This window comes from Nonomuraea sp. NPDC049646 (assembly GCF_044465525.1).
Taxonomy (GTDB): domain Bacteria; phylum Actinomycetota; class Actinomycetes; order Streptosporangiales; family Streptosporangiaceae; genus Nonomuraea.
In genome coordinates, this window is the sequence record NZ_JBITLU010000025.1 from 56,137 (window position 1) to 113,807 (window position 57,671).

Genomic DNA, 57,671 nt, shown 5'->3' on the forward strand with positions numbered 1-57,671 from the left:
GCTGTCGCGCGGGCTGCCGTTCCAGGGCGTGGGCGGGTATGGGTGGTAGTTGGCGATCTTGCCGTCCCGGATGACCATGTGGTGGGAGAGCACGCCGCGCACCGCCTCGTGGAACCCGACGCCGATGGCCTCCTCCGGCACGGCGAAGTCGGTGAACACCTTGGTGTCCCCGGCGCGCATGCGCTCCATGGCCTGCTCGACGAAGTACACCGCCATGGCCGCGGCGTAGGCCACGAAGTACACCCGGGCCCGGTTGCGTTCCAGAGCGTTGGACCAGGGCGGGATGCGCCACTCCAGGGTCGTCTCCGGCAGGTCGCGGCCCTTCGGCAGCGAGATCTGCACCGCCGAGCCCGTCGCCTTCACGTACGGGGTGTCCACGATGCCCGACAGGGCGGTGACGTACAGGCGGGCGAAGGCGCCGCCGCCGGTGTCGAGCGCGAGGTGGTCACCGGTGCGCGGATCGAGCCACCGGGGGCTCATGACCCAGCTGTAGTTGCCCTCGAAGTCGCGTTTCTGCGGCGCGGGCAGGGTCGTCTGGTTCCACGGGTGCCGCATGTCGATCGGGTTGCCGAGCGGGTCGTGGGTGACGAACGGCTCCTCGGCGGTCCAGTCGTCGTAGTACGAGCTGCCGAGCAGGATGCGGATGCCGAGGTTGATGTCGACGAGGTTGTTGGTGACCAGCTCGCCGTCCACCACGATGCCCGGGGTGACGAACATGGCCTTGCCCCAGTCGTTCATCGTCTCGTAGCGGTAGTCGACCACGGCCGGGTCCTGGAAGGCCCCCCAGCAGCCGAGCAGGATCCGGCGGCGGCCGACCTCCTCGTAGCCGGGCAGTGCCTCGTAGAAGAAGTCGAACACGTCGTTGTTCAGCGCGACGGCCTTCTTGACGAAGTCCACCACGCCGAGCAGGCGCGAGAGGTAGTCGGTGAACAACGTCGGTTCCGGCATCGTGCCGACCCCGCCCGGATAGACCGTCGACGGGTGGACGTGCCGGCCCTCCATCAGGCAGAACATCTCCCGCGTGACGCGGCTGATCCGCAGCGCCTCCTTGTAGATGTCGCCCTCGAACGGGTTGAACGCCTCCATGATGTCGGCGATCGTGCGCTTGCCGTGGATCGCCGCCCCGGGTGCCTCGGTGGTCCTGGCCCGCGCCAGCAGCGTCGGGTTGGTCTCCTTGACCATCGCCTCGCAGAAGTCCACGAAGACGAGGTTGTCCTGGAAGATCGTGTGGTCGAACATGTACTCGGCCGCTTCGCCGAGGTTGACGATCCATTCGGCCATCGGCGGCGTCTTGATGCCGTACGCCATGTTCTGGGCGTACATCGAGCAGGTGGTGTGGTTGTCGCCGCAGATGCCGCAGATCCGGCTGGTGATGAAGCCCGCGTCCCTGGGGTCCTTGCCCTTCATGAACACCGAGTAGCCGCGGAACAGCGAGGAGGTGCTGTGGCACTCGGCGACCCGCCGGTTGGCGAAGTCGATCTTCGTGTAGATGCCCAGGTTGCCGATGATGCGTGTGATGGGATCCCACGACATCTCGACGAGCTCTCCCGGTGGTCGCCGGTCGGGCGCTTCCTGCTCGGAGATGGCCATGTGCTGATGTGTCCTCTCTGGCGTCGCGGGCCCTTACGGGCGCCACCGTGGATCGAAGCCGCTGGTCAGCGCGTCCCGGTTGTGCCGCCACCGCGGCTCGGCGTTCGCGGTGTTGTTGGTGATGCCGCGCATGCGGCGGATGAACGCCCCGTAGGGCTTGATCAGCATCGAGGACAGGCTGCTGCCCGGCGGCATGTCCATGAACGGCATGAACTTGTCGGGGAAGCCGGGCATCGTGCAGCCGATGCAGATCCCGCCGACGTTCGGGCAGCCGCCCACCCCGTTCATCCAGCCGCGTTTGGGCACGTTGCAGTTGACGACCGGGCCCCAGCAGCCGACCTTCACCTGGCACTTGGGCGAGTTGTAGTCCTTGGCGAAGTCGGCCTGCTCGTAGTAGGCGGCACGGTCGCAGCCCTCGTGCACGGTCCTGCCGAACAGCCACTGGGGACGCAGCAGCGCGTCCAGCGGCGGCGGCGGCGCCGAACCGGCCGCGTGCTGCAGGACCCAGGTGAGGGTCTCCATGAAGTTCTCCGGCTGCACCGGACAGCCCGGCACGTTGACGATGGGCAGCCCGCCGGCCGACCGGAAGTCCCAGCCCAGGTAGTCGGCCAGGCCCATGCAGCCGGTCGGGTTGCCCGCCATGGCGTGGATGCCGCCGTAGGTGGCGCAGGTCCCGATCGCGACGACCGCCCAGGCGTTGGGGGCGAGCAGGTCGATCCAGGTGTTGAGGGTCATCGGCTCGCCCGTGTCCGGGTCGTTGCCGAACGACGTCCAGTAGCCCTCTCCGTTGATCCTCTCGTTGGGGACAGACCCCTCCAGGACGAAGATGAACGGCTCCAGCTCGCCGCGCGCCGCGGCCCGGAACGGGGCCAGGAAGTCCTCCCCGCCCAACGTCGGGGACAGGACCTTGTTGTGCAGGTGCACCTTCGGCAGCCCCGGCACGAGGCCGGTGACGACGTCCTCGATGGCAGGCTGGGACGCGGCCGTCACGGAGACGGTGTCGCCGTCGCAGCTCATGCCCTCGGAGATCCACAGGATGTGCATCTCGTCGAATCCGCTCTTCTGATCGGCCATGTCACGTCTCTCCTTCACGTCAGCGGCCTGGTCTCCAGCCGGTGCCGGCGGGTCTGTCAGGCGGTTCCGGGAACCGGTTCAAACGTGATCGACTCCACCACGACGCTCTCGTCCGTGATGCTCTCCACGTCCATCCCGCCGCAGCTCCGGCAGGCGAGCAGGTCCGTGGCGGTGCGGGCCTCCTGCTCGGCGCCGCATCCCGCGCAGCGCATCAGGTACGGCACGGTGACGAGTTCGACGGTCGCGTCCTGCACGACCGTGCCCGCGGCGGCCAGGCGGAAGCCCGTGTCGATGACCCGCGGATCCACCGGGTGCCCGCCGACGCGGACGCGCACCGCGTTCACCCGGCGTCCACCGGCCCGTCCCAGCGCGGCCTCCACGATCGCGTCGCACAGCCCCAGTTCATGCATCGGTGGTCTCCTTCTCGATCTTTCCCGCCGCCTCCTGCCAGGCCAGCTCCGCGACGAGGCGGACGGCCCCCTCCACGGCGGCGGCCACCGGTTCGGACAGCTCCATCACCTCGTCCAGGACCGCGGGCCGGCAGCCCACGATCACGACCCGCTCGACGCCGCCGCCGAGGTGGTTCAGCAGCCGGAGCACGGCGTCCGGATGCAGCCCGTGCCCGTCGATCGCCACGTCGCCCCCGGACGGCCGGTCGTCGGCCTCGATGACGGCCAGCGTTCCCGGCGGGCCGTCGAGCGGGACGGCGTCGACCAGGATCAGGGTGTCGTAGCGGCCGTCCAGCAGCTCGTAGGCGAGGTGGACGCCCCGGATGCCGTAGTCGGCGACGTCGGCCGTCGCGGGCAGCTCCGCCCGGTCCAGGCGCCTGACCACCTCGACGCCGAAGCCGTCATCGCCCAGGAACACGTTCCCGATGCCGGCCACGAGCACGTTACGGGAACCACCGGTGCTCATCTCGCCTCCAGGGGCTCGACCTCGTCGAGGGTGAAGTAGCGGTAGCGCCCGTACCAGCGGTTCAGGTCGGCGCCCGGGTCGTCGTCGACGGTGACGGCCAGGTGCCAGGTGTCGTCCACGTCCTGGAGGACGTCCTCGACCAGGCCGGTCCTGCCGTCGAGGAACATGTCCTGGGGGTCGGTGCCCGACCGTCGCGGCCGGAGCCTGACCCGGCTTCCCTTCGAGACCTCCACCCCGGCGACCGTCACGCCGTCCGCCGCCGCCGCGGGCCGGCGGGAACGGATCGCGCCGTGCAGCCGTGACAGCGCGGCGGGCGGCATGGAGTCGACGCGGTCGATGATCTCCGCTGCCCGCGCGTCGGTGGCGCGGGCCTCCCGCTTCTCGGCGTCGGTGAGCGTGAGGGTGCGCAGCGACAGGATCTCGTCGATCTCCGTGGCGTCGTGCAGGTCGCCGGGGCTCTCGGGGGCCACGCGCGGGTGGTCGTACAGGATGATCGGGGAGGAGAGCACGACGTCCCGCGCGCCGGGCGTACCGGCCAGCACGGGGAAGGTGCCCGTGTTGACACAGTCGCGGACCGCCGCCGCGGCCCATTCCGGCGGGTCGAGCAGGGAGACGAACGAGCCGCCGCGCGTGGCGAGCAGAGTGTGGCAGCTCAGGAGCGAGGCGCGCAGCGCGTCCTCGCGGGCGGCGTCGGCGGGGGTGGCCGGGTCGTCGTTCTCGACGCGGCAGCGCAGGCGCAGCAGCGGGGACGCCGTCGCGCACCGCGTGGCCGAGACGGCTACCGACGCCCGGATCGCCGACCGGCTGACGACGATCCGGCCGCCGTCCAGCGGCCGGATCTCCTCGCCCGCCGGCACGCCGACGGTGATCCGCCGCTCGCCCGCGAGCAGTTCGGCCGTGCCGGCACACAGGTCGAACTCGCGCGGCACGGCCTCGTCGAAGCTCAGTTCCAGCGTGGGCCCGTCGCCCAGGGAGTCGACCGGCTGCCAGGCGCCGTCGGCGTGCCGGCGCTGGACCTGGCGCCGCTGCTGGTGCAGGAAGCGGATCCGCAGCTCGACCGTGGCCTCGCCGTCCGCTTCGAGCAGGCATTCCGTCTGCTGGCACCACGATTCGGCCGAGCCCGCCACGCCCGCGCCGGTGAGCCCCCGGGCCCGTGCCCAGGCGGGCGGCAGCAGCACGCCGAACTGCCATCGGACCCGGTTCTTGCCGGAGGAGCGGCGGTAGGGGTACAGCAGGTACCCCTCGTACAGGATCGCGTCGGCGATCGCACGGACGCTGTCGAAGGTGTCATCCGGACCCACGGTGTCCGGTATAGCAAGAGATGCACACGTACGGTAAGTAAGCTTGTACAGTGTGTGCTGAATCCACCTAGCGTTACCGGCACCGGAGTGGCCACCCCCATCAGGGGCCGGCCCCCTGCTTGTGCCGGTCCTGACCCTGGCCGTTCCGGCCCAGGGCGTGGTGACCGCCGCAGGCGCCGCCGTCCTGCTCGGCACCGCGCTCCTCCTGGCCTCCCCCGCAGTACGGCAACCCCACCGGCCTGCTGCTGACCGTCACCGCCTTCGGCGCTTTCACCTTCGGCTGCCTGCGCATCGCCACGGTCGCCTCGGCCACCGCCTTCGGCTCAGCCGCCGCCGGTGTGCTGATGGGCCTGCTGTCGGCCGGCGCCCTCCTTGGCGCCCTCGGCCACGGCGCACGAACCTGGCCCATCACCGGCGTGCTCGTCCTGCATTGAGCCTGGTCAGTGAGGTCTCCATCGCCTACTTGCGGATCTTTCTCGGAATCCCGGGCGCGGAAGGTCGGGTACGGTCAGTATTGATCCGGTTTTCGGGGGGTTGTTCGCAGCGGTCAGGTGGCCGCCAGCCCGCGAGAAAGCCGGATGCGACGTGGCACGTGTCGTCGATGAAGACGCGTTCCCGTCAGCCGACCGGCCACCGTGTGGTGGTCGGCTCACCGCGTCGGGACTGTGGACGGTGAGCCGCGTCTATTGGTGGGGGATGTCTACGCCGGCGGAGCGCAGTTTTGCCTCGACCAGCGTGGTCAGCCGGGCCATGGCCGACCCCTGGTCTTCGCCGTGATGGTTGAGCAGGCCGTATCGGGTGACGTCAATGCGGGCCTGGAGGCCGCTTGAGATCGCGAGCAGTGCGGGGTTGGCGAGGAAGCGGCCGGCCACGGCGGTCGCGAGTTTCTCGATGCGGGGGTCGTCGGGCGCCAGGTCCTTGGCGGCCCAGCATTCCTTGTTCAAGGCGACGAACCGAGTGTCGTCGAGGACGTGCTCGGCCTTGGTGAGATAGTCGTCGAAGCCGTCGGGTACCAGGGCCCTGGCCAGCACCATGCCCTCGCGGTAGGCCGCCACCTCATCCGGGGTGAAGCCGAGGTCGGCGGCCCGCTCCAGCAGCGCGCAGGCCCGGTCGGACAACAGGGCCCGGTCACTGTTGGCGAGCCGGTCCAGCGAGTCGCCCCGCGCGATCAGCTCCTCGATCCGCTCGGTCAGCCGCCGTTTGACCTCGGCCAGGCGGACGGCGAACCGCTCCGGATCGGCATCGAGCAGGGCGGCGATCTCGGACAGCGGTACGCCGGACTCGGCCAGTGTCCGGGCCTGGACCAGCCGCAGCAGGTCGGACGACCCGTAGCGGCGATAGCCGGAAGCGTCCCGGCGCGGTTCGTCGACCAGGCCGAGCCGGTGGTAGTGGCGGACGGTCTTGATCGTGACGCCGGCGAAGGCCGCCGCCTGGCCGATCGTGACGCCGCTGGTCATGGTCATCAGCGACTTTCGCGGGTGAGGGCGGCGAGCTCGCGTGTGGCCTCGGCGATGGCGCGGAAATCCTTGCGCACGATCGTGCCGTGGTTGCCGGTGACCTTCGCGCCTATCGTGAGGTTCGGGTTGCGGGCGAGCACAGGGTTGAGAGTAGTGCGCATCCGCTCCTGCTCGTCATTCCTGCTTCCCAGGGCCTCCCCCGAGCCGACCACATACCGGACCGGGACCGTCAGGCTGTCGAGGACCGGTTCGAGGGCGGCGTGCAGGATGTGGGCCTCGATGTTGATCTCGGCATGCTGTGCGGCACTCATCCGCGCGGCGTTGCCGATGAGGCGCGCCATCGGCAACGCCCATCGGGCCTTGTGGAACAGCCGCCGGATGCGTTCGTGGCCGGCCTCGTCGGTCCACCCGGACGGAAAGGGGCCGTCGACCCCGACCACGCCGGCGACGCGTCCCGGATGCCGGGCGGCCCAGTGGACCCCGAGCAAGGCGCCGTAGGACCAGCCCACCAAGAGCGGTCGCTCCACCCGCCTGGCTTTCAGGACGGCGTCGAGATCCCGGACGCAGGCCTCGAAGGAGTAGTCCGCCGACTTCTTCGATCTGCCGCGAGCCCGCTCGTCGTAGGTGATGTGCCGCCACCCCGGCCCCAGGGCGTTGATGACGGGCCGCCAGTGCCGCTGGCTCGCGTAGGAACCGTTCAGATAGACGACGGGGATGCCTGACCCGCCGGTGTCGGTCACGGCCAGTGCGGTGTCCTCCACCGGCAACAGGCCCTTCCAGCCCAGGTGGGCGGCGTTCAAGTTGGTCATGCCACCAGCGTCACCCTTGACCTTAGGGTCAAGGTCAAGTCGCGTTTCCGTGAATTCCGGCACGACAGGTGCGCGGCCTCCGAGGCTGGAGGACTCCATCGTGGTTCCCGATCGCGACCCCGAAGGCGAGGAAGGGGGTCCCCGCCGGCCTGTCACAGTTGTCGCGCGGGTCTCCTTCACCACCACGCCGCTCATCGACCCCGGCTACTGGCCAAGATCTTCTGGGGGTGCCCCCGGAATGCGGCAGAAACGGGCCGCGTCCGGCTGACCCGAAAGAACACAGTCCTGCCCGGTCACTGTGGGCGTATCGTCCCCGATCACCGAAGCGGCGGCATCGCTACCCGTCGTCCCGCCGCCGTTGGGAGAGGCGCGCCACCGCGCCGAGCACGGAGGCGGCGGCGACCGCTGCCGGATCGTCGCCGCCGCGCAGCCGTTCGAGGGCCGCAACCGCCTGGTCGCGGCCGACGTCGCCGGCGAGCAGCCCGACCGCGATCCGGTACCGCAACCCCCGATCGCCCTCAACGGCGAGCCGCGCCAGCAGCGCCCCGGCCGAAGCGCCCAGCGCGGCCCGCGCCCGCACCCGAAGATCGCCGTCCTGAAGCGCGTCGTCGAACACCCCGGTGAACATCCCTGGCCCCTGCAGCCGGGCGAGCGCTTCGAGGGCGACCATCCGGACGGGCGTTCGAGCCGACTCGGGTGGATCGTCATGATCCCGATCATCGAACTCGCCCGGATCCCGCACGAGAGGTGCCACGACCGCCGCGTCGCCGGAGTGCCCGTGTGCCGTGAACCACCGCAGCGCCTCGGCCCGCGTACCCGGATCGGCCGCCGACAGATTCGCAAGAATCTCCGCCCTCACGCGTCCATGATCCCTCCAATGACGGGAATCGGGGTCCCGGTGCAAGCCATCTGACCGCCGCGCGGCTTCTCTCCTGCCTGCGGCGATGTGCTCGCACGGCCCGTTTCTGCCGTATTCCGACGGCACCCCTACTGCGGCTGTCTTCCATCGCCACCATCGGCTGCAGCCCTGCCTCCACCTACGACCAGCGCATGACCTGTCTGCGCAAGGTGGCCGGCGGTGGAGAGACAGCAGAATGGCGCGGCCAGGTGAAGGAGTTCTTCGTCGACTCCTGCATCAGCGGCAAGCCCAAGCACGTCCCCGGCGATCTGCCCGACCTCACTGCGACGCAGCCCTCAACCACGCCGTCTCCCGCTGTGCCGTCAACGGCCACCCCGACCCCTACCCGCTAGCTAGCTGGATTGACCGGCGGAAGCCACGGGACCACAGGCTGCCTGCGGTCCCGTGGCTTTCGTATCGAGGGCGATGCTGGGAGTACGACGGTCCAGGATCTTCGTCCCCCAGTGACGCTGGAATCCGAGAAGCAAGATCTCCCACTGTTGAGCGACAGGAGAGTGTCAGCGGTCCGCGACCACCACCGGCCCCGATCCCGAGCTGTACGACGAGGCCGCCATGGACGTCTGGCGGTCCCAGGCATTCACGCAGCCGACGCCGTACCCCATGCCTGCCGAAGCCGATCAGGTGCGCACCCTGGGCGGCATTGGCCGACTGCTGCTGCCGGCCATCCTGGGCGGCTGGACGCTGGCCGTCGTGGCCTTCGGCGTCGTGTCCACCGTGTCGCTGACCATCGGCCACCGCGAGCGGGAGCTGGCCCTGCTGCGCTCCATCGCGGCCACCCCGCGCCAGATCCGGCAGAACGTCGTGCTGGAGACACTGGTCGTGGCCGTTCCCGCGATCGCCGCCGGGCTGCTGCCGGGCGCCGGGCTCGGCGCGGTCGTGCTCGCCCGCCTGGCGGACGCCGGGCTCTTCGGGGCGGGCGTCCAGCTGGTCGCGGGGTGGCCGAGCACCGCGCTCGGGGCGGGTACGTCCCTGGTCGCCGCGCTGGCCGCCGCGCTGATCTCCAGCAGGCGCGCCGCGTCGATCCCGCCGGTGCGGGCGCTGGCCGCCGCCGGGCCCGCCCGCGCGTCCGGGCGGCTGGCCGTCCGCAACCTGCACGCCCGCGCCCCGCACACCGGCAGCGTCGCCGGGCCGCTGATCCTCATGGTCGGCATCGCCGGCGGCACGCTCTACATGCAGAGCACCGAGGACAGCCTCCATCGGGACGCCGCCGACGTCAGCGCCCGGCTCGCCCCGGTGAACTACCTGGTCGTCGCCGTGATCATCACGTTCACGGCGATCGTCGTGGTCAACACGCTGATCGCCGCGACCCGCCGCAGGAGCCGCGAGTTCGGGCTGCTGCGCCTGTCGGCCGCCACTCGTGCCCCAGGTCATGGCAACAGTCGTGGCGGAGAGCGTGCTGACCGCGGTCCTGGCCGTTGCGCTCGGCACGGTCGCCGCCGCCGCGACCACCGTGCCCTACAGCCTGGTCAAGACCGGGTCGCCGATGGCCGCAGGGCCCGGCTGGGTCTACGCGGTCATCGCCGGGGGCGCGCTGTTGCTCGTCCTGGCGGCCACGGTGCCCACCGCCGCGGGGGCGCTGCGGGTCAGGCCGGTCGAGGCGCTGTCCGCCCCCTGACCGCCGGCGCCGAAGCTTCGGCGCCTTCGAGCACAAACGCTACTGGCATGACTTCTTCGCCTTCTTCGGCCTCGGCAAGACAGCCGTGGACTCGGCCAAAATGATGGTGCTGGTCGGCGCCTTCGGGGTCCTGCTCGGACTGGCGATTCTGGTCAAACCGTGGCGGCCGCTGCTGTTGTTCGTCCTGGTCTGGAAACTCGGCACCGAACTGCTGCGCCCGCTGGTCGGCCAGGAGTGGTTCCACGCCAGGCTGATGGCCTACCTCGCGCCGCCGGCTCCGGCGATCGACGTTCTCCTGCTCACGAGAGTGGCTTACGGCGGCGCAGCAGCCCGACCAGCCGGATCGCGGCCAGCACGCCCACCCCCAGATGCGCGCACACCAGGACGATCTGGAAGATCCGCTGCCCGCCGGTGAGGTCGGCCGCGTAGCCTCCGTCGTAGAAGCCGGACATGAACGCCAGCACCCCCGCCACGACCAGCAGCCCGGCGGCGGGCGCGGCGAGCGCCCGGCGGCGGCTGGTTGCCCCCGCGACCAGGACGACCTGCGCGACCATCATCGGGATCGGCGCCGACAGGCGCGCCTGGGAGCCGAGCGCGTCCAGGAACGTGGCGTTCAGGCCGGCCGACAGCGAGATGACCGCGCCGGCCAGGTCCAGGGCGAGCAGCAGCCCGACCCCGACGAGCAGCGAGACCTTCAGCGGCCGGTCGGTGGTGGTCGTGGTGGAGACGGACATGTTCTTCTCCTGAGGTCGTAGGAACGGCCTCAAGGATGTGCGGGGCGGCCGCCGGGCGTCATGAGCCTCATGCCCCGACCCGGAGGGGACTTCTCGTCCCGTGACGGCGGGACAACCGGGTGGCACGATTCACTCCATGAAGGACAGATCGGTACGGCGAGCCTCGCTGGTCGGCGGGGTGCTCGTCGCCCTCGTGGTCGGCTCGCTGGCGGTCGAGCCGCGGCTGCGGGCGCTCGGCGTCACGGGGATCGTCGAGCGGTTCGACGCCTTCCGCGGTGTGGCGGCGCTGTCGTTCGGCGTGCCCGGGCTCTTCGTGGTGTCGCAGCGGCCGGGCGGGCCGGCGGGCCGGGTGGGCTGGGTGATGGTGTTCACCGGGTCGGCCCAGGCGGTGGGGCTGGCGCTCGGCACGTACGGGCTGCTCGGCATCAACCAGGGCGTCGAGGGCGGCGTCGGGGGCGGGCGGCTGCCGGGTGACGACTGGGCGATGTGGGCGTCCAACTGGTTGTGGATGCCGGCTTACCTCGTCGTGCCGACGGTCTTCCTGCTGATCTTCCCGGACGGGCGGCTGCCCTCGCGCCGCTGGCGGCCCGCGCTGGTGGCGGCGCTCGTCGCGATCGGGGCCAACACGCTCGACTGGATGCTGCGGCCGGTGCCGTACGAGAACGTGCCCGGCCTGTTCCCCGACGGGTACGCGGGCGTGCTGGCCGGTCTGCGCGGCCTGCCCGACGTGCTGGACGGGCCGGTCGTCGCGTGCACGGTGGGGGCCGTGGCCGCCGCGGTGGCCTCGCTCGCCGTCCGCTACCGGTCGTCGGGCGAGGAGGTGCGCAGGCGGCTCCAGTGGGTGGTGGCCGCCGCGCTGATCACGGTCGCGCTGGCCGGGGTGGCGCTCGTCGCGTCTTGGGGAGCGGGCGCGCTCGTGCTGGCGGCGGTGCCACTGCCGGTGGCGGTCTCGGTCGCGATCGTCGCCCACCGCCTGTGGGACCTGGACCTCCTGCTGTCGCGGGCGCTCGCCTTCGGCGCGCTCAGCGTCGGGCTGCTGATCATGTACGCGCTGGTCGCGTTCACCCTCGGTGGCATCGTCGGCGCGGGCGTGTCGGCGGTGCTCGTGGCGTTCGTCGTGCATCCCCTGTACGCCCGGGTCCTCGCCGCCGCCAACCGCCTGGTGTACGGCGACCGCGACAACCCGGCCCGCGCGCTGCGCATGCTCGGCACCCGCCTGTCCGGAGCCGGCGTGCCGGGCGAGTTGCTCGACCAGATGGCCGCGGAGGTCGGCAGGGTGTTGCGCGTCCACTACGTCGCGGTCGAGGAGTCCGGCGCGGTCGTCGCCTCCTGGGGCCGTCCGGGCGAGGTCGCCGAGACCGTGCCGCTGCTGCACCGGGGCGAGCCGGTCGGCGCGCTGCTGCTCGGCGAACGGCTGCGCCCGAAGGACCACAAGCTGGTGGGCGAGCTCGCCCCGCACGTCGCGGTGACCGTGCACGCCCACCGCCTCGGCGCCGACCTGGAGCGCTCGCACGGCCGCATGCTCGCCGCCCGCCAGGAGGAACGCGACCGCCTGCTGTACGAGCTGCACGACGGCCTCGGCCCCAACCTGGCCGCGCTCGCGCTCCAGACCGACCGCGCCCGCCGACTCGTGGACACCGACCCCGCCAAGGCCAAGGGGGTGATGGACGAGCTGTCCAGGCGCATCCGCGCCACCGTCGAGGACGTCCGCACGATCGTCAACGACCTGCGGCCGCCGCCCCTGGACGACCTGGGCCTGGCCGGCGCGCTGGCCGAGCTCGGCAGGGGCTTCGCCGGCGACCTCGCGGTCGACGTGGAGGTGCCGCCCGACCTGCCCGTGCTGCCGCCGCCGGTCGAGCTCGCCGCTTACCGGATCGCCGCCGAGGCGCTGACGAACGCCGTACGGCATGCCATGGCCTCCCGCTGCACGGTCACGCTGCGCGCCACCGACACCCTGGAGCTGCGCGTGCAGGACGACGGCGTGGGCGTCGGCGCGCCCGCCCGGCGCGGGTTCGGCCTGGCCTCGATGCGGCGCAGGTCCGAGGAGCTGAACGGCACGTTCGAGCTGGTCACCGGCTCGGGACCGGGCACGCTCCTGCTCGTCAGACTCCCGCTGGCGGCCTGATGATCAAGGTCATGGTGGTGGAGGACCACCCGGTGTTCGCCGAGGGCCTGGTCGCGCTCCTCGGCGACGCGCCGGAGATCGACGTCGTGGGCGTCGCGAGCACCGGCGAGGCCGCCGTCGACCTCGCCGGACGGGTCGCGCCGGAGGTGGTGCTCATGGACCTGCACCTGCCGGGCATCAGCGGCGTGGAGGCGACCGCCCGCATCCTCGCCGACCGGCCGGAGACGGTCGTGCTGGCGCTGACGATGCTCACCGACGACGAGAGCGTGCTCGCCGCGATCCGCGCCGGGGCCCGCGGCTACCTGCTGAAGGAGTCGACCGGCGAGGACATCGTGCGCTCGGTGCGGGCGGTCGCGGCCGGGCAGGTGGTGTTCGGCGCCTCTACGGGCGAACGCCTGCTGTCGGTGCTCGCCACGACCGCGGCACGCCCGCGCCCGCTGCCCGAGCTGACCGACCGCGAGGTGGAGATCCTCGACCTGGTCGCGGTCGGTCTGAACAACCAGGCGATCGCGCGGCGGCTCGTGCTGAGCGAGAAGACCGTGCGCAACCACGTGTCCAACATCTTCGCCAAGCTGCACGTCTCCGGCCGTTCGGCGGCGGTTGCCCGGGCCCGGGATGCCGGGCTCGGCTCCGGCTGATCATCGCCGACTTCCGTCCGCCTCGCCAGGTCGGCGAGACCTGACGCGGCGCTGGGCCGTGGCCGGCTGCGGCCAGGGTCCGGCGGATGGTGCCTTCCCTGATTCGACGGCCGAGGCCCGAGCAGTTCACCCCTGATCCGCCGCCAACGGTCCCTATGCACAAGCCTCTGCCCGCACTTCCCGCCCCTTGACGGGCGCGGCGCGTGGGATGACCCCGAAGAGGAAGCGCGTCTCTTGGCGGTGGATGGCGTTGCGCTCCTCGCCAAGATATCTCGCACTCTCCGCTAACGACACAGGTCATCTGGCGTCGCAAGATTGCCTCTCGAATGAATTGACTTGATCGGGACAGGTGCGTGGGTGGGCGCGGATACCAAAGCCAGGACGCCCCCGTTCCCCCTCGCCCCTCTGGTGGCGTCGATCGCCGCGTTCGGCGATCAGATGCGGTTTGACCCGGATGGCTGAGATGACCCTGGTGAAGCGGTGGAGCGTTCGGCCCCGTACGAACGCTGGCCACGCCTCTGTGCTGCCCCTCAGCTTGGGAGCACACCCCGCGGAGCCGGGGCGCGGATGTCGACGACGTCCCGGCAGCATGGGACGCGCGGGCCTGATCGGCCGGGTAGTGGTGTCCACCGTGCTGGGACTCGGCGTCGCCGCCGCTCCGGCGGCCGCCACGACGGCGGACGCCGAGTGCAGCCCCGAACCGGGCGTGGTGAAGCTGCCCGGCGGCGAGCCCTGGGCGCAGACGCGGCTCGACATCAAGACGGCATGGCGGCTGAGCACCGGAGCCGGCGTACGGGTGGCGATCATCGACAGCGGCCTCGACATCAAACACCCGCAACTGCCCTGGCTCTCCGACTTCGTCGACTTCACCGGGACCGGCTACACCGACTGCGTCGGCCACGGCACCGCCGTCACGGGGATCATCGCCGGGCGCGTCTATCCAGGCGTCGCCTTCCACGGCGTGGCCCCGCGGGCGACCGTCATGGTGCTCAAGCAGAGCAGCCAGGCCGAGGGCCACGTCGCCACCCTGGCGGCGGCCATCGACAAGGCGGTCCAGCTCAAGGCCGACGTCATCAACATCTCGATCAAGGCGGCCGACAATCCCGCGCTCAAGGCGGCCGTACGCAACGCCCTGGCGAGGGACGTCGTGATCGTCGCCGCCGCGGGCAACATCACCGACAAGAAGGAGGACGTGCCCGCCTATCCGGGCTCCTACGAGGGCGTGCTGGCCGTGGGCTCGGCCACTCCGGACGGGCGACGCGCCGACTCCTCCAACACGGCCACGCCCGTCGGCGTCCTGGGACCGGGGGTCGGCATCATCGCGCCGTGGCCGGGGAAGTCGTACAAGCTGGACCTTGAGGGTTCCAGCTTCGGCGCCGCCTACGTCTCCGGGACCGCCGCGCTGGTGCGCGCCCGCTTCCCGCACCTCGACCAGGAACAGGTACGGCGGCGCATCATCGCCACGGCCGACGGCTCCATCGGCGAGGGCACGGGGGCGGGCATGGTGAACCCGGTGCAGGCGGTCAGCGCCGTGCTGCCCTTCGAACCCGCGGGGCAGCCACTGGTGGCCGCGCCTCCGCCCGATCCCCTCGCGGCGGACGCGATCGCCAAGCTTCCCCCGCAGAACGTCGCCGCCCGCGACACCGCGCTGGCCGTGACAGCCGGAGCGCTGCTCCTCACCGTCGCGGCCGGCGCCTTCGCACTGGTGCTGCCGCTCGGCAGACGCCGTGGATGGCGCACGGGCCCACCGGCCCCATGACGTCACCTGATCGCTGATGCAGGCGCTGCCCGCAGCGCAGCGCCTGGATACGAAGGGAACCTACGATGCACCCGTTACAGCCAGAAGATCCACCGAGGCTGGGCGACCACGACCTGTCGGAACGCCTGCCGGAGGGGCCGCGCGGAGCGGCCTTCCTCGGCCGTGAGTCGAAGGACGCGCCCATCCGGGTGATCAAACTGCTGGCGGCGAAGCCGGACGCCGACGCGGAAGGTCTCGCGCGCTTCGCCAAGGTCCGGCGCCTTTCCAGCTCGTCCATCGCGCGGACGCTGGACGCCGGTCTGCACGAGGGGCACCTCTACGTCGTACGTGAGCACGTCGAGGGGCGCAGCCTGGCCGAGACCGTCGCCGCCGACGGGCCCCTCAACCCCGACGGGGTGGAGCGGGTGGCCGTCGGGACGTTGACGGCGCTGACCGCCGCGCACCTGGCAGGCGTCACGCACCGGGGGCTGAACCCCAGCAACGTGATCATGGGCGCCGACGGCGTCCGGGTGACCGACCTGGACCTCGGCGAGGCGGTCGGCGAGATCGGCTACCGCTCGCCCGAGCAGCTGAGAGGCGAGCCGTACGGCCCCTCCGCCGACCTGTTCGCATGGGCCGCCACGGTGGTCTTCGCGGCCACCGGGAAGGCGCCGTTCGCTCATGACGCCGACGAGGTGCTGACCGGCGCGCCGGAGCTGGGCACACTGGTGGGGCCGCTCCAGACCGTGGTGTCCGCGGCGCTGTCGAAGGACGCCAAGCAGCGACCCGCCGCGTACGCGGCGCTGCTGCGCCTGCTCGGCGACCCATCAGCGGACCAGGAGGTCACGGCGAAGCTGCCGTCGCCGGACGCCTCGGCTCATGCGCCGGCGTTCGCTGCTCCCGCTCTGCCTGCGGCGGAAGGGGCGCCGCTCGAAGGCGTGCCGGTGCAGCCGCCCCAGCCTCAGCAGGTGCAGCAGCCCCAGCAGACGTGGGAGCCGCCCAAGCTGCAGCAACCCATGACGGAGGCGCCGCAGCGACCCAAGGTGTGGCAGGCCTCGGTCGTGGATCCGGCTGCCCCGCGCCGCAAGTTCCCGGTGGGCCTGACAGCGTCGGTCGCCGCGCTCATGGTGCTGTCAGGGGTGGGCCTGTGGGGCGCCAGCCGCTACACCGACACGAACCGGATCGACTCGGTCGGCGTCGCGGCCGAGGGCAAGTCCACCGACAGAGCGGCCGGGTCCGCCGACGCGACGGGGAACGGGACGACCGGCCCCGGTGACGGGACGGTTCCGCAGCCGGGCGAGCCGGGCACCGACCAGGCCGACGTGGCCGTGCCGTGGGCCACGCCGTCCGACGCCGACTCGTACGGGGTGGGCCCGCTCATCCTGCCCACCGAGGAGCCGTCCGGCGTCCCGACCGCGCCCGTGTACAGCACGGTGCCGACGCCTTCGCCGCTGTCCACCCAGCCGGTCGCCACCCCGCAGCCGACCACGCCGCAGCCGACGGCATCACAGCCGAAGAGCCCGCAGGCGACCAAAACGGTCACGGCGACACCGACGGCGCGCAACACCAGGACGCCGGAGCAGTCCCAGGAGCCGACCCCGACCCCCAAGAAGAGCACCGAACCCCCGACACCGACCCCTCAGAAGAGCACCGAGACCCCCACCCCGGCCCCCAAGAAGAGCACGGAGGCCCCGGCCCCCACCAAGAGCACCCAGCAGGCGCCCACTCCGCCGCCCACGACGGAGGCCCCCGCGCCGGAGCCGCCCAAGAGCGAGGCTCCGCCGGCGGCGCAGCCGGAACCGGAGCCGAAGAACCCCTACACGCCTGTCCAGGTGTGCGGGTCCGGCTTCTACGTGCAGCGTTCGCAGGCGTTCAACGGCGGCGAAACCTTCCAGCTGTACAACAGCGGCACCAAGCAGAACTGCGTGGTGACGATGAAGTACGCGGGCGTGGGCAAGGAGAGCCCGGTGAGCGCGACGCTCGACGTCCAGGACGGGGAGAGCGCGACCGACAGCGGCGACTACAAGTACTACGCGGGGCCGGTGAAGCTGGCCGCGCCGGGCAGGTGCGTGAAGTTCTCCGGCAGCGTCGGTGCCGGGAGCACCGCCGCAGGCTGGGCCAACTGCGGCTGACCCGGCACAGGACGCACCCCATCCGGAGGATTCCGGGTGGGGTCGTCGCCGTTCCCCGGCCGCCGGCCCGTCAGTAGGGCCGGTAGCCGCCGCCTCGCTCCAGAGACTCGATGCCGGGGTGGGTGGCGAGGTTGCCGTACCGGCTGTAGGTGTACAGGACGCCCGCGATGATGTTGTCGACCGGGTCGAGGATCTTCTCGTGGCCGGGCAGGGCGTGCGCGTTGAACGTCGGCGGGATGGTCTGCATCAGGCCCTGCGACGGGACGCCGTTCTTGGCGTTTATATCCCAGTTGTTGACGGCGTTGGGGTTGCCGCCGGACTCGTGGTAGATGATCGTCCAGATACGCTCGATGTCCTTGGGGTCGTTCGGGTCAAGGTCGCTGACGTCGATGCCGCGCTGGCGCATGACCTCGGCCATCTCGGGAGACCTGATGACGGTGAGCGCCTGCTTGATCCACTCGACCACCTCGGCCTTGGGCGCGGGAGTGCCCGTCGTCGGCGAGCCGCCGCCGGCCCCGGAGCCGTTGCCGGACCCCGGGCCGCCGCCCGACACCCGCGTCTCGTCCTGGGCGGACGCCTTCGTCCAGACGACCTTCTTGTCGCCCGGGTCGAAGTCCGGCCCTCCCGGCTCCGGGATGGCGGTGAAGAGGCCGAACCCGGCGTTCTCACCGGGCCGGAGGGAGCCGCTCAGCGTGCCGGCGGCGGCTCTGACGGCCTCCTGGACAGTTCTGACCAGCCCCCTGGCCTGCTCAAGGTTGGCGTGCACGACGCCGGTGAAGCCCGGGTCGGCGAACGTCGCGGCCCTGGCGTCCGCCTCATCGGTGTGGGGATGGTTGACCAAGTAGTTCACCATGTACTGCTGTGCAGAGCCGACCGTGCCGTCGCGAAGCCTCGCGACCTCCGGAGCGGCCTTCTCCAGCGCCGAGGCGACGTTCTTCAGCGCCCCGGCGCAGGCGTGCAGCGCGATGTTGAACTCGCCGCCCGCCTTGGTGAACTGAGGCATGTAGCGCTTGAAGGCGTCCGCGGAGTCGCCGTCCCACCTCAGGTCGACCTCGTTGACGTTCTTGACCAGCGCGGAGGTCTCGATGGCGGCGTGGGACGCGCACGACTCCCAGGCATAGGCGATGTCCCTGATGACCTGAGGCTCGCCGGTGACCCACGCGAGCAGTTGCAGGAACTCCCCACCGCCGGGAATCTCCGTGATGTCCGGCGCGAGAACGGCGACGACTTCGCTCATGCGCCCGAGGCCGTCGCCGCCTTGCGGAGGTTGGCCTCCACCTCGTCGAGCGCCCGCTCCACGCTTTCCAGCCTTCGCTGAGCGGTGCCGAGCTCGACGCGCACGGCGGCCCAGACCGCGTCGACCTTGGCGGCCAGGTCGGTCACACCCTCGACCATGCCGAACAGCCGCGGTTCCGTCACCTCGGCGGGCGTCTTCGACTTGCTGACCTTGAGGATCTCATCAAGGGCGAAGTCCTTCGACGCCAGATGGATACGCGTCCTGCATTCGTCGAGCGCTGTGTAGGAAACATCAACGACGCCTTTGCTCATGAGGATCGAGCATAGTGGCGATCATCACGATTGGTCAGACCCGATTTCCTCCGCTTCCAGCGACGCCGTCTGGATCAGCCGGTCTCCCGATCTCCGGTCAACGAAGAAGGCCCGGCCGGGCGGGAGAGGCTGCGGTTTCACCTTGCCGAACAGCACGCCCTCCTCCCGGCTGCCCGACATGATCAGCGCAGGGCTGGCCATCTCCTTGAGCCGCTGCACGGCTTGGTCGTACATGGCGCGGCTGGCGCCGCCCATCTGGCGGGCCAGGATCAGGTGCAGGCCGATGTCCCGCGCCTGTGGCAGCAGTTCGGCCAGCGGTTGCAGGGGGTTGCTGGAGGTGGCGACCAGGTCGTAGTCGTCCACCACGATGTAGAGGTCCGACCCGTGCCACCAGCTGCGGTCGCGAAGCTGGTCTGGGGTCAGGTCGGCGGGCGGCAGGCGCTTGAGCAGCGCGAAGCGCACCTCCTTCACCAGCTCCGAGGCCGCGGCGCTGGAGACGGCGTAGCCGATGCGGTGCTCGGTGGCCGCGGTGTCCAGCAGCGACCGGCGGTAGTCGATCACGACCAGCCGGGCTTCCTTGAGGGTCTTGCGCGCGACGAGCCCCTCCATGATCAGTTTCAGCGCGTTCGACTTGCCGGACCCGGTGTCGCCGAAGACGACGAAGTGCGGATCGGCATCGAAGTCGAGCATGACGGGGGAGAGCGTCGCCTCGTCGATGCCGATCGCGATGCGGTTCCTGCCGGTCTCCTCCGGGCCGGGCAGGGCGGCCGCCGGAAGCAGGGACGGCAGCAGCCGGACCGGCTTGGCCGCCGGGCCCTGCCACGCCTCGTCGACGACCTCCACGAGGGAACGCAGCCCGTCGGCGAGGTCTTCGGCGCCGCGCACCCCGTCGATGCGCGGGAGGGCGGCCAGGAAGTGCATGCCGTCCTTGGTGAGGCCGCGTCCCGGAGTGCCCTCGGGCACCGCGAGCGACGCGCTGCGGCTGACCTCCGACTCGTAGGCGTCGCCGAGCTTGAGCTCGATCCTGGTGCCGAACAGGTCGCGGATGCCCGGCCGGAACTCCGACCACTTGTTGGTGGTCGCCATGACGTGCACGCCGTAGCCGAGTCCGCGCGCGGCGAGGTCGGTGATCACCTGCTCCAGGTTCTCGTACTCCTGCCGGATCGTCAGCCAGCCGTCCACGACCAGGAACACGTCGCCCCAGCCGTCGCCCTCGACGCTGCCGTCGGCCACCCGCTTGCGGTACGTGGCGATCGAGTCGATGCCGTGGTCGGCGAAGTCCCGCTCGCGTTGCTGGAGGATGCCCGAGATCTCGGCGACCGTACGGCGGACCCGGTCGGCGTTCTGCCGGTTGGCCACGCTGCCCACGTGCGGCAGCCCCTCCAGGGCCGACAGCGTGCCACCGCCGAAGTCCAGGCAGTAGAACTGCACCTCCTTGGGCGTGTGCGTGAGCGCCATGCTGGCGATCAGCGAGCGCAGCACGGTGCTCTTGCCGCTCTGCGTGCCGCCCGCGATGCCGACGTGCCCGGCCGCGCCGGACAGGTTCAGCCAGTACGGATCGCGCCGCTGGTCGAAGGGCCGGTCGATGATGCCGATGACGGCGTGCAACCGGCCCCGGCCGTCCCAGCCGGGCGTGGACAGCCCGAGCTCCGGCGTCACCGACAGCGCGGGCAGCAGGTGAGCCAGCGTCGGCGGCTCGGCCAGCGGCGGCAGCCAGATGCGGTGCGCCGCGGGGCCGCGTCCCTTCAGCCGGCCGACCACGACGTCGAGCAGGCTCGGCTGGGCGCCGCTCTCCTCGGCCTCCTCCGGCGGCTCCTCCTGTGGCGTCTCGGCGGCAGGCAGTGGCGCGTAGGCGTGGCCGTACTCGATGACCTCGCGCGCCGCGGGCTGCCCGCTGTCAGTCACGTGCCTGGGATCGGGGTGGTAGGTGGCCGAGACGTAGGCGGCCTTGAACCGGGTCATGCCGGTCGTGTCGAACTTCAGGTAGCCGTTGCCGGGGGCCGAGGGCAGCTCGTAGGCGTCGGCCACGCCCAGCACGGCCCGGCTCTCCATGGCCGAGAACGTCCGCAGCCCGATCCGGTACGAAAGGTGCGTGTCGAGGCCCCGCAACCTGCCCTCGTCCAGCCGCTGGGAGGCCAGCAGCAGGTGCACGCCGAGCGAGCGGCCGAGCCGGCCGATCATCACGAACAGGTCGATGAACTCCGGCTTGGTGGACAGCAGCTCGCTGAACTCGTCCAGCACGACGAAGAGCGTGGGCAGTGGCGCGAGGTTGGCGCCCTGTTCGCGGGCCCGTTCGTAGTCGCGCAGCGAGGCGTGGTTGCCCGTCGCGCGCAGGAGCTCCTGCCTGCGGACCATCTCGCCGTGCAGCGCGTCGTGCATGCGGTCGACCAGGGGGAGCTCGTCCTCCAGGTTGGTGATGACGGCCGAGACGTGGGGGAGGGAGTCGAGGCCGAGGAAGGTCGCGCCGCCCTTGAAGTCGACCAGGACGAAGTTGAGGATCTCCGAGGAGTGGGTGACGGCGAGCCCGAGCACCAGGGTGCGCAGCAGCTCCGACTTGCCGGAGCCGGTGGCTCCGATCAGCAGCCCGTGCGGGCCCATGCCGCCCTGGGCCGACTCCTTGATGTCGAGCTCGACCATGCGACCGTCCGCCCCGAGCCCGATCGGCACGCGCAGCTTGTTGCGTCCGGCACGCGGCCGCCACGTGAGGGCCGGGTCCAGGGCGCGCGGGTCGCTGATGCCGAGCAGGTCGGTGAGCGTCGTGTTGATCGACAGCATGTCCTCGCCGTCGCCGCCGCTCCTGGACGAGGCGCGCAGCGGGGAGAGCTGCCTGGCCAGCCCTTCCATCCACACGTAGGAGAGTCTGTCCGGCGTGCCCAGCCGCGTCCTGCGCTCCTTGCCCGCGTGGTCGATCTTGACCATGTGCAGGTCGTCCCGCTGGACCTCCAGCCGCAGCGTGTTGCCCTCCTCGACGGCGCCGGTGGAGCCGGTCAGGTCGATGACGGTCACGCCCTGGATGGCGTCGCTGCCGAGCTGCGAGTCGTGCGGCATGTGCCCGCCGTCCACGATCACCAGGTGGTACGGCAGCGCGTCCGCCGGCGAGCCCGGCTGGAACCTGGGCCGCTCCTTGAGGTCCCCGCCGACGAGCCGATCGAGATCGCCCAGGTCCTCGGCCATCAGGCGGACGGGCCCGGACGCGTCGGCCAGGTCGGGATGGTGCGCGTGCGGGAGCCACTTGACCCATTCCCAGTGGGGCATGCGCTCATGGTCGGCGCAGACCATGATCCGCATGTCGTCGGGGGAGTGGAAGGTGACGACCTGGCCGATCATGGCACGGACGAGGTCCCGCATCGCCGCCAGGTCGCCGGTGAGCCGGATGCGCGCGAAGGAGGCCAGGGCGACGGCCACGGGCAGCCGGGCGAGGGTGGAGTGCGCGCGCATGAACCTGCGCAGCGCGCCGGAGGAGAGCGCGTCCAGGTCCTCCACGGGCTTGGAGTCGGGCGGGAAGAGCTGGATGGCCAGCTTCTGCACGCCGGTGCCCAGGCGGATCGTGCTGAAGTCGTCGTCGCGCGACCGGCGCTCCCACAACCGGGGGCCCATCGCGATCCACCACAACGAGTCCGGCTCGGGGCCGCTCCACTCCAGGGCCTCGCGCTGCTGCTTGGCCGCGCGCCTGGCCTTCTTGCGGATCTGACCGAGGTAGCGGAAGTAGTCGCGGCGGGCGCCGTTCAGCCGGTGCTTGCGCTCGCCCGCCTGGCGTCCCATCTGGCCGATGCTCATGCCGACCATCGAGACGGCGAACAGGCCGCTGGCCACGTACATGACCGGGCTGGCGTTGGTGCCCCCCGCGGTGAACATCAGCGCCATCGCCGCGGCCCCGGCCACCATGGGCAGGTAGGTGAGCACCAGCATGAAACCCTGGCCCTGAACCTCGGGGATCTCCGGCGGAGACTCCAGCATGACTTCTCCGCGAGGTGGCTTCGGGCCTGGACGACGCTCCGGGCGCCGGACAACCACTTTGCTCACGCGACGTTCTTACCAGAATCGACCCGCTATGGTCTGTGCTGTCCGTGATCCTTTTGGGACGGAGTGGACCGTGGGATCGATGGTTCAGAAGCCGCCGCCGCCCGAGTCCCGGCCCCCCGCCGGGGAAGCCGCCGAGCCCGCTCAGGCGCCGTCGGGGCCGGTGCAGCAGGGCGCGCTCGCGCAACTGCCGTTGCCGCTGCCGACGTTGTGCAACGTCACGATCGTGGGGCCGAGCCGCAAGGCTGACCTGACCCTGCCGGCCGACATCCCCCTGCCGCACGTGCTGCCGGGGCTGCTGCGCATGCTCGGCGAGGTGGGCGGCGACGCGACGTCGTCTCCGGGATGGACGCTGCAGCGGCTCGGCGGCGCGCCGCTGGACCTGGAGCAGAGCCTCAGCGCGCTCGGCGTGCTCGACGCCGAGATCCTCTACCTGCGTCCGCGCGAGTCGATCCTGCCGCCCGCGGTCTTCGACGACGTCGCCGATGTCGTGGCCACCGGCGTGCGAGGCGGCCCCGGCAAGTGGACGGAGGCGCACACCGCGGCCCTCGGCGCGGCCGGCGCCACCGGGCTGCTGGTCCTGGGAGCCGCCGGGCTGGCGGTGGCGGGCCTGCCCCCGCAGATCGGCACGGTCGTCTTCGCGACGCTCGCCCTGCTGATCATCGCCGCGGGAACCGTGCTCTCCCGGGCCATGGGCGACGCCACGGCCAGCGCGCTGATCGGCCACGCGGCGCTGCCGTACGCCTTCCTGGCCGGGCTGTTCACCCCTTCCGGCGGCGGGGGCGTGACCGAGGTCGGCGCTCCCCACGTGCTCGCCGCGTTCGCCTGCACGGCGCTCGCCGCCGCCGTCGCGGGCATGACGGTCTCGCACGGCATGCCCGGCTTCCTCGGCACGTCCATCGCCGCGACGTGCGGCACGATCTGCGCGGCCGTGGTCATGGTGACGGGAGCCGCCCCCGCCGGAGTGGCGGCCGTGGCCATCGCCGTCCTGCTGTCATTGAGCCCGCTGGTGCCGACCATGTCGTTCCGGATGGCCCGGGTGCCGCTGCCGGCCATGCCCACCACGGCCGAGGAGCTGCGCGCCGACAACCAGCGGCTCGACGCGGCGGCGATCCAGGAGCGCACCGTGATCGCCCAGCGCTACGCCACGGGCCTGATCACCGCCGTCGGGCTGGTCGCGCTGGCCGCTCTGGCGCTGCTGGTGCTGCACGACGGCCTGATCGCCTACATCCTGGCCGGCACGCTCTCCCTGACGCTCATCATGCGCGCCCGCGTGTTCTCCGGCGTCGCCCAGCGCATCTGCCTCGTCGGGTCCGGCCTGGCGGGGCTGGCGATGCTGGCCTTCGCGCTCAGCTCCAAGGGCGGCGTCGTCGGCGCGCTGGCCGTCGCGGTCGGCGTGCTGTGGGCGTCCCTGCTGGCGGTGGGGGCCGGGCGGAGCCTGGCGTCGGGGAAACCGTCGCCCTTCTGGGGACGGGCCGGGGACATCCTGGACCTGCTGCTGATCGTCGAGCTCTTCCCGCTCGCGGCCGGCGTGCTGGAGCTCTACACCTGGGTACGCGGGTTGTCGGGCTGATACTTTGCTGGCCGTTTCGAGCGGAGGAGTGAGGCTGTGCAGGAATTCGGAGACTTCGCCAACATCGACATCGAGAAGCTGCTCAAGGGGGCCGACCAGCAGTTCGCCCGCATGGAGGAGTTCCAGAAGAAGATGGACTCCTTCGTCGGACGGGCCCAGGACGAGCAGGGGCTAGTCACCGTCGAGTGCGGCCATGAGGGCGTACGCGAGCTGCAACTGCACCCCAAGGGCCTGCGGTTGTCGTCCGGGGAACTGGCCGACCTCATCAAGACGGCGCTGCACGACGCCACCGCCGACCTACAGCGGCAGGTCGCCGAGGGCATGAACGAGACGTTCGGCGACTCTGAGGACAACCCCATGACGTACCTCAGGAACCCGGACGCCGCGCTGAACCAGATCAAGGAGGCGGAGTCCGCTTACAACCGCACGTTCGAGGACGTGATGGGCGAACTCGACCGCATCCGGCGGCGGCTGGAGTTGTGAGCTAGGCCTGGCGCTGCGTGGGCAGGTCGGCGATGACGACCTGCTCGAAGGCGGGCGCGTCCTTGCCGGTGAGCGTGACCGCCTGCGACATGCCCGTGTCCGTCAAGGCGGACATCAGTCCGCTCGCGAGCCAGGCCAGGGCGGCGGCCGAGCCGTACACCACGAGCATCTTGGAGAAGAACCGCCTGAACGCCCCCTGCGCCCGCACGGCCGCCGAGGCCGCCAGCGGGTTGCCCGGGAAGAAGTGCCCGGCGGCCGAGAGTGTCAGCAACAACCCGGCCAGGGCGGCGGACGACACCGCACCCGTGTGGGACATCTTCGCGAGCTGGTCGAGGGTGTGGGCCAGCTCCTTGTACACGCCGCCGGTCTTGGCCACCTCAAGGGTGAACTGCTCGGCCACCTTCTCCATCTCGGGCCGGGCCAACCGCTCCCAGTCCTGGCTGGAGACCCCGGCGATGAGCTGCCGTACGCTCTCCTTCGCCTGCTCCACCTCGTGCGTCGCGGCGCGTACCTCGTGGGCCGTGCCGCGGATGTCCTCGGGGCTGGAGAGCATCGTGCCGATCAGTGCGGCGCACATCTTGCACACGACGGAGAGCACCACGTTGGTCTTCAGCATGGCGCCCGCGTTGCAGGAGGCCACGGCCATCGTGTACAGGGTCGTGCCGTTGCGGTAATGATCCATGGTTCCTACTTCTTCAGCGTGCTCTTGTCGTTGGCGTCCCTGATGACCTTGGCGCCCTCGTTGAGCTGGGTCTGCCAGCGGCCGAGCTGGTTCTTGGCATGCTTGAGGTAGTCGGCGGCGGAGTTGCGGGCCGCGTCGTAGGCGCCGTCGAAGGCGAACCTGCCGAGCAGGCCGAAGCCCGGGAAGCCGGGGGTGGCGCCTCTGACCGTGCGTTCCACCGCCCTGAACCGGTCTCCCGGCGTGTGCGTACCGCCCGCCTGCGTCGGGGCGAGGCTCTGGCCCAGCCGTTCCATGGCCTCCGGGCTGGCCTTGCGCCAGTCGCCGGACACGCCGCCGTCGCTCAGCGCGGCCGCCTTCGGGTCCTGGGGGCGTTCCTTGCCTGAGCCGTCCTTGTTCGCGGCGGCGGGCGTGGTGGGGGTGGCGGTGGTGGGGTCCGGGGGTGTGCCGGTGGGGAGGCCGCCGCTCGGCGTCCCGCCGCCGCCCGCCGGGGCGGCTTCCTTGGGAGATGCCTCGGTGTCGTCCGCCTTTGGGGTGGTGGCCGTGGGGGGTTTCGCGGCGTCGGGCGCCTTGGTGGTGTCCTGGGGGGTGGTCGCGGCCGGTCGGTCGGGCGTCGGCTCCCCGGACGACGGGGTCTTCTCGGGATGGTCGGGGGTCGTGGGCGACGGGGGGCGCTCGGTGTCGGCGGGGGGATCCGAGGGGGTGGAGTCGGAAGGGCCGGTTTCCAGGGTGCGCGGGCTCTGGGGGGTCGGGTCGTCCTCGGTGGCCGGGGTGTCCTCGCGGGCGGGGGCCGTGGGGTCGGTGGGGGGCGGGTCGTGCGGCTCGGGCGGGGGGTCGTCGCCGGAGATCTCGAGGAGGCCGTCCGGGGGCGCCGGCTCCACGGCGCCGTCGTCCGGCCGGTGCTCGCCGTCGTCCTCGACCTCCTGGACGTACGGCTCCTGTCCGAGGCCGGCGACGGCCGCCGCGGGAGCGGCCGGTCCCGGCTCAGCCGTGTCGCCGTCGCTCATGACGACCGTCGCGGACATGCGTCCGGTCACCGCCGAGTCCTCGGCCGTGGTCCAGTTGACCAGGCTGTCGATGCTCCCGAACTCGGCCATCCGCGCCCCCAAAGCCTGCGACCCGCCCGAACGATCAGAAACACTAACCGCGTGAGCGGTCAGCCGTACAGGTCGGCCGTCGCGGGCCTGGCCGCGGGTCTCAGCCGATGCGTTCGTACGCGCCGCCGGAGTCGGCGTTCTTGACGCCGCCGGAGAACTTCACCCAGGACCCGGTCGGCGCGGCGTGGTAGACCGGCACGGTGTGCAGAGGGGTGATCTCCTCGTTCTTCACCACTCCCGCGCCCTTCACGTCCACCGCGGACCACACCATGCTGCGCGTGCCCACGTCCTTGGTCTTGAACGTCACCGCGCAGGCGTTCTGCTTGCCGGGGTTGTGGAGCAGGTAGGCGACGCCGCCGGCGAACGCGGCCTGACGCTGGACGGTGTAACCCGGGCCGCAGACGACGGCGGGCGTCTCGGCCGCCTGGCGGGACGCCGAGGCGGTGGTGGCGGTGGTGGCGGTGGTGGCGGTGAGGACCGCCGTCGTGCCGAGCACGGTCGCGATGACCGCACCGGCCGTCCTCTTCGTGATTCTCACGTTCTTCATCTCCAAAGAGCGGAAAGGCGATTTGTCCGAAGGGCAATCCTGTGATGCCGGTTTCTTCGCGTCTTTAGCACAGAGCGCAGAATGTTTTGGCATTGAGCGCAGATTTGTTCTCGTCGGCCGGACGGTTGTGATCGCTGGGACGGGTGGTGGTTAACATGCGAGTCGATGTTGTTTCGCAAGGGTTCGCCCCATTCATGTCGGCCAGCCGATATGCGAGACAAGGAAATGTCCACTTGGAGGTCCAGTGGCACTGTACGGAGCAAGTCCGACGCAGCTGACCAACGCCGCCGGGTACTGCGAGGACACCGCGCAGTACATCGAAGGCATGCGCCAGCGCGTCCAGACGATCAAGGGCGACCTGACCACCCAGGGGTGGCGGGGCGGCGCGGCCCAGAAGTTCAGCCACGCCCTCGACGAGTGGGACGTCGAGTTCAAGGCCGTGATCAGGATCCTTGAGGACATCCACGACCGGCTCAACATGGGCGCCGGGGTCTACCGGAACGCCGCAGACCAGAACATGGAGCTGTCGGGGTCGCTGGCCAGGGACGGCTTCACGGGCCGGATCGACAACGTCATCAACAGCAACTAGCCGGCCGACGCCACGGAGATCTCAGTGACCGTTCCCGATGATCACACATACGTCAAGTTCGGCAGCATGGAGCAGGCCTACGAGGAGCTCAAGAAGGTCGTGACCGAGCTCGACAAGGTCACCGACGACCTGTTCGCCGACATCAAGAAGGAGCTGGCCGCCAGCTGGGAAGGCGAGGCCGAGCAGTTCTTCAACGCCAAGAAGGACCAGTGGGACGCCCACGAACGGGCCATGGGCAGGCAGCTCTTCGAGGCCGCCAGCGCGGTCAACATCGCCAAGGGCAACTACGAGGCCGCCGAGCGGCGCAACATCGCCATCTGGACGGACTGACGCGCCTCCTCTTCCCGGTCACCGTGGCGACGCGGTGATCGGGGACTCGCATTCGCAGGGGTAAGCGATGGGCAAGCAGGAACCCGAACCGCAGACCGACCCGCTGGACATCCCGGCGCACACGGCCGACCAGTTCCAGGGCGACGGCAGGGTGCACGAACCGTCCGTGATGCGGTCGATCGCCGCGGCTCTGTCGAAGAATCTGCAGGCCATGGAGAAGCCGGGCGTCAGCGGACGCACCCTGGCCGACGTCCAGCCCGGCGCCGCCCAGTTCGGCGAGTGGATCGACGCCAAGGTATTCGGCTCGACCGCGGGCAGGGACGGCGCGGGACAGAAGTTCGGCCGGGTCTACGCCGAGTTCGTGGAGGCGTACAGGAGCGTCATCGCCGCGATCGAGGCGAGCGCCGCCAACCACGCCGAGGCGGACACCCGGAACGAGGGCGGGTGACCATGGCCGGCGCCGGCTCCAAGCGCGAGACGCTCGTCATCCGGGGCGATCAGGTCCCCTCCGGTGAGACGGAGGTCCATCCGAAGGCGGAGATCCAGCGCCTGCTGGCGACGTCACAACCGGACCTGGTCAAACGCGCCGGATCCACCTACATCAGCACTGCCAAGGCGGTCCTCGACGCGGTCGTCGGGCTCGAGGACCACGCGGGCCGTATCCTCACCATCTGGAAGGGGCCGGACGCCGACCGGGCCCGCATCGCGCTCGAGCTCCTGTACGCCACCGGCAACGAGCTGGCGCGCAAGCTCGCGGAGATGGGCCGCAGCCTGGAGGGCTACGCCGCCTTCATCCCCGTGGCCATCGCCGAGGTCGAAGGCATCAAGCTGGACAAGAACGACCCGGACGTCCAGGAAGTCGTACGGGTCCACCGGGCGCTGTACGGGCTCGACCGGCAGGGCGACGACGAGGCCAACGCCGTCGCCCTGCTGGAGAACATGCGGGCGCAGGCGGCCCTGCGGAAGCTCAACGAGAAGATCCGCGACCTGCATCTCGGCTCCGTCCCGCACGACATCACCTACGAGCTGCCGGTCGTCACGGTCCCGGGCGGCCCGCTCGCCACGACGAGCGTCGTCTACGGCGGGACGGGCGGGAGCGACGATCCCACGACCGGCGCGGGCGACCCGGCAGGCACGGGCACGGGCGACGGGCGCACGACCGGCGCCGGCGACCCGGGCACGCAGGACCAGCCCCCCCGGGACGGCGCGGACGACGCCGCTCCGGGGACGCCCCCGGTCGACCGGCCAGTCGGCGGTGACCAGCCCACCGGCGGGCACACACCCGGACAACAACCCGGCGACCAGGCCGGCAACACCGGCACGGGCGCGGGCGCGCAGGACGGCACCACTCCGCCGGTGATCGGCGCCCAGGACAGGACCGAGCTCGACGACGCCACTCCCGAGGCCGACCCGGCCCGGACCGAGAGCTCGTTCTACCAGCCCACGATCGGCGAACGTCCACCCCTCGTGGCGACCCCCGGCATGAGTGCGGCGCCGGTCGCCACGAACCAGCCCGTACCGTCGGTGATCGGTTCGCCGAACAGCGCGTACACACCCGGCGGGCGACTCGGGGCGATGCGCGGAGGCAGTGCGGCGGGCCTGTCCGGCACGCCGTTCCTGCCGATGGCGGGCGGCGCGGGCCCGGCCGGGGACGCGGGCGCAGACCTGGAGCGCACCGCCTACCTGTCGGAGGACAGGTCAGCCTGGACCAGCAACCATGACGTGACGGACCCGGTGATCAGGTGAGCGACCAGCAGAAGAACGGTGCCCCCGCGCAGCCGACCGGGCAGCAGCCCTACGGCCAGTACGGCATCCCGATGAGCACCCAGCTGCCGCTGCCGTCGTCGGGCATCTCCTTCACGGACGGCGCGCTCAACGCGGCGAGCGGCCAGATCAACGGACAGACGGCGATCATCGACGCGCTGCGGGCCAAGTCCGGCCACATGGGGGTGCCCTTCCCCGCCTTCGGCGTGATCGGCTACGGGCTCACCCACGCCCATGACCAGGCGATCGCGGCCCAGTCCACCGCCCTGGAGCGAGGCAAGAAGGCGCTGCAGAGCTGGCAGGCCGCGCTGAAGGCGGCCGACGCGAACTACCACGCGGCCGAGGAGGAGAACGCCGGCCTGTACCGCAAGGACCAGGACTACGACCCGACCGGCGGCGGAGTGCCAACCCCCAAGATGCCCGAATCGCCGGACCTCGACATGCCGGACCCCGACCCGCCCGGCGGCGACCTCCCGGACGCCGACCTGCCCGACATGGACCGTCCGGACACCGACCTGCCCGGCACGGACCCGCCGAACGGCGACGTGCCGGGCGCCGACCGGCCCGGGAGCGACCTTCCCGGCACCGACCTGCCGGGGATCGACCGGCCGGACTCCGGCCTGTCCGGCGCCGGCGATCCGAACATGAAGGTCCCCGACATCGACTCGGCGATCAACTCGCCGCGGGACACGACCGGCCTGTCGTCGTACGACCCCAGGGCCCTGAACGGGACGCCGAACCCGAACCTGACCGACCTGAGCACCCGGCCGGGCACCACATGGGGATCGCCGACCGGCAACGGCGCGGGCTCGGGCGGGGGCGCCGCAGCCGGTCCGAAGGTTCCCGGCATGGGCACGTCCGGGGGGATGGGCAGCGGCATGCCGATGATGCCCATGATGCCGATGGGCGGCTCGGGCAACGGCCTCGACGAACGCGACCGGCAGGAAGGCTCGCTGCTGTCGGAGGACGAGGGCGTCTGGGAGGACGACGAGGACATCGCCCCCGAGATCATCGGCAAGGAGACGTAGATGAGTTACGAGGAGGGCAAGGGCCTGTACTACAAGGCCCTCGCCACCGCCTCGGGCGCGGCGGTCCTGATCAGGCGTCCCTGGGCCTTCTACATAGTGGCCATGATCGGGCTCATGATCTCCGATCCGGGGCGCATGTCGGGGTCGTCGAAGACCTGGCGCACCACCGACAACGGCGGGACGACCTCCGAACTGGCCGCGCTGGAGGAACAGCTCAAGCAACTGCAGGCCACGGTCACGGGCACGGGGACCACCTGGGAGGGCACGGCCCGCGAGAAGTTCGACGAGGCCTACGCGGATTTCACCAAGTCCCTGGCCACGCTCAGGTCGACACGGAACGCCACCGGCGAGGCGGTCGACCAGAGCGCGAAGTTGTACCACGTGGGGGCGCTCACCTTCATGAGCATCGCCGGCATGATGTTGACATACGCTCTGGCGGTGCTCGCCGTGCAACGCTATGTCGATTTCGCCTACGTGCTCGATTTCAAGGTCGGCAAGGCCGCCGTCAGCGCCGGGAGGAAGGTGCTGATCAAGCATGGCATCGCGGTCACCGTCCTCGGCACCCTGTTCTACCAGGCCGTCCAGCAGTCCGAGGCCAGCGGGAAGTTGTTCCCCACGATGAAGGGCATACCCAACGAGCTCGACACCCTGAAGTCCGGCGATATGCCGGAGTTCAGCAACGCCGCGCTCGAGTACAGCGTGGAGAGCCACTCGCTGATACCCAAGCAGGACAAGCAGGGCGGTCTCCCCCGCACCTGAGCGGACGGGCTTCAGGACCGGCCGGGGAGGCGTCCGGACGACGTCTCCCCGACGGGCTTCCGCGCGGCGGCGGGATCCAGGAGCGGGCCCTCCGGGATGAGCCGCAGCAGATGCGCGGGCACCGGCGCCACCTGGGCGGCGTCGTAGCCCAGCGTGCCTACAAGGTCCGGGGAGGCCAGCCGGAATCGTCTGCCCTCGTCGGTGATGAGGGAGTACTCGTGGATGGCATCGGTCCGGCCCTCGCCCGGGAGCTGGCCGGCCAGCGCCGCGCCGCCGGGCGGCAGTAGCACCTGGTCGACGCGGTCGGGGTTGCCGCTGCTCGGCGGCTTCGGGATGGCCATCGTCGCCCCGGTCGTCAGCCGTGCCCGGACCGAGCCCCTGACCGTGTCGGCGTACACCGCGCACAAGGGCGCGTCCGCCGCCGGGGTGCGGAAGGGCGGCATGGTGACCGGCAGCCCGCCGCCCAGGATGCGCAGGGCCGACATCTTGGCGGCGTTGACGGTGGCGGCGTCCACGGCGATCGGGCGGACCCGGCCGCCGCCGTAGGCGACCTTGGTGTCCGGGTCCTGGAGCAGGAGCGTCGCCTGCGTGTGGGTGACGGGCGTGAGGCCGTCGGCGAGCAGCACGTACCAGCGTTCTGGCACCCCCGGGACGGCGGCCAGCGTGAAGACCTGTCCCACGCGCGCGGCCGAGCCGCCCGGCCCCGGCACCCGCTTGCCGCGCTGCGGGATCGCCGGGGCGGCGAAGTCGGGCCCGGCGGGGATCGCATTCACCCAGGAGACCGGCACTCTGCGCGGGGCCTGGTCGGTGAGCCGGCGCGGGTTCCTGACCAGCATGCGGTAGCTGTTCCACAACACCCAGCTCTGCTGGCCGTCGTCGACGAGCAGCGCGTCGGTGCCCACCGGCGTGCCGCCGACGTCGATCCCGCCCAGCAACGTGACGTACGGACGGCGGACCCCGGTCGCGTCCTGCTGTTCGACCACGCAGACCGTCCACGGAGATCTGACCAGCTTCTGGGGCTTCGGCAGCGAGTCGGGCGCCCCCGAGATGCCGACCCTCTGCCCCCGTGCAAAGCCGGCCAGCGACTCCGCCGACACCGTACGGACCTTGATCTCCTGGCTGTCCAGCAGGAGCCTGGCGGAGACGTAGTTCTCCACCGGCTGGAGCTTGCCGTCGCTCTGGTTGTAGACGTAGGAGGCGCCGGTCTCCTCCTCCACGAGCAACTGGCCCGCCTCCTTGAGCTTGGTGGCCCCTCCGGGGCTGAGCATCCCCCAGATCCCGAACCCGGCCGTGATCAGCACCAGCAGGAGGATGCCGGCGAAGGTCGCCACGTTGTGCCGCCGCATGGGGGACTCGGGCAGATCGGGCTCGCCCTGCAGCAGCGCCAGACCCAGGCGCTGGGTCATCAGTTTGTGCGCCTGGTAAAGGTCCTTTCGGGTCTGCATGACGGACAATGTTACGCAGGTTGCGAAAGAAATTTAATGAGGATGGATATCACGCTTTTATACGGCATGGCCGCCTAGTAGGCTTCTTGATCAATCGCACGCGGGAGGCTGTCATGGCACCAACCGACAATGGTTGGCATTTGGAGCAGAGCTGGCCGGGTCTGGTCGCCGACAGAGACGGTGTCGAGTACGCTCCGGCGGAGCTGGTAAAAGTCGCCAACGCCCTTTGGGCGAAATTTCCAGAACTGTACGGCAGCGATCCGAACGCCCGGCTGACCACCGCCACGACGCCACGCCAGGGCTCCAAACCCGACGTGGAGGCACAGGGCGGATCGTTGCAGGTGTTCGCCGATCACCTCGCGGGGGTGAATCGCTGGGACGGCGGCAAGAGCTTCGGAGCGGCGCTGGTGCAGGGCCACAAGGAGTTGACCGCGGTCTACGAGCAGGTCAACGAGAAGCTCAGGATCGCCTTCGCGCTCATCGACGCCGGCGCGGGCAACTACAAGCGCGCCGACGCCGCGAACGGGGGCTAGAGATGGCCGTAGACGTGTCCGCGGACCACCCGATCCGCCCCGCCGGGGGCGCGCCCTTCTCCGTCGACGACGACGGCCGGAGCGTGGCGGGCGTCAAGGACGTGATCACGAACATCGACGTGCCGTCCCTCCAGCAGGTGGCGGCGTCCTACCTGTCGGCCGCCGATCGGCTCACCTCGATGAACGAGGCCCTGGTGTCGGGCGCGACCGCGATGGCCAAGATCTGGGAAGGGCCCTCGTCGGTGGAGTCGCAGCAGTCGCTGCGCACGCTGCACGCCACCATCCGCGAGCTGGCCGAGAAGTTCAGGGCGGTGGGCGGACCGCTGGAGGCGCTCTGCAAGCGGCTGCTGGCCCACCAGGACTTCGTGGAGCACAGGGGCGAGGCGTGGAGCGACAACGGCGAGACCTGGGACGACAGCATCCCCGCCTGGTACAGGACGATGAACGCCGGGTACGAGTGGGGCTCTCCGGACGAACTGGCCGGCCAGCATCTCCGGCTGCTCAACAACGACCTGCGCCATGCCTACGAGCAGTGGCCGTTCACCATCCACAAGGTCGTGCCCGACCTCAAGGACCCGACGGCTCCGACCCCTCCGGTGGAGACGTCTGACGACACGCGGAGCGACGGCATCGATCCGGATTCCTTCACCCGTCCCGACGACCACTTCCAGAACGAGGACTTCGACGGCATCGACGACACCCCGCCCGGCGACACGCCCACACCCGGCCTGCCCGGCGACACCCTCAGCCCGGACGGCTACCCGGACGGGACCACCCCGGACAGTTCCGGCACGGGCACCGACCCCGGCGGAACCCACTCCGGCACCGGCACCCCCGGCGGCAGAGATCCCGGCGGCGCCGACCGTGGCGCCGCGTACCCCGGCGGCGGCACCGGCCCCGACACCGGCGCCGGCCTACCGGGCACGGGCGGCCTGCCGGACACCTCCGGCTCGACCACCCTGGAGGACTTCCGGCGCCCGGCCGGCTGGACCCCGGACACCTCCACCTCCTTCCCGAACGGGAGCATCCCTCCAGCGGGCACCGGCAACGGTGTCGGCGGCACCATGACCGGCATCGGCGCCCTCCCGCTCAACGCCAGATCCGCGTCCGCGACCGGCAACGGCTTCCCGTACATGCCGATGGGCGGCGCGGGGGCGGCCGGCGAGCAGGAGGAGACGGAGAACAGCACCTGGCTGCACGAGGACGACGATGTCTGGGGCAGCGACGCGGACGACGCCGTCTCCGGCAGAATCGGCTGACCGGACCGCAGGGACGACAGCCGCCGACCGCCCGGGGACCGGCCCGGCGAGGTGCCTCTCGCGTACGTGCGTCACCGGCCGGGAGGAAGACGTGGAAGTCGCCGGGCATACGTCCCGGCCCCCACGCCCGCAGGTCCCCCTGCGGGGAGAGATCCACCGTCCCGCTCGCGGCGATCACCGCCCGGCCCGTGGCGTCGGCCAGCTCCTGGGGGAACGTCTCGTCCGCCAGGTCGCTCCCCGCGAGCAGGATCGCGTCGTCGGGGCCCAGCCCGGGAACGGCCAGCAGCAGCGCGGCGAGCGTGCCCGGCTCGATGTGGTCGCGGCGGATCAGGGCCACGTCGCCACCGAAGCGGCCCTCCACCACGAACGCCCCGGCGACGGGCCGTACCGGCGTGGAGGGGGAGAGGGGCATGCCCTCGCTGTGCAGCCGCACCCCGGCCGCGGTCCGCTGTACGTACTGCATGAGAGGCGCGGCCGATGTCCGGCGGGGGCGCGCACGAGTCGGAGGACAAGGAGAACAGCACCTGGTTGCACGAAGACGACGACGTCTGGGGCAACGAGGTGGGCGATGCCGTCTCCGGCAGAATCGGCTAACCCGCAGAGGACCGGCGCAGCTCCCGCAGCGTGCGTTCGGCGACGGCCTGGCTCACCGCCGGACATCGGAAGTCCTGTGCCACGATATGCGCGCAGAGCCCCTCGTCCGGACGGATGCCGTGCTCCTCCAGGTAGTAGGTGACGGTGTCCGTCCAGACCCAGGTGCCGTCGGTCCGGAAGCTGAGCGGCACCACCGCGCCGCGCGCCGGGTCGAGCCGATCGAGGTCGAGATTCGTCGTGGAGAGAACGGCCGCGCCGGCCCTCAGGTAGTCGACCAGCCGCGGGTCCCGCACCCGCGGACGGTCGGGCAGGAAGTACGGCACGCCGTCCCTGACCCCGTCGAAGACCCTGGCCACCGAGATCTCCGGAACGATCTCCACGTAGCCGTCGCTCCAGCCGCGCAACCCGTCGAACGCCTCGGCCGGGCTCCACTCCCGCGAGGCGGCCATCGACTCGATCAACGTCCGGACGTCGGCCGAGCTGTACTCCACCTGGTCCCCGGTCCGCGTCAGCCTGCCGATGACCGTGCCGGAGGCGATGACCACCACCTTGAGCGTGCTCATGCGCCGCTCACCTGGACGAACCCCGCCTGCCCGAGGCTCGACAACAAGGAGAGGTCGTCCGTGGGGTCGATCCAGACGATCTCCCCGGTCGGCCTCGGCGGCGGGCAGAGCGTGGTGACGAGCACGAGCGGCACGGCCGCGGTCCAGTGCTCGACGAGGGGCATCCGCGCGCGGTCGGCCAGGATCACCTCACGCTCTGCGTCCGTGCAGTCGCCGAACCGCCCTGCCGCCGCCAGCCCGGCCTGCAGCCGCGCCGCGGCGGCGAGCGCATAACGTTCCCTGTCCTCCAGGGTGCCGGCATAGCCGGGGATCAGCTCCGTGATCAGTTCGGCGGGCTCGTCCCCGTAGATCCGCCACCAGCCGTCGATGACCTCGTAGGCGTACGGCGTGCCGTCGGCCCTGGCCGGGGGCGTCGGCGGTGCCTCGGCCGCCGACGTGTTCCTGACGCGTACGCTCATCTCGCTCACCATCGTCCGTCGTCCGAGGCCGGCTGCCATGTCGTGATCGCGAACAGGGCGGTCAGCTGTTCCTTGTCTGCCTGGCGGGTGAACAGGGTGTTCACCATCTCGATGAAGGAGGCCGCGTCCCGCCGCGGGTCCCGGTCGTGTTCGAGGTGGGTGCCCAGTTGTTCCCGCGCGGGCAGGTGCTCCCCGCCGTTGCGCGCGTAGTCCACGATGGCGGCGACGAGCTTGATCCGTGCCTGGATGAACGAGGGATCCAGATGCCCGTCGTTGTGGCGGAACTCCACGTGATCGTCGGCCGTGCCGATGACATGGGCCAGGTTGAGTGCGGAGGGGCGGCGGTGGACGTCGCGGAGCTCTTGCGTCGAGTGCTCGGTGCCGCCGGTGACCTCGTTGGGCTCGCAGTACCGATAGGGCCGGTGCATGCCGAAGGGCTCCCTGGGGTCCTGCCCGAGCCGGAACAGGATGTCCTCGTAGCCGTAGTAGAGCGTGAGCAGCCGGTGCATGCCCTTCACGTCGGTGCCGAGACCCGGGGCGCCGACATGGATGTGACCGCCGGTCGCCGGGGTGATCTCGCCGCCGTGGGACTTGATGATCTCGGTGATCCGGGCCAGGTCCGCCCATGTCTGCTCGGTGTCCCGGAGGATGCCGGAGACGAACTCGCCGGCGATGAGACGCGGGTTCGCCTCCCGCTCCATGTACGGCCGGCCGCTCATCGAGTCGGGGGCCTTGTGGTGACCGAACACCTTGGGGCTCGCGGCGAGCCCCGCGCGGTGGAGCTCCTCGGTCATCAGGCGCACGTCGCCGGCCCGGACGCCCATGGTCCCGCCCGCGTGGGCGAACTCCAGCTCCAGCCCGAAGGCCACGTCCGTGGTCATCGCGTCTCGCGTCATGTACGGCACGACGGACGCGACGTCCTCGCCGGCCGCCAGCCGCCGGGTCACGTCCTCGACGACGTCGTTGTGGTCGTCGAAGTCCCAGCCGAAATGGCTCTGGACCCGGACCGGCGCCGGTGCCGGCGGCGCCAGCAGCGAGATCTCGCCCTTGGCGTGCATCCCGATGTGGTACAGCCTCTTGAGCGCCTCTTCGTAGGCGGGGATGAAGCCGCTGTCCCGGTAATGGGGAGCCAGCGACACCATGACCTCGGTGAGGAAGTCCACGTCCTGCCGACTCAGTGGGTTGTCGACCCATACGGGACGGTCGTGGGGTCCGGCCGCGACGAAGTTGCCGCGGAGAACCTTACCGACTGACGGGATAGAGGTGATTTCGGTGCCAGGCATCAAGGCGGCGTGTCCGTGAGGGACTCGGGGCACGATGAAGGCGCGTCCGTGATCCACACCGGCCATACCGGGGCCCGTGTCGTAGAGGTTGTTCGGGTGCCGGTCGTTGTTGAGGATCAACAGGTCGAGGAGTTCGAGCAGGATCGCGTTGCGCTTGGCGTTCGTGTCCGGGCTGTCGGCGGGGTGCGTGCCGCGGACGTATTCCATGAAGACCGTGCGTGGATCCGTCGGGTGCGCGACGACGATGGGGACGTTGGCGCCGATGAGCCGTCCCACCAGCGACCCGAGGACCTCGGCCCTGGCTTCGACGACGCCTGTCCCCTTCCGTACGATCTTGGTGCCGTCCCCCAGGGTGAGGTGCGCCACGGTGCCGTCTACTCCCTGCTCTCCGAACAACTCCCACTCGTTCGCATCGGCCGCGAGCGCTTCGTCGACGGCGCTTTGGGGCAGGCGACGCTGTTCGAGGACGCGCGGCGGTGCCGGGACGGCGAAGGGCGTGGCGGGCGTCACCTTCCTGGACGGGTGGGCCTGCAACCACTGGCCGTCGTCGTCGAACGGGAAGACCGGCCGCCCGTCCTCGTCGTATCCCTGAACGGCCGCGGTGTGAGCGTGCCTGTCGGCGCCGATGTAGACGATCTCGTTGCCGGCCAGGATCGACCGGCCGGTGAGGTCGGCCAGTTCCTGGAGCACCGCCGGGTCGCGGGCCGTCTCGCAGCCCAGGATGCGTATCCACGCGTCGGGCTGCGCGAGCACGCGCGGGTCGTGGGCGAGCATGGTGCCCAGGTCGGCCGCGCTGAGTCGTTCGGAGCCTATGAAGAATCCGGTGCCGTCACCGGCGATCGCGACGTCGATGGTGTCGGTGGTGCGTCGCAGCAGGCGTGGATCGGCCGTGGGCATGACCGCGGAGCTCTCGTCGCGGTACCAGATGCCCGCGTTGACCTCGCGGCGATGCTCGGAGATCAGGTCCCGGTGCCGGGCGCTCAGCGGTGGCGCGGACACCGGGCCGGACGACTCGACGGGCCGGACGGCCGCCAGAAGCGGGACGGGACGCATGTGTCCCTTGCGCTCCGTACGACTGGGCCGCGGATCCTCCGGCATCGCGGCCAGCTTGGGACCGAGCCAGGCCCTGAGCTGCTCCCCGACCACCACCGAGGTGTCGGCGGGCAGGAAGTACCGGAACTGCGCCGATGGCTGGGCGGCGTTCCCGACACGGAGGTTGCCCAAAGACGTGGTCTCCACGGCTCCGTCCGCGGCCAGCACGACCCGTCCGGTGTACCAGGCGAGCTCCTGCGCGAAGGTCGTCGTCCCGTCATGGGGGCCGGCCAGTATGATCGCGGCGTGCTGCGGCAGGTCGGGGGAGCACAGCAGCATCGCCGCGACCACCTCGGCCCGCAGGAGCCGGTCGTCGACTATCAGCCCCCGCTGGGAGTAGCGGCCCTCGACCACGAAGGCGCCTTCGATGGGCCGTACCGTGTGCCGCTTCGCCGCGCCGACGTCCAGACCGCTGCGGATGCGCAGGCCCGCCGCGGTCGGGGTGACCGCGTTCCGTTGGAGATGGTCCGCCATGTCCCATGCCAGTTCATCGGTGAGCCCGATCCTCGGCGTGACCACCGGTCCCGTTCGTTGCTGGGCCTGGTGCTGCGTGAGGAAGTAATGAACCTCACCGTCGTCGGTGGTCATCACCGCTGTCACGGTGAACCGGGCGCCGGACCTGAACAGCGCGTGATGCGGCTTGCCCGACACGTCCGCCACCGGGACGTAGTCGGACGCCAGGATGGTCACCCGGGTGCCGTGGGGGCCCTCGGCCAGATGGCCGGCGTCGTCGACACCCTCGATCAAGGTGCCCACGGTGAACTCTTCCCCAGAAAGGATGCCCCCGGGAACCAAGCCGTCGGGAACCCGGGCGAACACATGCCCTTCCGCGCTCGCCCGTGCCGCCAGCTCGGCGTCGGCCCGTGAGATCACGTCGGTCCGCTTCTCCGCGATCACCTGCGCCAGGTGATCGTTCCGCAGGAGGTCGCCCAGGATCGGGTCCGTTCCCGGTGCGGGCCGCCATGCGGGCGCGCGATACTCGACGGTCGTCCGGCCCTCGGAGAACGCCAGCGGGATCAGCCTCGCGTCGTCGGAGCCGGTGAACTGGCTCAGCATGTTCAGCAACCGCTCGTACCGGTCGCCGAGGGACAGCGCGCCGAAGGTGTCACGCAGTGCCTCGAAGGCTGCGGTGACCCGGGCGACGTCGCCGGGGGCCAGGACCGGGGCGCCGCCCCGGAACTCCCAGTCGCCGGCCTCACCGAACTGGACGAGCAGCGGGTTGACGTCGAGCAGCCGTCGCAGTGTCGCGTGGTCCAAGGGCTCGCCGCGGGCGAGGAAGGTGTAGAGCGCCCGGGTGGCCAGGCGGGCCTGCGTCTCGGGGGTGGGTTCCGCCGGCCGGCGGAACTCTTCGTAGAGGACGTAGGGAGTGGCCCGATGCGCGCCGGGCAGGCCGTCACCGGCCTCGTACGCCTCCTCCAGCCTTGCCTCGTGCTCGTCCGCCGCCGCGCTGGTCGGGAACTCGTGCCGCAGGGCCCGCCGGCCGTCGCCGAAGACCACCTCGGTCGTCCGCCCGGGTGACCCCGGAACGCCGAGCACGCGGGAGACGCCCGTGGCGACGCTCGCCCGCAACACGTCGCTGCCGAACGTACGCCACACGTACCCGTCCTCGTCGAGGTGCAGGGCTGGGCCGGCGAGGCCGAGCGCCTGTCTGGCCAGCGCCCGGACGAGGACCTCCGAGGCGTCGACGATGGGGATCCTGAGAGCGCGGGACCCGTCGGGGAACGTCACCACGTCGCCCAGAGCCGACGCCCGCTTCGACAGGACGCCCTGTTTGATGGCCTGCTCGACGTTGACGCGGAGGCGGCGAGCCGCGTTGACGGCCTGGCCCTCGGCAGCCGGGCCCAGTCCCGTTCGCGAGTCGGCAGGCCCCTCGTCCATGGCCCTGAGCGGCGCGACCCGGGCGAGGGGCAGCTCGGCCCCCGGCACGGCGGCCAACACGCTCTCCAGGCCGACCGCGTTCCCGGCGAACGGGCCACCCGCGAGGCCCCGGTGCCGTCGCATGATCTCGTCGTAATGGGACTGCAGGCCCATCCGGGCGAAGTCCTCGCGCGCGGTCTCCAGCATGGCTCCCAGCACCCGCACGTCCGAGGGGGACAGCGGGTTGCTCGCCCAGTCGCGCCGGCCGGAGGCGTCCTCGCGCAGGAACAGGTCGAGCAGCGGGCGGCCGCTCGGCAGCACGTGGAGGGCCGGCCTGGTGACGAGCGGCGGGACGTCGGCCAGGGCGACGAGGTATCCGGTCAGCACCGCCTCGCGCGTGCCGAGGAAGCCGGCGGAGGGGGCGGTGGGCGTCCAGTCGATCAGGATGTGCCGGTCGCCGGCCGCCCTGGCGGGGCCGACCAGGCCCAGGCGGTGAGCCAGGCCGGTCATCACCAGGGTCAGGTCCCTGCTCTGGGGAGTGGACTCCTCAAGGAGCAGGGCGGAGGAGCCGTCGGCCAGCGTCACCTTGGAGACGTTCGCGCCGAGGGGCTCCGGCTCGCCCCGGACCCCCAGAGCCGCCAGCTCCGGATCACTCGGGATGCCCAGGACCTCCGCTTCCGTGGCGGTTCGGGGGTCCGAGGCGTCCTGGGTGTCGGTTTCTTCCGTCCAGTTGATCAGGGCGTCGATGGGGTGCGAGGGGCCGGTGCGCGCGGCGAGGTCGGCCTTCACCGCGGCGATCTCGCCGGCCAGCCGGTCCGCGGCCGCGGTGTCGCCCGCCGCCAGGGCCTCGCGCTGCTTGCGTTCCAGGAAGCGCAGCTCGTTGCGGCGGGCGGTGACACACTCGTCGCGCGTGGCCTCTCCCGGCGTGTGCGGGTGGGCGTGCTCGCCCTCCATCCGGAACTGGAGCACGTCGCTGATCTCGTGCAGGACGAGCCGGGCCACCTGGTCGGAGGCGACGCGGGGAGCCAGGGTCACCAGGTGCGGATCGTCCTGCGTGCCGGCGTTCGTCGCCGTGGTCTCTCCCAGGTAGCCGCCCTCGACCGGGCCCACCTGGAACTGGAAGTGCAGCCGTCCGAGCAGGTCGGACTCCAGGGTGAGCGTGTCGCCGTCGTTCCAGAGCACCCGCCAGGTCCCGCCGACGCCGCCGAAGTCCTCCAGCAGCACTTCGTTGTTGAACGCCTGCCTGGCCTCGTCGACGGTGAGGTCGTCCTCTCCGGCGGCCCGGCCGTCCGCGACGAACCCGGAGTCGGGGAGGGGGGAGCCGTGGGTGGAACGGGGGGCGCCGCCGGGCCCGTTCTCCGCGTCGTCGGGCTTGTTCTTGGCCGGCCAGGCCGCCGGATCCGCGGCCTGCAGGATGCCGCGCCTGCTCAGCTCGTTCCGCAGGTGCTGGGCGAGAGTGCGGGCCGGCTTCTCCTCCGTCTGCCGCTCGGGGCGTCCGGCGGGGTCGGTGGAGGCGGCGGGGTTCGGGTCCGCCCCCCGCATGGTGCGCTCGTGCAGGGCCAGCAGGTCCATCCCGTGCTGCTCGGCCACCGCGATCAGGGAGGACGGCAGTCCGGCGAAGTGCGGCCCGAATCCCCCGTCGTCCCCCTGCGCCGTCAGGCGGCCGTCGGGGGTGGCGACGTAGGTCAGGGGCGGCCCGTACGGAGGCCGGAGCGTGACCAGGACGTTCTGGTTCCGGTCGCGGGCGTCCACTTGCGCCTGCCTGAGCTCCCCGTACGAACGAACGGGCCGCCCGGTCCCGGAACCGACAGGGCTCGGCAGGGCGGGGGCGGCGGTGGCCGGCCCGGAAGCCTCGTGGCCGAGAGTCGGCGGCGGGTTCTCGGCCTGTTCGGCCAGCTCCCGCATGACCTCGTCGAAGACGATCACATCGGCGTGGCCCGTGGCGACGCGGACGGCCCCCTGCGGCGGCCTCTGCCCGGACTTCGGGGCCGGCGAGACCTCGACGCGCACGGTGTAGTCGACCCGGAACCTGACCGAGCTGCTGTCGGCCTTCTCGAAGACACTGGTCTCCCTGCGGTTGCCGCCGCTGACCGACGCGCCGTCGCTGCCCTGGCTGCGGTAGCTGCCGCCCATGCCGAACTTGAGGTCGAACGGGAGCCACCTCCGCATGTCGTTGCTCCCGACGGCGATCCCGGCCGGGAGAAGCCGGGTCCGGTCCGCGCTCGCGGACGTGGCCCACTGTCTGCGGTCGACCTGCCCGATCTCGAAGTCCTTGTGGTTTTGGGCGATCGTCAGGGGCTCGGACAAGACCGCTCCGATGTGCACGCGGGCCACCCTGCCGTGCGCCATCGGCACTTCGAGCACCATGAGCCCGTCCTCGGCCGTCATGAGCTCGAAGTTGGCGTTCCGGTTGTTGCCGGTCAGGATCTGGGCGAGCGTACGGGATTCCTGGCGGGAGAGGTTGAGGCCCATCGTCGCCTTCAGGTGCCGTTCGACGGCCTTGGCGAGGTCCTTCACCCGCGTGCTCTCGACCATGAAGTTCTCAGGCACGGGGAAGGGCCGCGGATCGGCCACGGCGGGCTGAGGGGCGGTGCCCGTGCGCGCGACCATGCCGGGCGGGATGAGCCGGTCGATGGTGCCCGAGACGCGCCGGGAAGCCTCCCCGACCAGCGACGCGTCCTCCACAGGCGACGTGGACCTCACCCGCCGTACGTCGACCACGAGCCTGATGCCCTGGCGCACCTCCGCCCTGGTCCCCTCGAACGACGCCGCCCGCTGCACCCGGGTCTGCTGCAGATTGCTCGCGGCCGAGGCGCCGCGTCCGCGGTCGGTGCCCGTGGAACCCGACTCCATGCCGTCTTCGGTGTCCTTGCCGCCGAAGGTGCCGGTCAGCGCCGAGGACTCGGAGACGTTCTCCTCGTGCATGGTGTAGAGCTGGAGGATCTGCCCCACGTCGGAGACCTCGCCCCGATACTGGACGTCGTCGCTGAGCACGGCCCGTACGGTGACCTCGAGGGTGTCCGTGACCCCGTCGCCCCTGACGGTGTACTCGGCGGGCGGGGAGTCCGGATCGAGCAGAGTGTCGATCTTGCCCAGCCAGCTGTTGCCGGAGAAGTCGGCCGACAGCGCGCGCCACAGCGCGGTGTCCTGGTCGAGCGCGCCCGGAGCCACCGCCTCGACCGCCTTCGTGATCTCGTCCAGCAGTTCGACCTCGGCGTGCGGCTGGTCCTCCGGATGGAGGCTGACCCCCTTGACGGTGCTCATGCCGATGGCGTCCTGGTACGTCGGCGCGAGCACGGCGGCCACCTCGCCGTTCTCCAGCCGCTCGGCGGCCGCCACCAGTTGCGCCTCGACGTGGTCGTAGAACTCCGGCCGGCTCAGCATGCGGTCGATGGTCTCGCCGTGCAGCTCGCCGGGCCGGCCCGGTGGAACTCCCGGCGGCATCATCTCGGCCAGGGTCTCGGAGGAGAACAGTTCGAGGAGCGCGGCGAGGGCCCTGCCGGTGTCGTGCCCCCGGCTGAGCGGGACGCCCGGCAGGGTGGTCAGGCCCGGGACGCCCGACGGATGGGCGGCCCTCGCTCTTTTGAGGTCCTCGAGGTACCGGGTGATGAACTTGACCGCCACCCGGCGGCCGAGCTTCAGGTCGCCGTTCATCACCCGTTCGGCGGCGTCGACGAGCTGGTGCAGCGGCAGCTCGACCTCTCGGTCCGCGTACAGGTCGAGCGCGTCGCGTTCGGCGACCAGGTAGACGACGGTGCCGTCGTTCCGCGTGACCGTCTTCGCGTCCTTGCCGGAACCCACGGTCACTTTCGCGGCGACGTCCATCACGAAGGAGTAGTGCCTGCCCGTGTCGATGCTCAGTCGCTCGGGGCCGGAGATGAGCTTCTGCTCCTTCGAGGTCGTACGCCCCCACGAGGAGCTGCCGCTTCCCCCGCCCTCCCGCTCACCGGGCGCCGGCACTCCCACGGAGCCCCCGGCGTCCCATGGGGTGGAGACCCGGGTGGTGCTGGTGTGGGAGCTGAGGGTGAGGTTGATGTCGCCGACCAGGATGTCGGTGGCAGAGAGGAACCGCGACTGGCCCGGCGTCAGGTCGAGGCGGACCGGCTGGTGCCGCGCCGTCCCGGTCGCCGTCTGGCGGTCCACCCCGGTCCGGTGACCGGAGGTGAACACCTCGGGGTGGCTGATCAGGCTGCGTACGTTGAAGAACGCCGCGAGGTGCTGGAAAGCGGGCGAGTCGCGGTGGAGCGAACCGCCGAACTGCTCCGCGACGGTCGTCGCGATGTCGCCGACGTCGAGGTGGGCGACGGTGGCCCGCCTGAGCACCGACGTCGAGGTGGAGTGCCGCGGCCCCGGCGGACGCGGGTGCCCGTCGGACGCCAGCGCGAGCGGGAGCAGGTCGGAGGGGAGCACGATCCGCGCGTCCCCGGCCCGTCCCTCCGCCACGGGTCGTTCGAGGCCCGCCCCGGTCAGCCGCTCGACCTGGACGATGTGCGGGATGCGGAAGACCGCGCTCTGCCCGGTGCCCTCCAGGAGTTTCACCTGGTTGACGGTGCTGCCCGTCATGAGCTCCACCTGGCGGTTCCGGCCGCCGCCGGCGGAGAGGTTGGATCCGCCGAGATCGAGGCCGGGGTCGTCCTTGAAGGAGAGGCCGCCTCCCACCCCCGCTGTCACCGATCCGGTCATGTTCCGGGACGAGGTGTAGGTGTCGGAGCCGATGTCCAGGTTCACCACCGGCTCGGCGCCGGTCACCCCCTCGTAGACGGCGTTGTCGAAGTCCTGTCTCAGGCTGATCCGCAGGGTGTAGTGCTCGGCCTGGCCGAGGGGGTTGTGGTGGACCAGGTTGACGATCAGGCCCGCCTGGGCTGCCTGGTCGTAGCCGGTCTCCAGGCGTTCGGCGGAGAACTGCTCGGCCACCAGTTGCTCGTTGGCCATCTGGCTCGCCCTGACCGAAGGATCGAGGGAGTAGCGGGGGACGCCGTTCCTGAGCTTGGGCAACACGCCTTCGCGGCGCAGGTACTCCTCGACCTGTTCCCGGATGGAGTCCATGCCGGTGATCCGCTGGACCAGCGCCGGGCCCGCGCCGCGCGTCTGGTTCTCGCCCGTCCCGTACCAGGTGGGCAGTGCGCCGACCCTGCCGGGCGGATCGGCCTTGACGGGATCGCCTCTGAGCAGGACGTTGCCGTCCGTGTCGCGCCCGACCTCGGCTGCCGGGTCGACCGGGAGGCCGTAGCGGTAGGCGTCCGGTTCGGGGATGCGGAACAGTCCGGTGCTCGGGTCGGAGACGAGGGTGATCGGGTCCTGACCGCCCATCTGGATCGTCACCGTGTGCACCATGTTCAGCACGTAGCCCTGGGTCTCGCCCGCCCATCGCTGCACGCTCGGATGGATGGCCACGCCGGTCACGCTGGTGGACGCGGATGCCGCCCTGCTCACATCGCCGCGGCCGGTGACCTCCCATGCAGGATGGTCCTGACCGGGCTGGTCGGCCGTCTTCGAGGTCCACCCCACGGTCCCTCCGAAGCCCGTGTCGTGGCTGTCGGAATGGCTCTGGCCCGCCTGGGAGGATCCGACGCGCAGCCGTTCCTGGTGGTGCTTGGTGCTGGGGCCGCCGACACGGGTGTCCCCGGGGAGCACGGTCGTGCGTATCGTCATCACGCCACGGACCTGGCCGTTCACGATGATGGCCCGGCGCAGCCCCGCCGGATCGTTGACGGCCATGCCGAGGTTGCTGGGCAGGTCCTCGGTGATCGCCGTGACGACCTGGTCGCGGGCGACAGGGCTGCGCATGACCTTCGTCAGCCGTCCGGTCACCCGCTCGGCCAGGTCGAGCAGGCCGGTCATGCTGACGACGACGTGCTCGGGGAAGGGGGAGCGCCGCCGGTCGGCCTCGGGCAGCTGGAGGGGCTGGTCACTGGGATCGAGGAGATAGGCGTGCGAGAGCCACAGGCTCTGACGCGTGGTCTCCCCGGCGGGCAGCGGGGCGGTCACCGGGGTGCCGGACGCGGTGCGCAGTTCCACGCTCCAGCTCGCCCTGGCGGTGAACATGGTGGCCGTGCCGCGGTTGTCCTCGACGTTGCCGCCCAGCCAGTTGTCCGCAGCCGCGGTGGAGAGGGAGTGAGCGCCCCCCCTGCTCCACTTGAGCCTCATGACACCGTGGTCGGCGATGCGGTGGAAGATATCCCAGGACGTGCTTCGCAGGAAGTGCCGGCCCAGGTCCATGATGTCCCGGTCGAAGGTGAACCCCTTGGATCGGCGGCCGGTGGCGGACGCCCTGCCGCCGCCCTGCGGCAGCTGCCCGAGCATGGTCTCGGAGTGGGAGGCGGCCGGCTTCGCCACCTCCATGAGGTCGTCGAGCGTCAACCGGATCCGCAGTTCCGCGCCTGCGGTCCCGTTCAGGCGCAGCAGCAGGCCGTCCGGCGCGACCGCGGTGTGGAAGGCCTGGCGGATCGCCCGCCGCAGCTCCTCCTGGGAGAAGCGCATGGACAGGCCCTGGTCCGTGAGCAGCTTGTTGACCAGCTCGGTCAGCGGGGCCAGGTCGGCGATCGGGCCGGCGACGTAGGCGGCCAGCAGGGCGTGCGGCGGCGGCAGTGCCTCCCGGTGGGCCGAGTCGTAGGCGTCCGATCGGCTCCGCATCTCCTGGAGGGCGACTTCGACCTGCAGCGTTCTGGGCTTGTCCGGCCTGTTCACCCTGTTCAGGGCGGTCATTGTCGCGTCGGCGGCATCAAGGGCCTGGTTCGCGGCGATCGCGGCGGCCGCGTACCGCTCGGCTGCCCGCGTGTGGTACCTGGCGGCGGACTCCGCCTGCTCGGCGGCCAGCACCTGCTGACGCGCGCGCTCGGGAGCGCCGTCGTCCTCGTTCAGGCCGTGCAGGAAGGCGTGATTCCAGGCCTCCCGGGCCTTGTCCCAGGACTCCTCGGCATGGTGCCGGTGACGGCTGCTGAGTTCGACGTTGTGCGCCCAGGCGGCCTCCAGTCTCCGCTCCTCCGCCTCGACCTCCGCCCTCAGCTCCGACAGCGCGGTGGGCGGTGGCTCGGGCACCGAGAATGCGGGCGGTGTCGCCGGCGGCAGCGCGGCGACCGCATCCTGGTACGCCTCCATGGCCGTGGCGGCCGCTCGCGCGACGGTGTTCAGTCTGGCGTGGTCGACCGGCTCTCCCGCGACCACCCCCTTCAGCAATTCGGCGAGCACCTCGTGGACGTCGCGGGCGGCGACAGCCAGGCGTTCGGCCGCCTCGTGCAGCGTGCCGAGCCGGGCGAGCTCCGCCGCGGTGGCCCGCCACCTCTGTGCGCCCTCCAGGTCCCGCCGGGCCAGCGCCTCCGCCGCGAGCACGTACCGCGCGCCCGCCGCCTCGTTGTAGGCGCGCACCGCCGCGCGCTGCGCCCTGACGACCCCGTCGAACCCCTCGATGGTGGTACGCAGCGCCGTGGCGGCGGCCCGCCGGTCCGACACGTGCTGCAGGAGGTCGCCGAGCACGTCGTCGATGACCTGGGCGGCGCGCGTGTTCGCCAGGAGGTCCGGCGTCGTGAGCTGACGGTAGTACCCCTCGTGGGTGGCGCCCAGGCGGAGCAGCTGCGAGGCGAGCACGTGCGGCGGGGTGATCAGGATGCGCCGCGCCTGAACCGTCTCGTCCAAGAGCAACTGGTAGGTCTCGGCGGCCCGTACGGCCGAGTCGGCCGCGCTCTGGCGGTCAGCCGCCGTGCCCGGTGTACGTCGCGCCGGGCTGGTGAGCTCGTCGGCGGCCGCCCGCAGCGCGGCGATGTGGGCGCGGAGCACGTCCGGTTCGGTGGCCTGGGACAGCGCGGGAACGAGGACGGCCGGGTCGGCCTGCTCCTCGTACCGCAGGTGGAGCTGGTGGGCCGCGTGCAGCGCCCTGGCGAACTCGGTGCCCTTCCTGCCGGGAGCGCCCGCGGTGTGCACGAGCGCCTGGGCGCTCTCGTACGCGGCCCTCGCCTGGGACGCCGCCGTCAGCAGCGAGGAGGTGCCCATGTCGGTCACCGTCATCGCCCGGAGGCGGAGGTCGGACTCCACGCGAAGGAGCCGGTCGATCTGCTGCGCCAGCGCCTGGTCGAGATCCTGTACGAGCTGGGCGACGGCCTGGTCGTGGCTGGTCAGCAGGTCGATCAGGTCGTTCGTCGACTGATGGGCCGGCGCCGGCCGCGCCCCGCCCTCTTCCAGCTCGCCGTGGGCCTCCAGGATCCTGCGTACGGCGTCCCGCTCCTCCACCAGTGCGGATCGTTGGGTGCCGCTCGTCAGGTTGATCCGGCGGTTCAGGAAGTCCAGCTCGCGGCGGCGGGCGCTCAGGCACTCGTCGCGCTCGTTCGGCTGGGTGATCAGGCGGCGCATAAGGCCCTGGCGCGGCTGGTTCCTGGCGTGCAGGGCGTCGGCGATCTCGTGCAGTATCAGCCTGGCCACCTGGTCGGGGGCCACGCGCGGGGCCAGTCGCACCTTGTTGACGCCGTCCGCGTACAACACGGTACGGCCGAGCCTGCGCCGGGAGACGTGGCCCACCTCGAAGGTGAACGTCTGGTCGGGAAGGCCCGCGACCTCGACCACCAGCGTGTCGGGGGCGGTCCAGCGCAGGCCGGTGACCTCCGTTCCGAGGTCGGAGGCGAGGACCTCGACCTCGAACGCCGCTCTGGCCTCGGCCACCGTGAGCTCAGGCACGCCACGGGCGCGCCCGTTCGCGACGAACCTGCTGTCCTCGACGGGACGTCCGCTCACGAGGGCATGGGCGTCCCTGGTACGGCGAACGGCGCCGATCAGCCTGGCGACCAGGGCGGGGCCGGGGGGGGAGGGTTGCTGGGCGGGGACGGGGGCCGGGTCCGTCTGGGCCTGCGGGGTGGGGCCGGGGGCGGCCGCCGTCTCGGCTGTGGTGAGGGTGCCGGTGTCCTGCGAGGTCAGGGCGGGATCGGGTGTCTGGGCGACGTGAGGCTCCCCGACGTTCTGGGGGTCCCCGGCCCGCGCGGTCTCCGGGGTGCTGGTGGTGCCCGGGGTCGCGTTCTCGGCCGGGGCACCGGCCGTGTCGGGGGTGCCGCTGGTCCGGTCGAGGGTGGGGGCCGCGTCCGTGTTGGTGGTCGTGTCGGGAGCGGGGGCCGCGTCCGGGGCCGTGGTCGTGTCTGGAGCGGTGGTCGGCGTCTGGGAGGCGGTGGTGTCCGGGTCGGGGGAGGTGTGCGGCGTTTCGGCGGGCGCCTGGTCCGTCGTGGGCGCGGACTGCTGATCGGCGGCGGGGGAGGCGTCCTGCGCGGTCGGCTGGGACGCCGGTCGCGCGTCCTGCGGTCGGTCCTGCTGGTCTTGCGGGTCCTGAGGCTGGGATTGAACCTGGGGGGCCGGGGGAGTGGGGGTGTCCTGGCGGGGTTCGGTGTCGCTGGTGGGCTGAGGGCGGGGGGCCTGGGGCGTGTCCGGGGTGGCGTCCGCGGTCTGTGCGGCTCGGGCCGCCTTCGATGCGGACTGCTGGGGCGCCGCCGGTTCGGGGACCGTGCTCGTTCGGTCCCGCCTGCCCCCGCCGGGGAGGTCGCCCTGCTGCGGCAGCACTGGGCTCCCGGCGGAGTCGGGTGCACCGGCCTGGGGGCCGCCTGTTGACGAGAGGGCATCGAGAGATGGACCCGCCGGGGCGGCGGACCCGTTCCACTGGGCCGCCATCGCCTCGTTGACCACGTTGCTCAGCGAGGTCACCGGGGTGGCGGCCGCGTGCCAGACCTCCAGGTTGGTCGGGCTGAGGGTGTTCGTACGTCCCGCGCCGCCGAGGAATCCGCCGTAGAAGCCTTCCGCGCCCGGCAGCGCGAACTGGTCGTAGACGGCGTAGTTGGCGACGATGCTGCCGGCGGGCGAGGCGACCATGTTGTTCAGGCCGGTGTTCAGCGCGCGTCCGGGGAAGCGCAGGAACGCGTTGCCGACGCCGCGGTTGTCGCCCGCGATCCGGTTCAGCCGCGAGATGCCGGGCAGGTCGTTGGCGAAGCGTGACATCGGGTCGCCCAGCTTGGTGCCCGCGACCGCGCCGACGCCCGCGCCGATCGCCGCCGCCTTGACCTTCTTCCAGTCCCACGTGTCGCGGGTGCCCATCTTGATCTGCTGGTACTGCGTGGTGAGGTCGATCAGCAGCTCTTCGCTGATCTCCTCGAACAGCTCGTACGCCAGCGCCTTGTTGAAGAACGACCCCGCACCGGCTCCGGCGAGCTTGCTGACCTGGCCGCTCGCGGTGACCGCGCCCGACCTCGACGCCACCAGCGCCAGACGCTGCATGATCATGGCGATCCTGGTGCCTCCCGCGGCGCCGACACTGCGCAGGATCAGGCTGGCGAGCGGGAAGAAGCCCGCCGCGATCAGGGCGATGAACGCGGCGATCACCGCGATCCAGAAGGCGATGTTGATCGAGAGCTTGGTGTACTGGGTCTCGCGGGCGAAGTTGTCGACCATCTTCGCGTAGGAGAAGGACTCCTGTGCCTTGGCGACCACGCCCGCCTTGTCGTCGTAGAGCTTGGCGAGCCGCTTGAAGATGGCCGGCTTGGCGGGGGACTGGAGGCTGCCGTTCAGGGTCTGCACGGTGGCGGCGGTCGGGTCGAGGGTGCTGATGAGCAGGTTCATCAGCTTGACGTACTCGACGCGTAACTCCCAGAGCTTGCTCTCGCTTCCCTCGGGCCAGCTCTGGCCCGCCGTGAGCAGCGGGATCAGGTGATGGACCACCCAGCCGGGCAGCGCCTCGGTCTGCCAGACGGGCTCCACGTCCTTGGTGGCGATCCCGCCGTCGAACGCGCCGGTGCCGCCCGCGGGCTTCCGCGCCTCGTCGGTGGCAGTGGTGACGTCGCCCTTGCCCGCCATCATGCCTTTCGGTAGGCGTTCGACAGCCCCAGGTCGATCGCCTGCTCGGTGGTGAGGGTGTTGGAGACCGTGGCGCGCAGCAGCGGCCCGGAGCCGGAGATCTCCTTGATCAGATCATCGGTGTCGCGCAGGAATCTCTCGGGGCCTCCGCCCGCCAGGTACTGCCTGCTGAAGGACACGCCGTCCGGTCCGTCGCCCTGGGGACGGACGGCGTTCAGCGCCCGGATCCGCGCCGCGATGGCCGGCCAGGCGGCGCCCAGGTCGGTCGCCATGGCGTCCCACTGGTTCAGACTGTGGCTGATCGGTTCGCGGATGTGCACGTCCGCCCGGTCGTCGGCGGTCATCGGCGGCGTCTCTCTCCCGGCAGCGGACCGGAGAGCTGGTCGAGCACGGCCTCCAGGTCGCCCTCCAAATGGGCGCGTAACTGCTCGGGCGGCACCACGGGCTCGAAGAGGTCGACCAGCTCGTCCAGGGCTTTGGCGGTGGCCCGCCGGATGGTGTCGGTGATCGTGTCGGCCAGCCCTCTGGCGTTGGGCCGGCGGTACAGCCGGGGGTCGAGATCGAGCCTGATCAGCTCTCCGCGGACGCTCACCGTCGCCGAGACCAGCCCGTCGGCGGATCTCTCCGTGACGCGGACGGCCTGGGCGCGGGCGTTGAGTTCGCCCACGTCGCGCTGCATGCGCATGAAGGTGTCGCGTAACTCGTCGGCGTAGGCCTGGAGGCCCACTATGTCCGCGTCTTCCATCGAGGCCCACCCCCTGACTGGGGTGAATATAACAACAACATCATCCGGCTCGAAAGAGATCATCAGTGATGTCGTTCACCGGTGCCCCCGATCATCACAGCCTTCTCGCCGAGCGCTGAGACCTCCTCCCGCCGCACCCAGGCGCGGTACACGCCGCGCTCGATCCGTTCCAGGCCGAGCCCGGCCGCGTGCGGCGCGTTCCCGCCGGTGTACTCGACGAGCAGTTCCGTCTCCCGTTCCGCGAGCACCAGGAAGGAGGCGCCGCGCCACTCGCAGACGGTCGTCACGTGCCAGATGGCCGCGCAGCCGGCCGCGGGAACCACGCGTACGAACCGGCCGGGCGCCGCCTCCTCGAAGCCGTCCGCGGGGACCGGGGCGTACAGGCGCATGAACAGCCGGCCGTCGACGAGCTCGGCCGACGCCTCGTAGTCCGTCCCGTCCCAGCGGGCTCGGTACGACTCCCCGTTCACCGGTCCGCCACCATCAGCCAGCGGCCGTGGTCGGCGTCGTACCTCGCCTGGACGCGCTCCTGGCCGTCGAACCCCAGCTCCACGATCTCTGCGCCGTGCGGCAGGCCGACGCCGTCGACCTTGTACTCCCTGATGGTCTCGGCGGCGTTCGGCAGCAGGCCCATGCCGACGAACGGCGGCTCCTCGATCACCCAGCCTGCCACCGCCGTCCGGCCCCGCTCGTCGACGCCGCCGTAGGGGGTGCGGTAGAGCTCCACCCCGATCGCCGGCCAGCGCAACAGGTTGACCGCGCCCTCCGCGGTCAGCGCGTCCTCCTGGAGCAGCGCGTCGGCGAGCACCGAAGGGGTCGCGATGTGGGCGACGTCGAGCGCGTGATGGCAGTAGCCGGAGATCCGCGGCCGCTCGCTCTCCAGCAGCTCCTGGAGCTGTGCCACCTCCAGCAGCTTCTGCATGATCGGGAGGCCGCTGTCCGGCTCCGCTGCCAGGTCCTGCTCCAGCGTGGGCACCGCCAGTCTGGCGACCGTGCCCGGTTCGAGCAGGAACGACGGCTCCAGACCCGGATTGACGGCCAGGCCCCAGCGAGGATCGGGCCAGGCGGCCGCCAGCTCGACCAGCGACAGGATCCGGAAATGCCGCACGCCGCCGTCCGTCGCCTCGCGCATCGCCTCCGCCGAGGTGTACACCGCCACCCACACCCGATCGGCGCCGGGGAACGTCGGCCAGGTGACCGGCTCCTCGCCCCTGGCGGCGGCCTGGCTGACCGGGCAGGCGAAGTCGGCGTACCGCAGCAGCGCGAGACAGGTGGTCAGGTCGTGCCGGCCGTGCGCCTCCTGGAGCCGCTCCTCGAACGCGGTCGGTGCCTGCATGGCGACACCCTAGTGGGTTGATCGGCTTCCCTGTAGGTTGCGCGTGTGACGGATCGGCCGATTGCCCGCACCCGCGACGAGGCTCTCGTGTACCTCGACCTCAACCCGTGCCAGTGCGGCTCGGTGGAGACCGAGTGGGACAGCGGCGTGGTCAGCGTCGAAGGCTCGCTGGCCAAGTGCTACTCGGGTGCCTGCGACGACTGCGGCGCGGCGCGGGAGTACCTGTTCTCGCTGCCCCGACGCGAGGTCATGCCGGCCGGCTGGCCGACGTTCGGCGGCGCGGAGCCGTCGGAACTGCTCGACGCCGGGGAGTGGATGTGGCTCGCCGATCTCACGGCCGGCAACGTCCCCGACGACCCGGAGGACGGCCGCCGGGCGCTGTCGATGGCGCGCGCGGCCGTGGAAGAAGTGCTCAAGTTCATCCCCGAAGGGCAGGACGACGTCCCCGCGACGGCCTTCTGGTCCGCCCGCGGACGGGAGGTACGCGCCGCCGAGCCTCCCAGGTTCCGCCGCGACCGCCTGATGGTCGTCCGGGACACCTACCGCGACCTCGCCGACCGCTGAACCTGTGCTCGCCGCGGCGGTCAGGGCGTGTCCTGCCCCGCAGGGGGCAAGTGATCCTCATGTTCGGCGAGCGAACGACGGCGGTGGTCCCTCGGGCTGAGGTCGTAGGCGGTACGGAACGCGCGGCTGAACTCGGCGCCGTTCCTGAAGCCCCAGCGCACGCCGATCTCGCCGATCGGATCGTCCCTCAGCCGCGGGTCGGCCAGGTCGGCGTGACAACGTTCGAGCCGGCGCCGGCGAATGGTGGCGCTGACGGTCTCGTGCCGCTGCTCGAACAGCGCGTGCAGGGTGCGTACGGAGATGTGGTGGTGCGCGGCGATGCTCGACGGCCCCAGATCGGGGTCGCCGAGATGCTGGTCGATGAAGGCGTCGATGCGCGCGGCCAGGATCCGGTGCCGGCTCTCGGCCGACAGTTGGCGGCCGGCATCCAGGCGTCCGGACAGGAAGGCGGCGGCCAGGTCCACGCCGATGGTGCCGAGACGTGGCAGCTCGGCGGGGTGGCAGCCGCTCGCGTGTTCGAGCAGGCCGGTGAGGTAGCGGGCCAGCATCGCCCCTGAGCCGGTGGCCGCCGGGAGCCTGGTGGCCAGCAACCGCTCCATCTGGCCGCGGGTCAGCGGCAACGCGTCGCGCGGCAGGAACAGGAGCGTCACCCGGGTCGGCCGGTCCGTGCCGAGGAATTCGGTCGTGTACGGGGAGGAGGTGTCGAACAAGCCCATGTCGCCGGCCTGTAACAGAGACTCGTTGCCCTGCTGCCGCAGCCTGTTCGCGTTGTTGTGCACCAGGAACAGCTCATAACCCTCGGGATCGTGCCGGCTGATGTGGGCCGGCGTGCGCCGGCCCTCCAGCGGCGACATCGTGAAGTCGCCCACGCGCACGCGCGACAGGTCGATGGACTGCACCCGGCCGTGGAAGTCCTCGGCGTGCTCGCTGGACAGTGCTGTCGGGACGACCTCGTGCGCCGCGATATGCGCCCACCACTCCAGGCGATCCTTCCTCGGGATCGCATCGGTGGAGAGGGAGACCACCGGGCTCGCTTTGACTGTGCGGTGGATCCAGGAACTCCGGTACGGGTGATCGCACACCGCGTCTACGCTGTCGGCCACCGTCCAAGGGTCCACAACCCCGTCCCCGGCCGCAAGGGAGCGCGTCGAACTCTAGCGACCACAGCCAGACCACGAGTACATGATCAGGCCAGCGATGCTTGCACGCCACAGGATCTGCGTGGAAGCGGTACTCGGCGCTCTGGCCGCTTCTTCGGCGCACGCTGTCTGAATCATGCCGGCCGGAACATCACGGCTCTGGAAACCGTGCTGGCCAACGCCGGCCGAATATGCCGATCACTACAACCGAAACCGGCCGCACCGTTCCCTCGCCCTGGCAGCCTCGACCGGTGGCTTCGGTGATCAGGTGGTGCTTGCTGCCGGCTCGTCCTCGGTCGACCGGGGACGGGCCGGTCTGCTCCCCCTTTTAACGCTCTGATCTGCGAGGAGTCCACCGCGGCCCGGGAGAAGTCGAGCACGTCGGCGGCCCGCAGCCGATCCAGCAGGACCTCATGCAGCGCTGCCACACGCCGGAGGCGTTCCACTCGGCCAGGCGTCGCCAGCACGTCATGCCCGAGCCGTAGCCGAGCTCCTGCGGCAGGTGCTCCCAGGCGATCCCGGTGTGCAGCACGAACAAGATGCCCTGCAGTGCCAGCCGGTCATCCAGCCGCCTACGCCCTGGATGCCGGAACCGCCGCTGACGCTGCGGTAACAGCGGCTCGATCACAGCCCAGAGATCATCGCTGACCTCCCATGGCTTCGGCTTGGCCACCTGCGCTCCTCTCGCTCGGCTACAGCGAGAGATCAAGGCACAACAGAGATCATTCTGTTAGGTGCTCTAAGTGCCCGTGTACAAACTGATCGTCAGGTTGGCTTGGGAGGCGTGGATCGCGCGAGTCGTCGTCCCATGAGGATGATCATCGCCCACAGGACCATGGCCTCGTGGTGCTCGGATAACCGTTCATAGTCACGGACGCACCGCCTGCGCTGACAGATCCACGACAGCGTCCTCTCGACCACCCACCTGCGAGGCAGGACCACGAAGCCGCTGACATCGTCGCCGCGTTTGATGATCTGAAGGGTGAGCCGGAGGTGCTTCTTGGCCCAGGTGACAAGCTTGCCCGCGGCGCTGTCGGCCCAGATCAGCGAGATCCTCTCGTGCCAGTCGCGCAGGCGTTCCAGCGCGGGCTTGGCGCCGTCGCGGTCCTGGACGCCGGCGGCGGTGATGATGACGACCAGCAGCAGGCCCAGGGTGTCCACGATGACGTGCCGCTTGCGGCCCTGCACTTTCTTGGCTGCGTCGTATCCGCGGGAGATGGCGGCGACGGTCTCGGCTGCCCGTGGCGACTGTGAATCGATGATCCCTGCGCTGGTTCGGCCTGGCGTCCTTCGGCCAGTCGGACGTGTTCGCGCAGGTCGTTGTGGAGGGCGTAGAGATCGCCGTCCTGCCACCAGCGGGTGAAGATCGCGTGGACGGTGCGCCAGGGCGCCAGGAAGTCGGCGGGCAGATTGCGCCACTTGCAGCCGTTGTCGACCACGTAGCGGATGGCGTCCACGATGAGGCGACGGCAGTACTTCTCGGGGCGTCCGCCGTTGCCGTCCACCCAGGCCGGCCAGGGCATGACCGGCTCGATGGCCTGCCATTCGGCGTCGATCATGTCGGTGGTGTAGCAGCGGGTCCGGGCCGGGCGCCGCGCTCCGCGACAGTAGCGGCAGGCCACACATGAGCAGGCAGTTTCTTCGTTGTGGGGGACAGCGGCAGGAGCGGTGGCGTACAACGGCGGCAGACCTTCCGGTTGGTGACGGGGCATCGATAACCGCCGTTACTACCGGAGGTCGCTCCACGTCGTCAACGATTCGCGCTACGTCACCATTTCGCCCATTTGCCGTCCGGCACAGCGGGCTCAGGGATCAGTTTGTACACGGGCACTTACCGGTCCTGAGTTCGTACAGCCGTCACTTCAGTCCGCGCTGATCGCCTTGGGCTATGCCTTCGGCCACGCGGAGGAGAACCTGACCGCCCGGCCGCCGACACCCTTCGAGTGCGAGACGCTGGAGCTTGAGCCCGGCGAGTGGATCGTCCAGGTGCTCCGGGCCGGCTATTCGACCGAGAACACACCCATCCACGTCCTGGAGACGATCTGCGCCGCCAACCGGCACATCTTCCGATCAGCCAGGTCTCCGGCTACGACGAATTCTGAGGGACACCGCCCCAGGCCGCGACCGGTCCCGACCCCCATCCTTTACGGGCTCGTCGTCAGCGCCGGGTTCGTTTCGACAACGCCGTCGAGCACCTGGTCGATGCGCCCCAGAAGATCGGCGTCGAGCCGGACCCCGGCCGCTTTGACGTTCTCCCTCACCTGCTCGGGCCGCGATGCACCGATGATCGCCGAAGCCACATTGGGGCGCTGCAACACCCAGGCCAGCGCGAGCTGTCCTAGGGACAGCTCGGCCTCATCGGCCAGGGGACGCAGCCGCTGCACCCGTACCAGCACGTCCTCACGCAGGAAGGGCTGGATGAAACTGCCCGCACCGCTCAGGTCCGCGCCGCGCGACCCGGCGGGCGACGGCTGCCCCGGCCGGTACTTGCCCGTCAGCACGCCCTGTGCAAGAGGGGACCAGG

Annotated in this window: 43 protein-coding genes and 3 pseudogenes (2 of these 46 only partly in view); 17 read left to right on the forward strand and 29 right to left on the reverse strand. The window is 71.1% G+C overall.

The genetic code is table 11. From position 1 onward, the window contains the following. From ACIBQ8_RS46170 to ACIBQ8_RS46210, 9 genes are all read right to left on the reverse strand, one after another. Window positions 1-1,590, reverse strand: partial view of a nickel-dependent hydrogenase large subunit gene (locus tag ACIBQ8_RS46170; RefSeq protein ID WP_397195294.1) — the 5' portion only. The gene continues 207 nt to the left of window position 1, outside the view; only the first 1,590 of its 1,797 coding nucleotides appear in the window; it begins with the start codon at window positions 1,588-1,590; its stop codon lies off the left edge, out of view. 33 nt (window positions 1,591-1,623) lie between these two features. Continuing rightward, on the reverse strand, window positions 1,624-2,664 hold the full coding sequence (locus ACIBQ8_RS46175) for a hydrogenase expression protein HypE (protein ID WP_358295853.1): 1,041 nt from the start codon (window positions 2,662-2,664) through the stop codon (window positions 1,624-1,626). A 56-nt stretch (window positions 2,665-2,720) separates the two neighbouring features. Further along, a complete protein-coding gene (locus tag ACIBQ8_RS46180) occupies window positions 2,721-3,074 on the reverse strand; it encodes a hydrogenase maturation nickel metallochaperone HypA (protein WP_397169351.1) in 354 nt (117 codons plus the stop codon). Continuing rightward, window positions 3,067-3,579, reverse strand: a complete 513-nt coding sequence (locus ACIBQ8_RS46185) for a hydrogenase maturation protease (protein ID WP_397159198.1) — start codon at window positions 3,577-3,579, stop codon at window positions 3,067-3,069. The genes ACIBQ8_RS46180 and ACIBQ8_RS46185 overlap by 8 nt, the downstream gene beginning before the upstream one ends. Further along, entirely contained in the window at window positions 3,576-4,880 is a 1,305-nt protein-coding gene (locus tag ACIBQ8_RS46190; protein WP_397195295.1) for a hypothetical protein, read from the reverse strand. The genes ACIBQ8_RS46185 and ACIBQ8_RS46190 overlap by 4 nt, the downstream gene beginning before the upstream one ends. Window positions 4,881-4,980: 100 nt before the next feature. Beyond that, complete coding sequence (locus ACIBQ8_RS46195; RefSeq protein WP_397195296.1) at window positions 4,981-5,193, reverse strand: hypothetical protein; 213 nt, start codon at window positions 5,191-5,193, stop codon at window positions 4,981-4,983. A gap of 370 nt (window positions 5,194-5,563) precedes the next feature. Beyond that, the gene (locus ACIBQ8_RS46200) at window positions 5,564-6,343 is read right to left on the reverse strand and encodes a MerR family transcriptional regulator (RefSeq protein ID WP_397195297.1); all 780 of its coding nucleotides are present in this window, start codon (window positions 6,341-6,343) and stop codon (window positions 5,564-5,566) included. After that, window positions 6,343-7,146 (reverse strand): alpha/beta fold hydrolase, encoded by an 804-nt coding sequence (locus ACIBQ8_RS46205; RefSeq protein ID WP_397169345.1) that lies wholly within the window; start codon window positions 7,144-7,146, stop codon window positions 6,343-6,345. Before ACIBQ8_RS46205 ends, ACIBQ8_RS46200 begins: the two co-directional genes overlap by 1 nt. A gap of 337 nt (window positions 7,147-7,483) precedes the next feature. Continuing rightward, entirely contained in the window at window positions 7,484-8,005 is a 522-nt protein-coding gene (locus ACIBQ8_RS46210; protein ID WP_397195298.1) for a hypothetical protein, read from the reverse strand. 660 nt (window positions 8,006-8,665) lie between these two features. On the opposite strand from ACIBQ8_RS46210, the gene ACIBQ8_RS46215 reads away from it, so the two are divergent. Beyond that, entirely contained in the window at window positions 8,666-9,784 is a 1,119-nt protein-coding gene (locus ACIBQ8_RS46215; protein WP_397195299.1) for an ABC transporter permease, read from the forward strand. Between the two features lie 195 nt (window positions 9,785-9,979). Here the strand turns inward: ACIBQ8_RS46215 and ACIBQ8_RS46220 are convergent, their stop codons facing one another. After that, the gene (locus tag ACIBQ8_RS46220; protein ID WP_397195300.1) at window positions 9,980-10,414 is read right to left on the reverse strand and encodes a hypothetical protein; all 435 of its coding nucleotides are present in this window, start codon (window positions 10,412-10,414) and stop codon (window positions 9,980-9,982) included. Window positions 10,415-10,550: 136 nt separating this feature from the next. Between ACIBQ8_RS46220 and ACIBQ8_RS46225 the strand changes: the two genes are divergently transcribed. From ACIBQ8_RS46225 to ACIBQ8_RS46240, 4 genes are all read left to right on the forward strand, one after another. Beyond that, on the forward strand, window positions 10,551-12,539 hold the full coding sequence (locus ACIBQ8_RS46225) for a sensor histidine kinase (protein ID WP_397195301.1): 1,989 nt from the start codon (window positions 10,551-10,553) through the stop codon (window positions 12,537-12,539). After that, window positions 12,539-13,177: a response regulator gene (locus ACIBQ8_RS46230; RefSeq protein WP_397169336.1), complete on the forward strand. Its 639-nt coding sequence runs from the start codon at window positions 12,539-12,541 to the stop codon at window positions 13,175-13,177. Before ACIBQ8_RS46225 ends, ACIBQ8_RS46230 begins: the two co-directional genes overlap by 1 nt. Window positions 13,178-13,766: 589 nt before the next feature. Then, entirely contained in the window at window positions 13,767-14,936 is a 1,170-nt protein-coding gene (locus tag ACIBQ8_RS46235) for a S8 family serine peptidase (protein ID WP_397195302.1), read from the forward strand. Window positions 14,937-15,001: 65 nt separating this feature from the next. Further along, entirely contained in the window at window positions 15,002-17,047 is a 2,046-nt protein-coding gene (locus ACIBQ8_RS46240; RefSeq protein WP_397195303.1) for a hypothetical protein, read from the forward strand. Between the two features lie 70 nt (window positions 17,048-17,117). Here ACIBQ8_RS46240 and ACIBQ8_RS46245 read toward each other — a convergent pair whose 3' ends face one another. Genes ACIBQ8_RS46245 through eccCa form a run of 3 tightly spaced genes read right to left on the reverse strand, consistent with a single transcriptional unit; the run spans window position 17,118 to window position 22,552 of the window. Next, complete coding sequence (locus tag ACIBQ8_RS46245) at window positions 17,118-18,284, reverse strand: transglycosylase SLT domain-containing protein (RefSeq protein ID WP_397195304.1); 1,167 nt, start codon at window positions 18,282-18,284, stop codon at window positions 17,118-17,120. Continuing rightward, window positions 18,281-18,595: a hypothetical protein gene (locus ACIBQ8_RS46250; RefSeq protein WP_397195305.1), complete on the reverse strand. Its 315-nt coding sequence runs from the start codon at window positions 18,593-18,595 to the stop codon at window positions 18,281-18,283. Before ACIBQ8_RS46250 ends, ACIBQ8_RS46245 begins: the two co-directional genes overlap by 4 nt. Before the next feature lie 24 nt (window positions 18,596-18,619). Continuing rightward, window positions 18,620-22,552, reverse strand: a complete 3,933-nt coding sequence (gene eccCa / locus ACIBQ8_RS46255) for a type VII secretion protein EccCa (protein WP_397195306.1) — start codon at window positions 22,550-22,552, stop codon at window positions 18,620-18,622. Between the two features lie 145 nt (window positions 22,553-22,697). Between eccCa and eccD the strand changes: the two genes are divergently transcribed. Together eccD and ACIBQ8_RS46265 are read left to right on the forward strand one after the other, a co-directional pair. Then, window positions 22,698-24,188 (forward strand): type VII secretion integral membrane protein EccD, encoded by a 1,491-nt coding sequence (gene eccD / locus ACIBQ8_RS46260; RefSeq protein ID WP_397169431.1) that lies wholly within the window; start codon window positions 22,698-22,700, stop codon window positions 24,186-24,188. A 36-nt stretch (window positions 24,189-24,224) separates the two neighbouring features. Beyond that, on the forward strand, window positions 24,225-24,671 hold the full coding sequence (locus tag ACIBQ8_RS46265) for a YbaB/EbfC family nucleoid-associated protein (protein ID WP_397169327.1): 447 nt from the start codon (window positions 24,225-24,227) through the stop codon (window positions 24,669-24,671). A 1-nt stretch (window position 24,672) separates the two neighbouring features. Here the strand turns inward: ACIBQ8_RS46265 and ACIBQ8_RS46270 are convergent, their stop codons facing one another. The 3 genes from ACIBQ8_RS46270 to ACIBQ8_RS46280 form a co-directional block, all read right to left on the reverse strand. Continuing rightward, a complete protein-coding gene (locus tag ACIBQ8_RS46270; RefSeq protein ID WP_397169326.1) occupies window positions 24,673-25,353 on the reverse strand; it encodes a hypothetical protein in 681 nt (226 codons plus the stop codon). Between the two features lie 5 nt (window positions 25,354-25,358). After that, the gene (locus ACIBQ8_RS46275; RefSeq protein WP_397195307.1) at window positions 25,359-26,447 is read right to left on the reverse strand and encodes a hypothetical protein; all 1,089 of its coding nucleotides are present in this window, start codon (window positions 26,445-26,447) and stop codon (window positions 25,359-25,361) included. Between the two features lie 100 nt (window positions 26,448-26,547). After that, the gene (locus ACIBQ8_RS46280) at window positions 26,548-26,985 is read right to left on the reverse strand and encodes a hypothetical protein (protein WP_397195308.1); all 438 of its coding nucleotides are present in this window, start codon (window positions 26,983-26,985) and stop codon (window positions 26,548-26,550) included. 253 nt (window positions 26,986-27,238) lie between these two features. Between ACIBQ8_RS46280 and ACIBQ8_RS46285 the strand changes: the two genes are divergently transcribed. From ACIBQ8_RS46285 to ACIBQ8_RS46310, 6 genes are all read left to right on the forward strand, one after another. Next, the gene (locus ACIBQ8_RS46285) at window positions 27,239-27,583 is read left to right on the forward strand and encodes a WXG100 family type VII secretion target (RefSeq protein WP_397169322.1); all 345 of its coding nucleotides are present in this window, start codon (window positions 27,239-27,241) and stop codon (window positions 27,581-27,583) included. Between the two features lie 24 nt (window positions 27,584-27,607). Continuing rightward, window positions 27,608-27,913, forward strand: coding sequence for a WXG100 family type VII secretion target (locus ACIBQ8_RS46290; RefSeq protein ID WP_397169320.1), 306 nt, complete (start codon window positions 27,608-27,610; stop codon window positions 27,911-27,913). 67 nt (window positions 27,914-27,980) lie between these two features. After that, the gene (locus ACIBQ8_RS46295; protein WP_397169319.1) at window positions 27,981-28,361 is read left to right on the forward strand and encodes a hypothetical protein; all 381 of its coding nucleotides are present in this window, start codon (window positions 27,981-27,983) and stop codon (window positions 28,359-28,361) included. Continuing rightward, window positions 28,358-29,659, forward strand: a complete 1,302-nt coding sequence (locus tag ACIBQ8_RS46300) for a hypothetical protein (RefSeq protein WP_397195309.1) — start codon at window positions 28,358-28,360, stop codon at window positions 29,657-29,659. Before ACIBQ8_RS46295 ends, ACIBQ8_RS46300 begins: the two co-directional genes overlap by 4 nt. Then, complete coding sequence (locus ACIBQ8_RS46305) at window positions 29,656-30,705, forward strand: hypothetical protein (RefSeq protein ID WP_397195310.1); 1,050 nt, start codon at window positions 29,656-29,658, stop codon at window positions 30,703-30,705. The genes ACIBQ8_RS46300 and ACIBQ8_RS46305 overlap by 4 nt, the downstream gene beginning before the upstream one ends. Then, on the forward strand, window positions 30,706-31,464 hold the full coding sequence (locus tag ACIBQ8_RS46310) for a WXG100 family type VII secretion target (RefSeq protein ID WP_397195311.1): 759 nt from the start codon (window positions 30,706-30,708) through the stop codon (window positions 31,462-31,464). 11 nt (window positions 31,465-31,475) lie between these two features. On the opposite strand, the gene eccB is transcribed toward ACIBQ8_RS46310, so the two are convergent. Then, window positions 31,476-32,909, reverse strand: a complete 1,434-nt coding sequence (gene eccB, locus ACIBQ8_RS46315) for a type VII secretion protein EccB (protein ID WP_397169313.1) — start codon at window positions 32,907-32,909, stop codon at window positions 31,476-31,478. A gap of 113 nt (window positions 32,910-33,022) precedes the next feature. On the opposite strand from eccB, the gene ACIBQ8_RS46320 reads away from it, so the two are divergent. Then, on the forward strand, window positions 33,023-33,442 hold the full coding sequence (locus tag ACIBQ8_RS46320) for a hypothetical protein (protein WP_397169312.1): 420 nt from the start codon (window positions 33,023-33,025) through the stop codon (window positions 33,440-33,442). 2 nt (window positions 33,443-33,444) lie between these two features. After that, a complete protein-coding gene (locus tag ACIBQ8_RS46325; protein ID WP_397195312.1) occupies window positions 33,445-34,701 on the forward strand; it encodes a hypothetical protein in 1,257 nt (418 codons plus the stop codon). Between the two features lie 590 nt (window positions 34,702-35,291). On the opposite strand, the gene ACIBQ8_RS46330 is transcribed toward ACIBQ8_RS46325, so the two are convergent. The 7 genes from ACIBQ8_RS46330 to ACIBQ8_RS46360 all read right to left on the reverse strand — a co-directional run bounded on the left by ACIBQ8_RS46330 (window position 35,292) and on the right by ACIBQ8_RS46360 (window position 53,444). Then, window positions 35,292-35,858, reverse strand: coding sequence for a hypothetical protein (locus tag ACIBQ8_RS46330; RefSeq protein ID WP_397195313.1), 567 nt, complete (start codon window positions 35,856-35,858; stop codon window positions 35,292-35,294). Next, window positions 35,855-36,316, reverse strand: coding sequence for a hypothetical protein (locus ACIBQ8_RS46335; RefSeq protein ID WP_397195314.1), 462 nt, complete (start codon window positions 36,314-36,316; stop codon window positions 35,855-35,857). The genes ACIBQ8_RS46330 and ACIBQ8_RS46335 overlap by 4 nt, the downstream gene beginning before the upstream one ends. Window positions 36,317-36,321: 5 nt before the next feature. Beyond that, the gene (locus tag ACIBQ8_RS46340; RefSeq protein WP_397195315.1) at window positions 36,322-51,366 is read right to left on the reverse strand and encodes a hypothetical protein; all 15,045 of its coding nucleotides are present in this window, start codon (window positions 51,364-51,366) and stop codon (window positions 36,322-36,324) included. Beyond that, a complete protein-coding gene (locus ACIBQ8_RS46345) occupies window positions 51,363-51,707 on the reverse strand; it encodes a hypothetical protein (RefSeq protein WP_397169299.1) in 345 nt (114 codons plus the stop codon). Before ACIBQ8_RS46345 ends, ACIBQ8_RS46340 begins: the two co-directional genes overlap by 4 nt. Continuing rightward, window positions 51,704-52,108: a YbaB/EbfC family nucleoid-associated protein gene (locus tag ACIBQ8_RS46350; protein WP_397195316.1), complete on the reverse strand. Its 405-nt coding sequence runs from the start codon at window positions 52,106-52,108 to the stop codon at window positions 51,704-51,706. The genes ACIBQ8_RS46345 and ACIBQ8_RS46350 overlap by 4 nt, the downstream gene beginning before the upstream one ends. A 62-nt stretch (window positions 52,109-52,170) precedes the next feature. After that, window positions 52,171-52,578, reverse strand: coding sequence for a hypothetical protein (locus ACIBQ8_RS46355; protein WP_397195317.1), 408 nt, complete (start codon window positions 52,576-52,578; stop codon window positions 52,171-52,173). Continuing rightward, complete coding sequence (locus ACIBQ8_RS46360; RefSeq protein ID WP_397195318.1) at window positions 52,575-53,444, reverse strand: SseB family protein; 870 nt, start codon at window positions 53,442-53,444, stop codon at window positions 52,575-52,577. The genes ACIBQ8_RS46355 and ACIBQ8_RS46360 overlap by 4 nt, the downstream gene beginning before the upstream one ends. Window positions 53,445-53,489: 45 nt before the next feature. Between ACIBQ8_RS46360 and ACIBQ8_RS46365 the strand changes: the two genes are divergently transcribed. Then, window positions 53,490-54,008: a hypothetical protein gene (locus ACIBQ8_RS46365; RefSeq protein ID WP_397169292.1), complete on the forward strand. Its 519-nt coding sequence runs from the start codon at window positions 53,490-53,492 to the stop codon at window positions 54,006-54,008. A gap of 20 nt (window positions 54,009-54,028) precedes the next feature. On the opposite strand, the gene ACIBQ8_RS46370 is transcribed toward ACIBQ8_RS46365, so the two are convergent. From ACIBQ8_RS46370 to ACIBQ8_RS46385, 4 genes and pseudogenes are all read right to left on the reverse strand, one after another. Further along, window positions 54,029-55,111, reverse strand: a complete 1,083-nt coding sequence (locus tag ACIBQ8_RS46370) for a helix-turn-helix domain-containing protein (protein ID WP_397195319.1) — start codon at window positions 55,109-55,111, stop codon at window positions 54,029-54,031. A gap of 283 nt (window positions 55,112-55,394) precedes the next feature. Next, a pseudogene (locus ACIBQ8_RS46375) lies at window positions 55,395-55,820 on the reverse strand (IS5 family transposase); the annotation flags it as partial. Window positions 55,821-55,912: 92 nt separating this feature from the next. After that, a complete protein-coding gene (locus tag ACIBQ8_RS46380) occupies window positions 55,913-56,566 on the reverse strand; it encodes a transposase (protein ID WP_397195320.1) in 654 nt (217 codons plus the stop codon). Next, window positions 56,536-56,652 (reverse strand): annotated as a pseudogene (locus tag ACIBQ8_RS46385) (transposase); the annotation flags it as partial. The gene ACIBQ8_RS46380 and the pseudogene ACIBQ8_RS46385, both read right to left, overlap by 31 nt. A gap of 376 nt (window positions 56,653-57,028) precedes the next feature. Here ACIBQ8_RS46385 and ACIBQ8_RS46390 point away from each other — a divergent pair. Further along, a pseudogene (locus ACIBQ8_RS46390) lies at window positions 57,029-57,148 on the forward strand (GntR family transcriptional regulator); the annotation flags it as partial. A 143-nt stretch (window positions 57,149-57,291) separates the two neighbouring features. Here ACIBQ8_RS46390 and ACIBQ8_RS46395 read toward each other — a convergent pair. Further along, window positions 57,292-57,671: the end of an aldo/keto reductase family protein gene (locus ACIBQ8_RS46395; RefSeq protein WP_397195321.1), read on the reverse strand. It continues 610 nt past the right edge of the window; only the last 380 of its 990 coding nucleotides appear in the window; the start codon falls outside the window, past its right edge; its stop codon occupies window positions 57,292-57,294.

Bases quoted from the DNA above. Each gene is read 5' to 3' on its own strand.
- ACIBQ8_RS46310 (WP_397195311.1), top strand. From the start codon at position 30,706: ATGAGTTACGAGGAGGGCAAGGGCCTGTACTACAAGGCCCTCGCCACC.
- ACIBQ8_RS46250 (WP_397195305.1), bottom strand. From the start codon at position 18,595: ATGAGCAAAGGCGTCGTTGATGTTTCCTACACAGCGCTCGACGAATGC.
- ACIBQ8_RS46345 (WP_397169299.1), bottom strand. From the start codon at position 51,707: ATGACCGCCGACGACCGGGCGGACGTGCACATCCGCGAACCGATCAGC.
- ACIBQ8_RS46275 (WP_397195307.1), bottom strand. From the start codon at position 26,447: ATGGCCGAGTTCGGGAGCATCGACAGCCTGGTCAACTGGACCACGGCC.
- ACIBQ8_RS46360 (WP_397195318.1), bottom strand. From the start codon at position 53,444: ATGCAGGCACCGACCGCGTTCGAGGAGCGGCTCCAGGAGGCGCACGGC.
- ACIBQ8_RS46215 (WP_397195299.1), top strand. From the start codon at position 8,666: ATGCCTGCCGAAGCCGATCAGGTGCGCACCCTGGGCGGCATTGGCCGA.
- eccD (WP_397169431.1), top strand. From the start codon at position 22,698: ATGGTTCAGAAGCCGCCGCCGCCCGAGTCCCGGCCCCCCGCCGGGGAA.
- eccCa (WP_397195306.1), bottom strand. From the start codon at position 22,552: ATGCTGGAGTCTCCGCCGGAGATCCCCGAGGTTCAGGGCCAGGGTTTC.
- ACIBQ8_RS46230 (WP_397169336.1), top strand. From the start codon at position 12,539: ATGATCAAGGTCATGGTGGTGGAGGACCACCCGGTGTTCGCCGAGGGC.
- ACIBQ8_RS46175 (WP_358295853.1), bottom strand. From the start codon at position 2,664: ATGGCCGATCAGAAGAGCGGATTCGACGAGATGCACATCCTGTGGATC.
- ACIBQ8_RS46235 (WP_397195302.1), top strand. From the start codon at position 13,767: ATGGGACGCGCGGGCCTGATCGGCCGGGTAGTGGTGTCCACCGTGCTG.
- ACIBQ8_RS46240 (WP_397195303.1), top strand. From the start codon at position 15,002: ATGCACCCGTTACAGCCAGAAGATCCACCGAGGCTGGGCGACCACGAC.
- ACIBQ8_RS46200 (WP_397195297.1), bottom strand. From the start codon at position 6,343: ATGACCATGACCAGCGGCGTCACGATCGGCCAGGCGGCGGCCTTCGCC.
- ACIBQ8_RS46245 (WP_397195304.1), bottom strand. From the start codon at position 18,284: ATGAGCGAAGTCGTCGCCGTTCTCGCGCCGGACATCACGGAGATTCCC.
- ACIBQ8_RS46225 (WP_397195301.1), top strand. From the start codon at position 10,551: ATGAAGGACAGATCGGTACGGCGAGCCTCGCTGGTCGGCGGGGTGCTC.
- ACIBQ8_RS46335 (WP_397195314.1), bottom strand. From the start codon at position 36,316: ATGAGCGTACGCGTCAGGAACACGTCGGCGGCCGAGGCACCGCCGACG.
- ACIBQ8_RS46185 (WP_397159198.1), bottom strand. From the start codon at position 3,579: ATGAGCACCGGTGGTTCCCGTAACGTGCTCGTGGCCGGCATCGGGAAC.
- ACIBQ8_RS46350 (WP_397195316.1), bottom strand. From the start codon at position 52,108: ATGGAAGACGCGGACATAGTGGGCCTCCAGGCCTACGCCGACGAGTTA.
- ACIBQ8_RS46270 (WP_397169326.1), bottom strand. From the start codon at position 25,353: ATGGATCATTACCGCAACGGCACGACCCTGTACACGATGGCCGTGGCC.
- ACIBQ8_RS46325 (WP_397195312.1), top strand. From the start codon at position 33,445: ATGGCCGTAGACGTGTCCGCGGACCACCCGATCCGCCCCGCCGGGGGC.
- ACIBQ8_RS46180 (WP_397169351.1), bottom strand. From the start codon at position 3,074: ATGCATGAACTGGGGCTGTGCGACGCGATCGTGGAGGCCGCGCTGGGA.
- ACIBQ8_RS46330 (WP_397195313.1), bottom strand. From the start codon at position 35,858: ATGAGCACGCTCAAGGTGGTGGTCATCGCCTCCGGCACGGTCATCGGC.
- ACIBQ8_RS46205 (WP_397169345.1), bottom strand. From the start codon at position 7,146: ATGACCAACTTGAACGCCGCCCACCTGGGCTGGAAGGGCCTGTTGCCG.
- eccB (WP_397169313.1), bottom strand. From the start codon at position 32,909: ATGCAGACCCGAAAGGACCTTTACCAGGCGCACAAACTGATGACCCAG.
- ACIBQ8_RS46295 (WP_397169319.1), top strand. From the start codon at position 27,981: ATGGGCAAGCAGGAACCCGAACCGCAGACCGACCCGCTGGACATCCCG.
- ACIBQ8_RS46340 (WP_397195315.1), bottom strand. From the start codon at position 51,366: ATGATGGCGGGCAAGGGCGACGTCACCACTGCCACCGACGAGGCGCGG.
- ACIBQ8_RS46220 (WP_397195300.1), bottom strand. From the start codon at position 10,414: ATGTCCGTCTCCACCACGACCACCACCGACCGGCCGCTGAAGGTCTCG.
- ACIBQ8_RS46320 (WP_397169312.1), top strand. From the start codon at position 33,023: ATGGCACCAACCGACAATGGTTGGCATTTGGAGCAGAGCTGGCCGGGT.